At 43.6% G+C, this 50,423-nt stretch carries 41 protein-coding genes (1 of these 41 running past the window's edge); 33 read left to right on the top strand and 8 right to left on the bottom strand.

Features of this window, described 5'->3' with window-relative positions; translation table 11 throughout:
• Positions 1–590: 590 nt before the first annotated feature.
• Genes E2R65_RS17060 through E2R65_RS17050 form a run of 3 tightly spaced genes read right to left on the bottom strand, consistent with a single transcriptional unit; the run spans position 591 to position 2,928 of the window.
• A complete protein-coding gene (locus E2R65_RS17060; RefSeq protein ID WP_229704686.1) occupies positions 591–1,631 on the bottom strand; it encodes an agmatine deiminase family protein in 1,041 nt (346 codons plus the stop codon).
• 32 nt (positions 1,632–1,663) lie between these two features.
• A complete protein-coding gene (locus tag E2R65_RS17055) occupies positions 1,664–2,017 on the bottom strand; it encodes a four helix bundle protein (RefSeq protein WP_134337695.1) in 354 nt (117 codons plus the stop codon).
• Between the two features lie 41 nt (positions 2,018–2,058).
• Positions 2,059–2,928: a carbon-nitrogen hydrolase gene (locus E2R65_RS17050; protein ID WP_134337694.1), complete on the bottom strand. Its 870-nt coding sequence runs from the start codon at positions 2,926–2,928 to the stop codon at positions 2,059–2,061.
• Between the two features lie 199 nt (positions 2,929–3,127).
• On the opposite strand from E2R65_RS17050, the gene E2R65_RS17045 reads away from it, so the two are divergent.
• The 10 genes from E2R65_RS17045 to E2R65_RS17000 all read left to right on the top strand — a co-directional run bounded on the left by E2R65_RS17045 (position 3,128) and on the right by E2R65_RS17000 (position 12,588).
• Positions 3,128–4,081, top strand: coding sequence for a lysylphosphatidylglycerol synthase transmembrane domain-containing protein (locus tag E2R65_RS17045; protein WP_134337693.1), 954 nt, complete (start codon positions 3,128–3,130; stop codon positions 4,079–4,081).
• A 143-nt stretch (positions 4,082–4,224) separates the two neighbouring features.
• Positions 4,225–6,003: an aromatic amino acid hydroxylase gene (locus E2R65_RS17040; RefSeq protein ID WP_134337692.1), complete on the top strand. Its 1,779-nt coding sequence runs from the start codon at positions 4,225–4,227 to the stop codon at positions 6,001–6,003.
• A 23-nt stretch (positions 6,004–6,026) separates the two neighbouring features.
• On the top strand, positions 6,027–6,275 hold the full coding sequence (locus E2R65_RS17035) for a hypothetical protein (RefSeq protein WP_134337691.1): 249 nt from the start codon (positions 6,027–6,029) through the stop codon (positions 6,273–6,275).
• Positions 6,265–6,633: a type II toxin-antitoxin system VapC family toxin gene (locus E2R65_RS17030; RefSeq protein ID WP_134337690.1), complete on the top strand. Its 369-nt coding sequence runs from the start codon at positions 6,265–6,267 to the stop codon at positions 6,631–6,633. The genes E2R65_RS17035 and E2R65_RS17030 overlap by 11 nt, the downstream gene beginning before the upstream one ends.
• Positions 6,630–7,334: an SDR family NAD(P)-dependent oxidoreductase gene (locus E2R65_RS17025; RefSeq protein ID WP_134337689.1), complete on the top strand. Its 705-nt coding sequence runs from the start codon at positions 6,630–6,632 to the stop codon at positions 7,332–7,334. Before E2R65_RS17030 ends, E2R65_RS17025 begins: the two co-directional genes overlap by 4 nt.
• Positions 7,335–7,485: 151 nt before the next feature.
• Positions 7,486–8,553, top strand: coding sequence for an NADPH dehydrogenase NamA (gene namA / locus E2R65_RS17020; protein WP_134337688.1), 1,068 nt, complete (start codon positions 7,486–7,488; stop codon positions 8,551–8,553).
• A 138-nt stretch (positions 8,554–8,691) separates the two neighbouring features.
• The gene (locus E2R65_RS17015) at positions 8,692–9,111 is read left to right on the top strand and encodes an OsmC family protein (protein ID WP_134337687.1); all 420 of its coding nucleotides are present in this window, start codon (positions 8,692–8,694) and stop codon (positions 9,109–9,111) included.
• 81 nt (positions 9,112–9,192) lie between these two features.
• Positions 9,193–9,783, top strand: a complete 591-nt coding sequence (locus E2R65_RS17010) for a DUF4230 domain-containing protein (RefSeq protein WP_134337686.1) — start codon at positions 9,193–9,195, stop codon at positions 9,781–9,783.
• 75 nt (positions 9,784–9,858) lie between these two features.
• On the top strand, positions 9,859–11,238 hold the full coding sequence (locus E2R65_RS17005) for a M16 family metallopeptidase (RefSeq protein ID WP_229704685.1): 1,380 nt from the start codon (positions 9,859–9,861) through the stop codon (positions 11,236–11,238).
• 15 nt (positions 11,239–11,253) lie between these two features.
• Complete coding sequence (locus E2R65_RS17000; RefSeq protein ID WP_134337685.1) at positions 11,254–12,588, top strand: M16 family metallopeptidase; 1,335 nt, start codon at positions 11,254–11,256, stop codon at positions 12,586–12,588.
• A 111-nt stretch (positions 12,589–12,699) separates the two neighbouring features.
• Here E2R65_RS17000 and E2R65_RS16995 read toward each other — a convergent pair whose 3' ends face one another.
• The 3 genes from E2R65_RS16995 to E2R65_RS16985 form a co-directional block, all read right to left on the bottom strand.
• On the bottom strand, positions 12,700–13,818 hold the full coding sequence (locus tag E2R65_RS16995) for an AI-2E family transporter (RefSeq protein ID WP_183500404.1): 1,119 nt from the start codon (positions 13,816–13,818) through the stop codon (positions 12,700–12,702).
• Between the two features lie 76 nt (positions 13,819–13,894).
• The gene (locus E2R65_RS16990; RefSeq protein ID WP_134337684.1) at positions 13,895–16,069 is read right to left on the bottom strand and encodes a tetratricopeptide repeat-containing sensor histidine kinase; all 2,175 of its coding nucleotides are present in this window, start codon (positions 16,067–16,069) and stop codon (positions 13,895–13,897) included.
• 139 nt (positions 16,070–16,208) lie between these two features.
• Entirely contained in the window at positions 16,209–17,687 is a 1,479-nt protein-coding gene (locus E2R65_RS16985; RefSeq protein ID WP_134337683.1) for a glycine--tRNA ligase, read from the bottom strand.
• A gap of 145 nt (positions 17,688–17,832) precedes the next feature.
• On the opposite strand from E2R65_RS16985, the gene E2R65_RS16980 reads away from it, so the two are divergent.
• The 7 genes from E2R65_RS16980 (at position 17,833) to E2R65_RS16950 (ending at position 25,131) form a co-directional block, all read left to right on the top strand.
• Positions 17,833–18,540 (top strand): ATP-binding cassette domain-containing protein, encoded by a 708-nt coding sequence (locus tag E2R65_RS16980; protein WP_134337682.1) that lies wholly within the window; start codon positions 17,833–17,835, stop codon positions 18,538–18,540.
• Between the two features lie 109 nt (positions 18,541–18,649).
• The gene (locus tag E2R65_RS16975; RefSeq protein WP_134337681.1) at positions 18,650–19,144 is read left to right on the top strand and encodes a hypothetical protein; all 495 of its coding nucleotides are present in this window, start codon (positions 18,650–18,652) and stop codon (positions 19,142–19,144) included.
• A 120-nt stretch (positions 19,145–19,264) separates the two neighbouring features.
• A complete protein-coding gene (gene gldG / locus E2R65_RS16970) occupies positions 19,265–21,676 on the top strand; it encodes a gliding motility-associated ABC transporter substrate-binding protein GldG (protein ID WP_134337680.1) in 2,412 nt (803 codons plus the stop codon).
• A gap of 36 nt (positions 21,677–21,712) precedes the next feature.
• Entirely contained in the window at positions 21,713–22,837 is a 1,125-nt protein-coding gene (gene dnaN / locus E2R65_RS16965; protein ID WP_134337679.1) for a DNA polymerase III subunit beta, read from the top strand.
• Between the two features lie 156 nt (positions 22,838–22,993).
• Entirely contained in the window at positions 22,994–23,665 is a 672-nt protein-coding gene (locus E2R65_RS16960) for a DUF4397 domain-containing protein (RefSeq protein ID WP_134337678.1), read from the top strand.
• Positions 23,666–23,674: 9 nt separating this feature from the next.
• Positions 23,675–24,421, top strand: a complete 747-nt coding sequence (locus E2R65_RS16955; protein WP_134337677.1) for a DUF4397 domain-containing protein — start codon at positions 23,675–23,677, stop codon at positions 24,419–24,421.
• Between the two features lie 50 nt (positions 24,422–24,471).
• Entirely contained in the window at positions 24,472–25,131 is a 660-nt protein-coding gene (locus E2R65_RS16950; protein ID WP_134337676.1) for a DedA family protein, read from the top strand.
• Here the strand turns inward: E2R65_RS16950 and E2R65_RS16945 are convergent, their stop codons facing one another.
• Positions 25,132–26,091 (bottom strand): zinc dependent phospholipase C family protein, encoded by a 960-nt coding sequence (locus tag E2R65_RS16945; RefSeq protein ID WP_134337675.1) that lies wholly within the window; start codon positions 26,089–26,091, stop codon positions 25,132–25,134.
• Positions 26,092–26,365: 274 nt separating this feature from the next.
• Between E2R65_RS16945 and rpsT the strand changes: the two genes are divergently transcribed.
• From rpsT to E2R65_RS16905, 8 genes are all read left to right on the top strand, one after another.
• Positions 26,366–26,620 (top strand): 30S ribosomal protein S20, encoded by a 255-nt coding sequence (gene rpsT / locus E2R65_RS16940; protein ID WP_134337674.1) that lies wholly within the window; start codon positions 26,366–26,368, stop codon positions 26,618–26,620.
• Between the two features lie 219 nt (positions 26,621–26,839).
• Positions 26,840–27,538 carry a RadC family protein gene (radC, locus tag E2R65_RS16935; protein WP_134337673.1) on the top strand — a complete coding sequence of 233 codons (699 nt, stop codon included), beginning with the start codon at positions 26,840–26,842 and terminating at the stop codon, positions 27,536–27,538.
• 133 nt (positions 27,539–27,671) lie between these two features.
• Positions 27,672–27,914 carry a hypothetical protein gene (locus E2R65_RS16930; RefSeq protein ID WP_134337672.1) on the top strand — a complete coding sequence of 81 codons (243 nt, stop codon included), beginning with the start codon at positions 27,672–27,674 and terminating at the stop codon, positions 27,912–27,914.
• 1,005 nt (positions 27,915–28,919) lie between these two features.
• On the top strand, positions 28,920–31,319 hold the full coding sequence (gene pheT, locus E2R65_RS16925) for a phenylalanine--tRNA ligase subunit beta (protein WP_134337671.1): 2,400 nt from the start codon (positions 28,920–28,922) through the stop codon (positions 31,317–31,319).
• Between the two features lie 93 nt (positions 31,320–31,412).
• Positions 31,413–31,703, top strand: coding sequence for a hypothetical protein (locus E2R65_RS16920; protein WP_134337670.1), 291 nt, complete (start codon positions 31,413–31,415; stop codon positions 31,701–31,703).
• Positions 31,704–31,724: 21 nt separating this feature from the next.
• Entirely contained in the window at positions 31,725–32,018 is a 294-nt protein-coding gene (locus tag E2R65_RS16915) for a cell division protein ZapA (RefSeq protein ID WP_134337669.1), read from the top strand.
• 296 nt (positions 32,019–32,314) lie between these two features.
• The gene (gene rny, locus E2R65_RS16910; RefSeq protein WP_134337668.1) at positions 32,315–33,880 is read left to right on the top strand and encodes a ribonuclease Y; all 1,566 of its coding nucleotides are present in this window, start codon (positions 32,315–32,317) and stop codon (positions 33,878–33,880) included.
• Between the two features lie 55 nt (positions 33,881–33,935).
• Positions 33,936–34,472 (top strand): Mpo1-like protein, encoded by a 537-nt coding sequence (locus E2R65_RS16905; protein ID WP_134337667.1) that lies wholly within the window; start codon positions 33,936–33,938, stop codon positions 34,470–34,472.
• A 537-nt stretch (positions 34,473–35,009) separates the two neighbouring features.
• Here the strand turns inward: E2R65_RS16905 and E2R65_RS16900 are convergent.
• Entirely contained in the window at positions 35,010–36,764 is a 1,755-nt protein-coding gene (locus E2R65_RS16900) for a lysophospholipid acyltransferase family protein (RefSeq protein ID WP_134337666.1), read from the bottom strand.
• A gap of 66 nt (positions 36,765–36,830) precedes the next feature.
• Between E2R65_RS16900 and E2R65_RS16895 the strand changes: the two genes are divergently transcribed.
• The 8 genes from E2R65_RS16895 to E2R65_RS16860 all read left to right on the top strand — a co-directional run.
• Positions 36,831–37,664: a ComEA family DNA-binding protein gene (locus E2R65_RS16895; protein ID WP_134337665.1), complete on the top strand. Its 834-nt coding sequence runs from the start codon at positions 36,831–36,833 to the stop codon at positions 37,662–37,664.
• Positions 37,661–38,188, top strand: coding sequence for an adenine phosphoribosyltransferase (locus tag E2R65_RS16890; RefSeq protein ID WP_134337664.1), 528 nt, complete (start codon positions 37,661–37,663; stop codon positions 38,186–38,188). Before E2R65_RS16895 ends, E2R65_RS16890 begins: the two co-directional genes overlap by 4 nt.
• Before the next feature lie 128 nt (positions 38,189–38,316).
• Positions 38,317–38,721: a hypothetical protein gene (locus E2R65_RS16885; RefSeq protein WP_134337663.1), complete on the top strand. Its 405-nt coding sequence runs from the start codon at positions 38,317–38,319 to the stop codon at positions 38,719–38,721.
• 306 nt (positions 38,722–39,027) lie between these two features.
• Entirely contained in the window at positions 39,028–40,647 is a 1,620-nt protein-coding gene (locus E2R65_RS16880; protein ID WP_134337662.1) for a DUF6377 domain-containing protein, read from the top strand.
• Between the two features lie 465 nt (positions 40,648–41,112).
• Positions 41,113–44,145, top strand: a complete 3,033-nt coding sequence (locus E2R65_RS16875; protein WP_134337661.1) for a SusC/RagA family TonB-linked outer membrane protein — start codon at positions 41,113–41,115, stop codon at positions 44,143–44,145.
• Positions 44,146–44,155: 10 nt separating this feature from the next.
• Entirely contained in the window at positions 44,156–45,694 is a 1,539-nt protein-coding gene (locus E2R65_RS16870) for a RagB/SusD family nutrient uptake outer membrane protein (RefSeq protein ID WP_158285291.1), read from the top strand.
• Between the two features lie 86 nt (positions 45,695–45,780).
• Positions 45,781–49,077, top strand: a complete 3,297-nt coding sequence (locus tag E2R65_RS16865) for a VCBS repeat-containing protein (RefSeq protein ID WP_134337659.1) — start codon at positions 45,781–45,783, stop codon at positions 49,075–49,077.
• A 6-nt stretch (positions 49,078–49,083) separates the two neighbouring features.
• On the top strand, positions 49,084–50,423 hold the beginning of the coding sequence (locus E2R65_RS16860; protein WP_134337658.1) for an FG-GAP repeat domain-containing protein. It continues 2,014 nt past the right edge of the window; 1,340 of the gene's 3,354 nt are visible here — the first part of the coding sequence; its start codon is at positions 49,084–49,086; the stop codon falls past the right edge of the window.

Genomic DNA, 50,423 nt, shown 5'->3' with positions numbered 1-50,423 from the left:
ATATGCATTAATGAACAATTTATAGCCGTCCTAAAGGAGACGCAAAGTATCGCGCCTCTACATATTTAAAAAGAACAATTATAATTATTCTATCGTAGAGATGCGATACTTCGCGTCTTAAATAAATATGCATTAATGAAGGGTTTATAACCGTCCTAAAGGAGACGCGAAGTATCGCGCCTATACGATTTTAAAGATGAAATTATAATTATTTTTCACCGTAGAGACGCGATACTTCGCGTCTTAATTAAATATGCATTAATGAACAATTTATAGCCGTCCTAAAGGAGACGCAAAGTATCGCGCCTCTACATATTTAAAAAGAACAATTATAATTATTCTATCGTAGAGATGCGATACTTCGCGTCTTAATTAAATATGCATTAATGAACAATTTATAGCCGTCCTGAAGGAGACGCGAAGTATCGCGCCTCTACATATTTAAAAAGAACAATTTTAATTATTCTATCGTAGAGACGCGATACTTCGCGTCTTAATTAAATATGCATTAATGACAGTTTATAACCTTCCTGAAGGAGACGCGAAGTATCACGCCTCTACGATTTTCGAATATACATTTATGAGGGGTATTACACCGCCGGCTCCTGCTGGCTCAAACAATGAAAACTCCCCAGTCCCCAGATAATATCTGTTGAATCTATACCCACCACTTTCCTGTCGGGGAAGCAGCTTTGTATAATGTCCAGCGCTTTATCATCATGGTGCGAACGGAAGGTAGGCACTACTACAGCAGCGTTGCCAATGTAAAAGTTAGCGTATGATGCAGGCAGGCGCTGGTCGTCATATATCACCGGCTCGGGCATGGGCAGCTCAACAATGTTAAGCTGTTTGCCGTTAAGCAGGCGCATGGTTTTAAGCGTTTGCAGGTTCTCCTGCAGCAGGTGGTAATTCTCGTCGTTTTTGTTATGCTCTACCACGGTAACCACGGTATCGGTATTTACAAAACGGGTAATATCATCAATATGGCCGTCGGTATCGTCGCCCACAATGCCATCGCCCAACCACAATATTTGCTCTACGCCGTAATAGTTTTGCAGGTAGCTTTCTATCTGTTGCTGGTTTAAATGCGGGTTGCGGTTTTTATTAAGCAGGCAGGCAGTAGTAGTAAGCAAGGTGCCCGCCCCGTTAAATTCAACCGATCCGCCTTCCATCACAATACCGGGATGATAAACCGGCAGGCCGAAGTGGTTGGCAATTTTGGTAGGGATAACATCATCCAAATCATACGGAGGATATTTCTCGCCCCAGGCGTTATAACCCCAGTCTACAATTACCTTTTCTTTGGTATTGTAATTCACCAAAAACGCAGGGCCATGGTCGCGGCACCAGGCATCGTTTGTGCCGAACTCATAAAACTCAATTTTATTTAGATCAACACCTGCAACCTGTAATTGCTGTTTGGCAAAGGCCGTCATCTGCGCATCAACCACGTTAATACGGACGATCTGTCCTTCGGATATCACCTTGATAAATTCGCAGTATTGCGGATAAATCAACGGTAATTTACCGGGCCATGAAGCCTCTTTATGCGGCCAACTAAGCCACATAGCGCTTTGTCTAGCCCATTCTGCGGGGAAGTGGAAGCCGGCAGGTAGGTTATTGTTGTCCATAGTCGATGGTTGATAGTCCATAGTAGGAGTTGTTATAAAGTGTTTCTTAAAGCGGTAATCATCTTGCATAATGCTTGATAGTCATCATATAGCTTTTGGAAATCATCGTTATTAATTATTTTTCGTCGTTTACCTATAAAAAGGCATGATACAACCTCAATTGCAGACCTCAGAGAATAACCAAGAAATTGTTTAAATACCGCATTTGTTTGACCCGTGCAACCTTCAGCAATATTAAGCACAACAGAATCAGCCGCTCTTTTAATTTGTGAAGTCAGCACAAAAAGTTCATCTTTCGGAAAACTCTTCTTGGTTAAAGAGTTAACTTCATCAGTCAGGTCTAATGCTTTTTGCCAAACTTGTAGATTTTCAAACTTAAATGCCATGGTGCTTTTCTATGGTCTATCGACTATGGTCCATGGGCTAACTAATCGTTATCTAAAAGGCGTTTCGTTATTGGCTGGTAGCTGTCAATCCTTCTGTCGCGTAAGAACGGCCAGTGGCTGCGGTAGTAGTCGGATTGGTTAAGATCAAGTTCCTTAACAATTACTTCTTCCTGCTCAACGGTGGTTTGGTGTAAAACCTCGCCAAACGGATCGGCAAAGAATGAGCCTCCCCAGAATTTAACGCCGGCCTCTTCGCCCACACGGTTAACGCTTACTACGTGCACGCCATTGGCAACAGCGTGGCTGCGCTGTATGGTTTGCCAGGCGTTATATTGTTTGGTATTGGTAGCTTCGTCTTGCGTGGTTGCCCAGCCAATAGCGGTGGGGTAAAACAGAATCTCGGCACCCATTAAAGCGGTAATACGGGCTGCTTCCGGGTACCATTGGTCCCAGCATATCAGCACACCTATGGTGGCAAATTTAGTTTTGAAAACCTTGTAGCCCAGGTCGCCGGGGGTAAAGTAGAACTTCTCGTAAAAGCCGGGGTCATCCGGGATGTGCATTTTGCGGTATTTGCCCAGGTAACTGCCGTCGGCATCTAAAACAGCAGTGGTATTATGGTAAACACCCTGGGCACGTTTCTCAAATAAGGATGCAATGATCACCACGCCCAGTTCGCCGGCTACTTTTTGCAAAGCATCGGTAGATGGGCCGGGGATAGGCTCCGCTAATTTAAAATTATCATAATCCTCTACATCACAAAAGTACAACGATGTAAAAAGCTCTTGCAGGCATACGATCTGTGCGCCTTTGGTAGCAGCCTCGCGTACTTTTACAATGGCTTTATCCAGGTTTTCCTGTTTATTTGCGGTGCAGGTCATTTGCACAATACCAACTTTTACCTTACTCATATCTGATAGAAATTTGGCGCAAAAATACCGTTTTTTTAGAGATTAGTGATTAGTTAATTAGAGATTAGTTAGGAAGATCCACTCATTCAATTGTAATTTCTTTGCTCAATAATTAAAAAGGCGATGTACTATTGTTAAGGAATGTTAACTAATCTCTAACCTCTGGCAACTAATCTCTAAATCATTACCTTTGCACCGAATGAAAGACTTAGCACAAGCCGAGGAAGACGAAGCACAGGAACTGGTTGCCCCCAAAACCTTTAAACAACGTTTGTGGAGCATTACCAAACTGCTGCTTAAATTCGCAGTAACATCTGCGCTGCTGTATTATGTGTTTAGTAAAGTGCCGCTGCAAAAGGTAAAGCTGAGGCTGATACATGCCAATTACTGGTGGATGCTTGCCGCACTGCTTTGTTTCTTCGCCTCTATGGTAATGTCGTCCTGGCGCTTATCCAGCTTTTTTAAGTCTATCAAATTAAAGCTCGACCCGCGTTTCAACTTTCGTTTATACTTGTTAGGTTTGTTTTATAATTTTTTGCTGCCAGGCGGTATCGGCGGCGATGGTTACAAGATCTACCTGCTTAATAAAACCTATAAGTTACCCGCTAAAAAGGTGTTTTGGGCCATTATGTTTGATAGGTTAAGCGGCCTGTGGGCAATTGGACTCATCACCGTGGCACTTATATTTCTGATCCCGCAGATAGATATTCATATCGGGATCCCATTAAGCATCTTTATTGCCGCTACAATAATCTATTACTTTGTGGCCTATAAGTTTTTCAGGGACTACACGCATTACTTTTGGCAGGCGCATTTAAAGGCGCTTGCGGTACAATCTTTACAGGTAACAGCCATCGTATTTATTCTTTTTGGCCAGGATTTTACCGGGAAGTTCTCGCCTTACCTGCTGTCGTTCCTTATTTCGGCGCTGGCAACCATTATCCCGATAAGTGTGGGTGGTGCGGGTATCCGCGAAACCGTTTTTCAGCAGCTTACCAAAGTGTTCCCGATGGATATGGACCTGGCTGTTTTTTTGCCGATCTCCTTTTACCTCATTTCTATCATCGTAGCCCTATCCGGCATCTATTACGTGATCCGCCCGAGCCGTTTAGAGGAGGGTTTGCCTAAAACGGAAGATAATTTGGAAAATTAAAAATATTAAAATATTTAATATTGTATAGTATTTTAGTAGCCTAATTAAAGGTAGTATTTATGCAAATTATCTGCTTTAAATCGTTAATTAGCTAAACCATATTTCCTAATTTCGCGTTTCTTAAATAAACCTGATTTAACGGAATGAGCGATTTTAATGATTTTGGTAACCCGCAGGTTGCGGCCCTGCCCCGCCATTTAAAGCAATTTATTGTAAGCCAGCACTACGAACATTATACCCCGGTAGACCATGCCGTATGGCGCTACGTAATGCGCCAGAATTATAGCTACCTTAAAGATGTTGCCTACTATCCCTACATCCCCGGCCTGCAAAAAGCAGGATTAACCATAGAGAAGATCCCCGACTTGCAGGATATGAATAACGCACTGGCCAAAATTGGCTGGGGCGCTGTTACTGTTGACGGTTTTATACCGCCTGCGGCATTTATGGAGTACCAGGCATACCGCGTTTTGGTTATTGCTGCCGATATACGTCAGTTAAAGCATATTGAATACACCCCTGCGCCGGATATTATCCATGAATCGGCCGGGCATGCACCCATTATTGCTGATAAGGATTACCACGAGTACCTGAGCTACTTTGGCTCGATAGGGGCAAAAGCCATGTTCAGCGCGCAGGATTTTGAGCTTTACGAGGCTATCCGTGCACTCTCGATATTAAAAGAAATGCCTGATGCCGATATGGCTGAGATTAAAAAAGCGGAAGAACTGGTGGCCTGGCACCAGGATAATATGGGCGAACCATCTGAAATGGCCCTGCTTAGTCGCCTGCACTGGTGGACGGTGGAATACGGCCTGATAGGATCGTTAGCAGATCCAAAGATCTATGGCGCCGGCCTGTTGTCGTCTATCGGCGAAAGCGCCAGCTGTATGATGGAAGGAGTGCAGAAGCTGCCCTACACTATTGACGCCGTTAACTACAGTTACGATATCACCAAAACGCAGCCGCAGCTTTTTGTAACCCCAACCTTCCAAAACCTGATTGATGTGCTGGAGCAATTTGCCGATACCATGTCGTTCCGCCGTGGCGGGGCTTATGGCTTGCAAAAAGCAATTGATAGTAAAAATACCTGTACGGCAGTATATAGTTCGGGCTTACAGGTATCCGGTACCTTTATAGAATTTAGAGCTGATAAAAACGGCGAACCGGTATTTATCAAAACCACCGGCGAGACGGCTTTAGCCGTTAATAACAAGCAACTGAAAGGGCATGGTAAAAGTTATCATCAGGATGGTTTTAGTTCGCCGGTTGGCAAACTCAAAGGGTATGAAAAACCGCTGGAAGATTTTACCGCAGATGATTTGATAAACGCCGGAATGGAAACCGGGAAAGAAATTAACCTGGTTTTTGAGAGCGGGATCACCGTTTCGGGGAAAGTGGTTGAAATTGCCGTACAAAGTAACAAAATAGGGCTAATCAAGGTCGAAAAGTGTACGGTTTTAGGTGAAAAAGGGCGTGTCTTATTTGACCCCTCATGGGGCGTTTACGACATGGCCGTTGGTGAAAAAATAACTTCGGTATTTTGCGGCGCGGCAGATAAGGATGCCTTTTTAGAGATCGCCTATCAATCAACCACCGGTACCCATCACCCCGAATATGACAGCAAAACCATAGAACTGCACAAGCTGTATCAGCAGGTGCGTAACCGCAGGCATATCGGCGGCGATATGGGCTTTTTAGGCAATGTGTGGATGATGCTGCAAAAATTTCATCATGACGATTGGCTTTGTGCCCTGGAGATACTGGAACTGCTTGACCATGAGGCCGCTGAACCAGAGTTAGCCGCAGAAATAAGGCGGTTTTTAGAACAAAAGGCAGCTGAGGAACCCGAGTATAAAAAGCTGATTAGCGACGGTTTATATCTGATCAAGCATCCCGTTGAGGAGAAATTGGTAGTTTGATGTAAAAGCTGTAATTTAGTGTGATGACAACGCTGATTGTAAAAGTAGATGACGAACGTATAGAATCACTCAAAAAAATATTGAGTGAAATTCCTTATGTGCATGAGGTAGAGGTAGAGGAAACCACATCGCAATTAAATGACCCTCAGTCAACTTACGAAAGAATAAAAAAAATACAAGAAGAAATTGGCGATAAAAAATTATTCGAGAATATTAAAGATCCATCAGAATGGCAGCGTGAGATAAGAAAGGAATGGGACCGTGATTTTTGATACTAATATCCTTATTTATATATCAAAAAACATTCTTAAAATAACAGATTTAATTCCACCAAATTCATCGGCACAGTTATCTGTTATTTCTTATATTGAAGCTATTGGGTTTTCTTTTGAAACCGAAATAGCTGAACAATATATGCAAGATATATGTGCGTCTTGCCAAATCATAACTTTGTCTGATTTAATAATTCAGGAAACCATAAGCCTCCGTAAACATCGCCGCATTAAATTACCCGATGCTATAATTTACGCAACTGCCTTAGTTCAAAAAACACCTTTACTTACTAATAACATTGCCGACTTTAAATCGCTTGGTAATATAGTGGAGTTAATAGATCCATTTACACTATGAACATTATAATAACGGGCGCCAGCAGCGGCGTAGGCTTTGAAGCTGTATTAGAATTAATACTATCCGGCAAGCATAAGGTGATGGCTTTGGCCCGGTCGCAAAGTAAGCTGGAGCGACTGATGGAGATTGCCAAAGGCCTCAACCCGGAGTGCGAGATCTATGCCATTGCTTTTGATATTGTACATGATGATTATGCAGGCCTGCAGCAATTTATTGCTGCTAATTTTGATGGCAGGGTTGATGCATTGGTAAATAATGCCGGCGTACTTATTAACAAGCCCTTTATGCAGCTAAATGAGATGGACTTTGTGGAGATGCTGCAAAGCAATTATATAGGCCATGTGCGCATCATTCAAAGCCTGCTGCAGTTTATGGGCGATGGCTCGCATATCCTGAATATTGGTAGTATGGGTGGTTTTCAGGGTAGTGCAAAATTCAACGGCCTGTCTGCCTATTCGGCCAGTAAAGCCGCTTTGCATACGCTAACCGAATGCCTTGCGCAAGAATTACTTGAACAAGGTATCAAAGTAAATTGCCTGGCATTGGGATCGGCACAAACAGAAATGCTGGAACAGGCCTTCCCCGGATACGAATCGCCGGTTATGGCATTTGAAATGGGGAAGTACATTGCCGATTTTGCAGTAAGCGGCCACCGTTTTTTTAACGGGAAAGTATTGCCGGTGGCAGTATCAACGCCTTAATTGCAGGCGTTGTATCGATCTAAATACGTGATCGGCATTGTTTGTTTATTCATTTCTGAGTAAATAAAAACAGATATGTGGTTAATGACAAAACCATGAATGCTTATGTATGTTACTTGTTGATATTTGCTGAAGAAATAACAATAACAACATGCCTCATCTATTTTCTCCGTTAAAAATAAAAAGTATCGAATTAAAAAACCGCATAGTAGTATCGCCTATGTGCCAGTACTCCAGTACTGATGGATTTGCCGATAACTGGCATTTGGTGCACTTAGGTACTATGGCGGTGGGTGGTGCAGGCTTAATCATAACCGAGGCTACAGCCGTATCGCCGGAAGGCCGTATCAGCTTTGCCGATCTGGGGATTTGGAAGGATGAGCATATTGCCAAACTGAAAGAGATCACCACTTTTATAGAAGCGCAAGGTGCTGTTGCAGGGGTGCAGCTATCGCATGCCGGGCGTAAGGCAAGCCATGCGGAACCTTGGAACGGGGGTAAGCAAATACAGCCTGATGAAGAGAATGGGTGGCAGGCATATGGGCCAAGCGCCCTGGCTTTTAGCCGCAGCGAAACTGCCCCGGTTGAACTGGATAAGGCAGGCATCCAAAAAATTATTACCGATTTTAAAGATGCTGCGGCCCGTGCGCTGGCCGCAGGCTTTAAAGTGGTAGAACTGCATGGGGCGCATGGTTACCTGATCAACGAATTCCTTTCTACACACAGCAACAAACGTACCGACGATTATGGCGGATCTTTTGAAAACCGTATCCGGTTTTTATTGGAGGTCATCGAAGCCGTACAGACCGTTTGGCCCGCAGATTACCCGCTCTTCGTTCGTATTACAGCTACAGAGTGGACCGAGGGCGCCTGGACAATTACCGATTCTATCGCCCTGGCAAAAGTATTAAAAGATAAAGGGGTAGACCTGATAGACTGCTCTACAGGCGGTAATGTTGCCGGTGCACAGATCCCGCTTAAGCCGGGCTACCAGGTGGAGTTTGCCGAAGCTGTTAAAAAGCAGGCAGCTATACCCACAGGTGCGGTAGGGCTGATTACAGAAGCTAAACAGGCAGATGAGATCATCCAAACCGGGCAGGCCGATCTGGTTTTTCTGGCCCGCGAATTACTGCGCGATCCGCACTTTCCGCTTCGTGCCGCGCATCAACTTGGCCACCAGGTTAAATGGCCCGTGCAGTACGAGCGCGCAAAATGGTAAAGGTTCTCCCCGGCATTCTCCAAAGGCGAATGAGCAGGAGCAATTTAAGGCCATAACTTTATATACCCTTAACATGTAATATTTTAAATCAACATAACAATCGCTATTTTAGCAAAAACTAAAGAAAAACATACAACTATGAAACGTACAGCAAATGCACACTGGAATGGTACCTTACAAGAAGGTAAAGGGGAAATAAGCACACAAAGCACCATCCTTAACAATACACAATTTTCTTTTAAAACCCGCTTTGCGGATGGTATTGGCACTAATCCCGAAGAATTGATAGCTGCTGCACATGCAGGCTGTTTTACCATGGCGGTAGGGGCGGCTTTAACCCAGCAGGGCATTACCCCGGGCGATTTAACTACGGATGCTATACTTGACCTGGATATGCAGGCGCTGGAGATCAAAGGCATCCACTTGGAACTGAAAGCATCTGTTATTGAAGGTGTGGACGAAGCAAAATTTAAAGAAGTAGCAGAAGGCGCAAAAGCCGGCTGTATCGTATCAAAAGCACTTAGCGTGCCTATCACTTTAAATGTTACCTACGCTTAATTAAGCAATATGATAGTATAAACAGCGATGGACAAAAACCATCGCTGTTTTATTTTGTACCTATTTGTAAAAATAAGTTTTATGTTCAGTTCCCAACGTTCGCGCGTATCGCTTACCCTGATGTTTGCACTGGTTATTACCGGTTTTTTGATCTTCCTGTTCTTTTACATCAAACATGAATTTAATACCACCCGCACCCAGGTTACCGATGATGTAATGGTATCAAAGATCATCAACATGGGTAAACTGGAGCTGGTTAAATACGCTATGAAGGATGTGGTAGAAAAAAAGGAGCTGCACATGATACTGCCGGATTCGCGCGTGTTATTTGTAGCCGTAGGGGAGGTAACCGCCTGTATAGATCTTACCAGGGTTAAACGCGATGACATCAGCCAGGGTAAGGATACGGTAAATATAACTTTGCCACAGCCCGAGATCTGCTACGTGAAACTCGATCACCAAAAATCAAAGGTATATGATGTATCGGGTGTGTGGTTTGCCGATAAAAGCAAACAAATGGTAGAGGATGTTTACAAAGTGGCCGAAGCTAAAATGCTGGCAAGCGCCAGAGAGATGGATATTATGGGCAAAGCCCGCGATAATGCAGGCAAAATTTTTAAGCCTTTTTTAGAAAATGTATCAGGGAAGAAAGTAGTTATCAGCTTTAAGTAAACAAGTAACTAAATTTTTAATTATATGTAATATCTTAGGGGAATTATAATCTAACGTTATCATAAAACAACGTATATGACCCTAAAAATCACAAAATTGTTAACCTTTACCGCCGCAGGCATGTTCACTGCCTTATGTGCGGTTGCCCAGCCCCGCCTGCCCGAGGGCTACTTTTACAAAAAGCTGCCAAACGGGCTGGATGTTGTTGTTATCGAAAACAGCAAAGTGCCCCTTACTACCATTGAAATTGCTGTAAAGAACGGCGCGTACACCGAAGGCCCCGAGTATAGCGGCCTTTCGCACTTGTTCGAGCACATGTTCTTTAAGGCCAATAAAGATTATCCCGATCAGGAAAAGTTTTTAAAACGCACACAAGAGCTTGGCGCCATCTGGAACGGTACCACCGGCAACGAACGTGTAAACTATTATTTTACCATTGGCAAAGATAGCCTTGATGCAGGTTTAAAACTGATGAATGCTTCAGTACGTTTCCCGATATACCGGGAAGAGGATATGAAAAAAGAACGCCCAGTGGTTGACGGTGAGTTTCAGCGTAATGAAAGCAGCCCGGGTTTTCAGCTGTATTATGATATCAGTAAAAACCTTTGGGGCGACCTGATCACACGCAAAATGCCGATAGGGATCCACGAGATCATTAACACGGCTACGCCCGAGAAGATGATGATCATTAAAAACAAATATTATTTTCCTAACAACAGCCTGCTTATAATTTGCGGCGATGTTAAACATGATGACGGCTTTAAAAAGGCCGAAACTATTTTTGGCGACTGGGCAAGCAGCGGATTCGATCCGCATGTAAAATATCCTATACCGGCATTTAAACCGGTTGGAAAAAGCGTGGCGTTTGTTAAAGAAATGTCAATAGCGCGCACACCTTTTATGATGTTTGCCTGGCAGGGCCCGGCTTATATGACAGATTCGGCCGCTACCATTGCTGCCGATGTGTATTCAACCATGTTAGATCTTAATTCTTCAAAAATGCAGCAGGCGCTGGTTGATAAAGGCCTGGCATCATCAGCCGGTATCAGCTACAATACCAGCCATTACACCGGTATGATATCATTAACCGTAGTGCCCAACCCGGCCAAAATAAAAGAATGTTACGAAGAGGTTAAAAACCAGATGAGCCAATGGGGCAAAGCTGATTATTACACTGATGAGCAGTTAGCAGATGCCAAGGCTATATTATTGCGCAGCCATAGCCGTGAGATGGAAAAACCATCTTCCCTGCCATCGCAGTTAAGCTTTCAGTGGTGCAGTACCTCGCTTAACTACTATACCGACCTGACAGATAATTACCAGAAGGTATCCCGTGCAGATATTGCTAAATATATGAACACCTATATTGTTGGCAAGCCTATGGTGTCGGGCATTATACTAACGCCCGAGGCAAGTAAGGCGGCAAATGTGGCTTCGTTTTTTGTAGCTAAATAATTTAAACTAAACAACATGAAGAAATATATATATGTACTGTTACTTGCTGCTGCAACTACCGGCGTTAAGCCTGCTTTTGCCCAGCAAAAAGCATACGAAATGATGGTTGACGGCGTAAAAGTTATTGTGCAGCCAAGCGGTAACGATATTGTAGAGATACAAACCGTAATTAAAGGGGGCGTACAAAACTACCCGGTTACTAAAACGGGTATAGAAAGCATGGCCATGAGTGCCCTTACAGAATGCGGTACTTTAAAGCATGATAAAAATGCCTTTAAAAATCAGCTGGATAAAATAAGCGCGGCGGTTTACGGGTATAACAATAAAAACTTTGCGGTTGTAAAGCTAAATTGTATCAAAAGCGACCTGGACGTGGCATGGCCGCTATATGTAGAGGCGATAACCATACCTAAGTTTGATGCTAAAGAATTTGAGCGGATTAAACAGGATGCCATAACCGAATTAAAATCTCAGGATTCTGACCCGGACAATGCCATCGATAAATACGCCGATAAAATAGCCTTTGCAGGCCGCGATTACGCTAAAGACCCCAGTGGTACACAGGAAACCCTGCAGAAACTAACTGCTGAGGAAACTAAAAACTATTATCATTCGGTTTTAACTAAATCGCGCATGCTGGTGGTGGTAGTGGGCGATATTGACCGCGCCGCTATTGAGGCGAAGGTAAAAGGGATGCTTGCCGGCATTAAACAAGGTGCACCTTTTGAATTGAAAAAATCATTTTTCAGAGTGTATAAAAATACATTTTCGGGCGAGAGCCGCGAACTGGCTACGAACTATGTAGAAGGCATAACCAGCGGCCCTGCGCCGGGCACACCAGATTTTGATGCCTTTAATGTGGCTATGCGTATTTTTTATGATAAGCATTTTTTGGATGTGCGTACCAATAATGGCCTTTCTTACGCGCCATCTGCCTGGTTTAGCCCGGGTGCTACATCTGTGGCCAAGTTCTCGGTATCAACAACCGAGCCCGACAAGTACATAAAGGTATTTGATAAATTGGTTGATAAGATAAAAACACAGGGGTTTAATGCTGCCGAAGTTGCAGATATGAAAGTTACTTACCTTACCGGTTTTTATTATAAAAACGAAACCAATACCGCGCAGGCATCGTCTATCGTATCTAACGAAGTGCTGCATAATAACTGGAAACGATCTTTAACCCTGGCAGATGATGTTAAAAAACTAACCCCTGCGCAGGTAAGCGATGCCTTCCGTAAATATATTGGCAACATTATTTGGGTTTATCAGGGCGATACTAAAAAGGTTAATCCGATATTGTTCACCAACGGAACCATTAATAAAGGCGATAACCCGGTAACGCATTAAGAAGTTTACAAACCATAGTTTATAAACTATGGTCAATATCAACAGGGGGCCGAAATCATTTAGATTCCGGCCCCCTGTTTTTGCTTGGTGGAGTATGTGTATCAACTAATATTAACTATCCGCCTTATCAGGTAATACTGCTTTACGTTTACTGCGGCCGCCCCATTTTTCGCCCATGTGATGGGTAGGCACGTTATCGCCCAGTAGTTTGCCCCAGGGTTTAAGGTCATCAATCCGGTCGAAAATAATTTTAAGCACGGCTACAAAAGGTATAGACAAAAACATCCCGGATACGCCCCAAAGCTGGTTGCCCAATAAAACCACGATGATAGACATGAGGGCGTTTATCTGCACTTTTGATGATACAATGCGCGGCACCAGAATGTTGTTATCAATAAATTGTATTACAATATAAGCGATAATAATACCCAATTGGGTAGAGTAGCCGTCTTTAGTAACTGTAGCCATCAATACAGGTAAAGCAATTGCAATGATACCACCCAGATAGGGAATGAGGTTAAGAATGGCGCCGATGCAGCCTATTAATATGCCGTATTTTACGCCAAGTAGTACCAGCGCAGCAGAATTCATGATGGCTACGATGATCATCTCTATCAATAAACCAACAATATAGCTTTGAATGGCTGTTTTAGTTTCACTTAACACATCGCTTACCTTTTTAGAGTTTTCTTCAGAAAATACCTCATACAAAAAGTTAAGGATAAGCGTTTTGTAAAACAGCATTAAAAAAATATATACCGGCAGCAAAAATATAATGGCCAGGGTGCCCAGTACACCGTTTAATGTGCGCCCTACCATAGCCTGGCTGTGGTTAAGTGCCTCTTTCAGCATTTGCTCCTGCTTGGCTATCTCAAGCCCAAAAGTAGTTTGCAGCCAGTTTTTTAATTCGGTGGTGATAGATTCAAACTTTTTTTGCAGCATAGGCAACGAATCGCCGAACTGAACGATCTGGGTAGAAAGAAAGTAAAAAACGGTGGCTATTGCCAGTATCATAATGAGCATTGCTATCACAATAGCCAAAAACTTAGGGATTTTGTAGCGTTGCAAACGATTACAAAGCGGGTTTAGTAATATCGCCAGGAATGCAGCAAAAGCAAGGGGTACCAGTATATCAGCCAAAGTACTCAGCACATAAACCAGCAATATCAGCCCAAACAGCACCGCTGTAGACTGGATGTAAAAGGGTTGATCTTTAATTTTCACCTGCATGTAATTGTGTTTTCATGTAAACACAAAAGAAGTTTAGGTGGTAATTGTTTTTAGTTTAGGTAATAATGCGTTAATGTTATGCCGGTTCCTGTGCATGTTTACGATCGGCAATCAGCGAAAAGCTAAGTTCCGTACCTTGATCAAGGGTGCTTTTTGCCCATATTCTACCGTTGTACCTTTCAATCAGATCTTTACAAAATACAAGGCCCATACCTGTACCAACTTCATTGCCGGTGCCTATCTGGCTGTTTACTTTACTGTTAAAAAGTTTATCAAGCTGGGTTTGGGGCATGCCTATGCCATTGTCTGTCACCGTAAATTCAATAAAACCATTAACTATTATTGCCGATACTTTAATAGTGCTGTTTTGATGCGAAAATTTGATAGCATTGGTTAAAAAGTTATGGATAACTATCCTGATGGAGTTGGGGTCGGCCAGTACAACATGTTCTGCATGTACATCATTTATTGTGGTAATGTTTTTAGCTTTAAACTGATCTGTAAGGTTAAACAGTTCAAGTTTTACCAGGTCGCATAAGCAAAAGCTTTTAACGGTATCCTTAACATTATCTACCTGGCTGTTTATCCAAAAAAGCAAGGTGTCTAAAAAATCGGATGTATGCTCCAGCTTTTTAAACACGATTGGCGCCATCTCAATAAATTCAACATTGGTGATGTCTTTATCTGCCATTAATGAAAACATACCGCGCAGCGTGCTTAAAGGCGCCCGCAGATCGTGCGCTAATACGCTTATTAACCGGTCCTTTAGTATGTTCAGCTCATTTAGTTTATCGGTTTGAACCAAAATCTCTTCATTCTTAATTTTTAGCAGGGCATTGGCTTTAAGTTGCTTACGCTTTGCGTTGTAATAAATAATAAGCATAACGCTTATTACTAAAATAACAGTAGCATATATATAGTTTGCGCCCTGTTGTTTGGCCAGCTTTTTTTCCAGATAGGCTTCTTTACGGGTCGTTTCGCGCTGTTTGTTTTCAAACGCAATAGCCATATTATATGATGTCAGCTTCTGTATGCTCTCGTCACTTTTAAGGCTATCTGTTAAGGTTACATAAAGCAAGTGCTGCCGGTAGGCATTGTTAAATTGCTTTAAACCGGCAAGAGCGATGCTTGCCTGCAGCGCTGCGTCGGCCTGTATGTTTATGCTTTGCAGGGTATTAGCAGTTTGCTGATTTAGCAGCGCGTATTTGTAAGCTTTTTTATAATCTTTTTCCAAATTGTAAATTTGCGCTAAACCATTGTAAGCGTATGCCTTGTTATATTGAATGTTACTTTTTGTAGCCGATTGCAGCGCAAGGTTGAGATAATAAATGGCCGAATCCGGCTTGGACGTATGATAGTGATATAAACCCAGGTTATAATATATCAGGCTTATACCTTCTTCGTCCCCAAGCTCGTGATACAGGGCTGATGCTTTCTTAAAATAATAGTATGCTTTATCATATTGCTTTAAGGCCAGCATCACTTCGCCTATATTTTGGTAACAGGTGCTTATACCTTGTTTATCATTAAGCTTAAGCCATAGGGTATTTGCTTTATTAAAATATTCAAGCGCTTTTTGGTAAAGCTCCAGATGTTGCATAATAACCCCTATGTTACAATAATTGTCTGCCGCCAATAGGGGTTTATTAAGCTTAAGGTCAATTATCAGCGATTTAAAGTAATAATCAAGCGCCTTGCTAAAGTTTCCTTTATTATCATACGTAATACCAATTATAGCGTAGCAGTTAGCAATATCAAAATCGCTCCGTAGCTTGATACGAATGGCAAGCGCCTTTTCAAAAAGGCGGATAGCACTGTTATAGTTGCCCAAAAAGTCCTGAACACGTCCCAGGCCAATATAGGCCTCACTTATCCCAAGCTGGTTGTTAGTTTGATCGTATAGTTTTAAAGATGCATTATAAAAACTATTGGCAATAGTATAATTGCCTTTAAAAGAGCTAACCTTGCCAAGCAGGAGGTTGCCGGCGGCTACACCTTTTATATAATTTAGTTTATTTGCCGATGCAATGGCCATCCTGGCGAAATGAACGGCACTATCAGGATCGGATTCGTAAAAGTCTTCCGCAAGCTCGGTTAACCTGTTAATGGTTATCGTATCGTTACCTTTAGCAAGCCCTTTTGATGTAAGTGTTAGTCTTTTTAAACTATCCGTTTCGATAGTTTGTGGGATGGCCGAAGCTTTAATACATCCGGCGCAAATAATTAAAGCAGTTATGTAAAGTGACTTCAAACGGTTCAGAATAATACACTAATGTAATAAGTTTAATCAGGTTATGGCAGGTGTTATTACCCTATTAGTTAATTTATAATGGTTATATATAATAAAAGCCTGCGGGTGCAGGCTTCTATATTAAATTAAAAAAAAGTTATTATAAAACGTTTTTCCAGCTAACCAGGTCGCCAATGATCTTGTCGAGTTGGTCGGCTGCCACACGTTCTTGCGCCATGGTGTCGCGATGGCGGATGGTAACGGTGTTGTCCTCCAGGGTTTGATGATCTACCGTGATGCAGAAAGGGGTGCCGATAGCATCCTGGCGGCGGTAGCGTTTGCCAATGGCATCTTTTTCTTCATATTGGATATTAAAGTCTATTTTTAGTTTGTCCATAATCTCGCGAGCTTTCTCCGGCAGCCCGTCCTTTTTAGTCAGCGGGAAAATAGCTGCCTTAACCGGGGCCAGGCAAGGGTGCAGGCGTAATACGGTGCGGCTATCTTGCTTATCTTCCGTGCTTAGGTCTTCTTCCTCGTAAGCGTTGATCATGGTAAGCAAAAACATCCTGTCTAAACCTATCGAAGTTTCAATAACGTAAGGAATGTAGTTACCGTAAGGCTTACCGGTTTCCGGGTCAACCTCCGGGTCAAAATACTGCATTTTTTTGCGCGAGAATTTTTCGTGCTGGCTCAGGTCAAAATCAGTACGGCTATGGATACCTTCCACCTCTTTAAAGCCAAACGGGAAATCAAATTCAATATCATAAGCAGCATCAGCGTAATGTGCCAGCTTGGTATGCTCGTGGTAGCGGTATTTGGCCGCATCTGTACCCAGGGCAAGGTGCCATTTTAAACGGGCTTCTTTCCATTTTTCAAACCATTCGCGCTGTGTGCCCGGGCGTACAAAAAATTGCATCTCCATCTGCTCAAACTCGCGCATGCGGATGATAAACTGGCGGGCGATTACCTCGTTACGGAATGCCTTACCAATTTGCGCAATACCAAACGGGATTTTCATCCTGCCCGATTTTTGCACGTTTAAGTAGTTTACAAAAATACCCTGTGCAGTTTCCGGGCGAAGGTAGATCGTGTCAGATTCATCGGCAATGGCGCCAACCTGTGTGCTAAACATCAGGTTAAACTGGCGTACATCCGTCCAGTTAGCGGTACCGCTGATAGGGCATTTTATATTTTGTTGGATGATCAATTCTTTCAGGCGGGGCAGGTCTTCGGCTTTTAGGGCGTTGTCCATTTCTGTCTGCAGTTCTTCAGCTTCGCTGGTTTTACCTTCTTCATCCATCTTGGCTATGCGGTCTTCCAGTAACTGGTCGGCGCGGTAGCGTTTGTTGCTGTCTTTATTATCAATCATCGGGTCGCTAAAGCCGTCTACGTGGCCGCTGGCTTTCCAGATGGTTGGGTGCATAAATATGGCCGAATCTATACCAACAATATTATCATTCATCTGCACCATCGCTTTCCACCAGTAAGTTTTGATGTTGTTTTTTAATTCCGAGCCATTTTGCCCGTAATCATAAACAGCGCTAAGGCCATCATAGATCTCGCTGGATTGAAAAACAAAGCCGTATTCCTTACAGTGCGCTATTACATTTTTAAAAAGTTCGTCGGTTGATTTGCTCATAATAGGGCAAAGATAGTTTTTAGTAGGAAAGTCCGAAAGTCTGAAAGTCAGAAAGTAAGCAAGAAACGAATTTGGATGATTGCGGCTATTTATTCTTCAGACTTACGGTATTCGGACTTTCCGACTTAATCTCTATTTTTACCGCATGAGTATTCGGGTAGAGGCATTAACAAAGGTTTACGGGCAGCAAAAGGCGGTTGATGGTATCAGTTTTACAGCAAATACAGGTGTTCTTGGCTTTTTAGGGCCGAATGGGGCCGGTAAAAGCACCACTATGAAGATGCTTACCTGTTTTATACCACCAACATCCGGTATGGCATCGGTTTGCGGGTTTGATATTGGTAAACAACCGCTGGATGTAAAGCGCAGCATAGGTTACCTGCCCGAGAGTAACCCCCTTTACACCGATATGTATGTAAAGGAATCGATGGCGTTTGTGGCCGGCATACATGGCCTGCACAAGCCCGGTAAACGCATAGCAGAGGTAATTGAACAAACCGGACTTGGCCCCGAGCAGCATAAAAAAATAGGCCAGTTATCTAAGGGCTATCGCCAAAGGGTAGGGTTGGCACAGGCCATATTACACAACCCGCAGGTGCTGATACTGGATGAACCCACATCAGGGCTGGATCCAAACCAACTGGTAGGTATCAGGCAGCTGATCACAGATCTGGGTAAAACCAAAACCATCATTTTATCTACCCATATTATGCAGGAGGTTGAGGCCGTTTGCAGCCAGGTGATCATCATCAACAAAGGCCAGATCGTGGCGAATGACAGCCTGCAAAGCCTTCGCAATAAAAATCAGGGCAACTCGCTCGAAAGCATATTTATAGCTTTAACCAACCAATAACTTTTAATAATTAAAACCTTTTGTTGTGAAACTTGTAATGTATGGGTTGCAAAAAGCAACATTGCAGCCGTAATGCTGTAATTTATTAAACAATTACAATTAAAAAAACATGAAAAAGGTATTACTATTATTAACCGTTGTATGCGGTTTATCAATCAGTTCATTTGCGCAATCGCGTAACCAGGGCCACTTTAGCATTGGTTTTGAAGCAGGCCTGCCGGTTGGCGATGCTGCAGATTTTTACAGTGCCGTTTTGGGTGGTTCATTAAAATACGATCTTCCTATTGCTAAAAGCACTTACTTTAATGTTTCGGCAGGTTATAATTCGTTTATTATAAAAGATAAGTTTAAGCCTGTTTTTGGTTCATATGGTGCGGTGCCTTTAAAAGCCGGTATCAAATACTTTGCAGATCAGCGTTTTTTTGTTGAAGGCCAGTTGGGTGCTGCATTCTCTACAGAATCTGGCGGTGGTACAGCATTTGTTTATGCACCGGGTGTTGGTTACGCATTTGATGGCGGTTTTGAAGCCGGCCTGCGTTACGAAGCATGGTCAAACAATGGCACAGTAGGCCAGTTGGGTTTACGCCTGGCCGTAAATTTTTAATAAACATTCAATTGATATTAATGGCCTGCAGTTACTGCGGGCCTTTTTTGTTGTTTATCCTTTTACTTTTGCTGCACAATAATCGTATTTTCGGGCGTTAATCAATACAATCCGCATCAAGTGTTCAGCATCCTTAAAAAAGAAATAACAACCTATCTCAGTTCATTGGTGGCATACATCACCATTGGTGTTTTCCTGCTTGTTTTAGGGCTGTTTTTGTGGGTTTTCCCGGATACCAGTATTCTGGCTTACGGCTACGCCGGGCTGGATAGCCTTTTTAACACGGCACCATACCTGTTTATGTTTTTGGTGCCCGCTATTACCATGCGTTCGCTTGCCGAGGAGCGCAGAGAAGGTACCTTTGAGCTTTTACTTACCCGCCCGTTAACCGATGTGCAAATTGTACTGGGCAAATATTTTGCCGGGGTTGTAATAGTACTGTTTGCCCTGGTACCTACGCTGGTTTATTATTATAGCGTGTACACTCTCGGCACTCCGCAGGGCAATATCGATACCGGCGCGGTTATCGGCTCTTACATAGGGCTGTTTTTGTTAGGGTCATCTTTTACAGCTATTGGTTTGTTTGCCTCGTCAGTTAGTAAAAATCAGGTTATTGCTTTTACCATCGCAGTATTCCTCTGCTTCTTTTTTTACAGCGGGTTCGATTCCCTGAGCAGTATTCTGTCCCTGCAAAACCTGGGTTTGCAGGCCTTGGGTATAAACGAGCATTATCAATCTATCAGCCGGGGTGTGTTAGATACCCGTGATTTGATGTACTTTGTGGTGCTGGATATCTTTTTCCTGTGGCTTACGCTTTTTGTATTGCACAGGCAGGCCGGCAAAAAATTTGTGAATACGGTATTTTTAAGTGTGTTGGGCATTATGTTTACGCTTACAGCCGTCACCATAGCATCTGATAAATTATTTACCCGTTTTGATTTTACTAAGGAAAAACGTTTCACCATATCGCCCATTAGTCGTAAAATAATGGATAGCCTTCCCAAAACGGTTAACATAACTGTTTATCTGGAAGGAAAAGATTTCCCCGGGGGAATGAAAAGGCTGCAAACATCTGTTAAAGATATGCTGGCCGATCTGCAAGCCTACAGCCACGGCGAGTTGCAGTTTGAGTTTACAGACCCGCTAAAAGGCCTGTCTAACGATCAGCAGAACCAGGCTTATGAAGAGCTGGCAGCCAAAGGGATAGAGGCTCAAAATCTGAGTGTTAAAACCGATGATGGCGTATCGCAAAAGGTAATATTCCCGTTTGCACTGATTACTTACGGTGATAAAAGTGTGCCTGTAAAGTTGCTGCAATCGCAGAGTAACATGAACCTTTCGCCTGATGAGATACTAAACAACTCTATTCAGAATTTAGAGTATGCATTTACATCAGCCATCAAAAAAGCTACCAGCGGCGGCAAGCAGATTATTGGCTTTACCGAAGGGCATAACGAATTATCAGATACACAACTATTTTATGCACGAAAAGATCTAAGCGATGGCTATTTGGTAGGCCGTATCAATTTAGTCAGCATCCCTTTTGATAGCCTGGAGAAAGTAAGCCTGCTGGTGGTTGCCAAACCTGATAAGCCTTTTACTGAATTAGAGAAATTTAAGGTAGACCAGTTTATTATGCGCGGCGGCCGTGTGCTTTGGGCTATTGACCAGGTGAGCGCCGAACTGGATAGCTTGCGCGGGCATGGCGGCGAACAACTGGCCTTTAATAAACAACTAAACCTGGATGACCAACTTTTTGGCTATGGCGTACGGATCAATTACGACTTGGTAGCGGATATGAATTGCTCGCCTATCCCGGTTACTACCGGTAATGCAGGCGGGCAGGCGCAGATCCAAATGCTGCCGTGGCTGTACAACCCGGTTTATTTGCCATTATCTAAACATCCTATCGTGAAAAATCTGGATGGCATTACCAGCCAGTTTGCCAGCTCTATAGACTTGTTAGATGTTAAGGGTATCGAAAAGACTATATTGCTCACTTCGTCGCCTTATAACAAAAAATTAACTACACCTAAAGTGCTTTCGTTACAGGCCTTGCAGGACGAGCCTAACCCTAAGGATTTTCAGAGTGCGCCTAAAATTACCGGGGTATTGTTAGAGGGTACCTTTCCATCTGATTTCAGGAACCGGCCGCTGCCCGAAGGTTTAACGGACAAGGTTACTATTGAGCCGAAAAGCAAACCCACTAAAATGATCGTATTAAGCGATGGCGACATTTTGCGTAACCAGGTTGGGGCAGATGGCTCACCGTACCCTTTAGGTTACGACCATTATACCCGGCAAAGTTATGGTAACAAAAACCTGCTGCTGAACATTGCCGATTACATGACGGATGATTCGGGCCTGATAACGCTGCGCAGTAAAGAGATCCAGATCCGCCTGCTTAACCGTGCCCGCATCCGCGAGGAGAAGCTATTTTGGCAGTTGGTGAATAATATTGTACCAATAGCAATAGTGTTAATATTTGCTATTTTTCAACATTATTTACGCAAGCGAAAGTATGCTCATTAAATTTTATACTTTTGGTAGATAAACGTTATTAACATCATGAGATTTATTGTTTCCACATCAACACTGCTCAAACAATTGCAGTCTGTAAGCGGTGCTTTAAGCAACAGTACCGTATTGCCCATACTGGAAAACTTTTTGTTCGAGATCAAAGAAGGGAACTTAACCATTTCTGCTACCGACCTGCAAACCAGCATGACCACTTCATTAGCTGTAGAAGCTAAAGAAAACGGCCGCATAGCTATACCGTCGCGCATCTTGCTGGATACCCTTAAATCATTACCAGAGCAGCCTGTTGCTTTTTCTGTGGATGACAGCACTTTTGCTATTGAGATAAGCGCCGGCGACGGTAAATACAAACTCAGCGGCGAGAATGGCGAGGATTTCCCGAAGATCCCGGTTGTGGAGAATGCATCGTCGGTAAACCTGCCTGCATCTGTACTGGGCGAGGCTATCAATAAAACCATATTTGCGGTTAGCAACGATGAACTGCGCCCTGCCATGACAGGCGTTTTTTGCCAGTTAAGCAGCCAGCACCTTACCTTTGTGGCTACCGACGCCCACAAACTGGTACGTTACCGCCGTAAGGATGCCAAAGCAGACAGCACCACCTCATTCATATTACCTAAAAAGGCGTTAACACTGCTAAAATCTGCCTTGCCGGCCGATGATGTGAACGTATCTGTAGAGTATAATAACACAAGCGCCTTCTTCAAATTTGGTAATATTAATTTGGTTTGCCGCCTGATTGACGAGCGTTATCCGGATTATGAAGCGGTTATCCCTAAAGAAAACCCTAATAAACTGGCTATAGACCGCCTGGCTTTCCTGGGCTCGCTTAACCGTGTGGCTATTTATGCCAACAAAACAACCCACCAGGTAAGGTTAAAAATAAACGGCAGCGAACTGAACATCTCATCGGAGGATATTGATTTTGCTAACGAGGCACACGAGCGTTTAAGCTGCCAGTACGAGGGTGACGATATGGAGATAGGCTTTAACGCCCGTTTCCTGATAGAAATGTTGAAGAACTTAAGCTGCGAAGAGGTATCGTTAGAAATGTCGACCCCTAACCGCGCAGGATTACTGCTGCCACAGGGTGGCGATGAGAACGAAGATGTACTAATGCTGGTGATGCCGGTAATGCTTAACAGCTACGCATAGTAAGTGATTTGTGATAAGAGATCAGAGGCTGGGGTAATTAAACTCCAATTAACTATCCACTTATTCTCAAAAAAAGTCCGGCACCAAGCCGGACTTTTTTGTTCCTTACATAACAAAAACTGCTGTAATGGAGTTTATAATAGCATCTGCTGAAATATGAAGAGATTTAAGATACCTGTTTTAATTGCTTTTGCGGTTGTTTTGGCTTTTACGGCCTGTAAAAAAGGTAATGACGTTGCTACAACTACGCTCTCTACCTATATTAATTTTATAAATACCACCGGCGATACCCTTAATTTTTATGTTAACGGCAGCAGGCTAAACACTCCCTCAACCGTGTATCCGCTGGGTGCATCCGGATATTTATTAAGCCCTATTGGCCGGCAAAACTACCAGGTTAAAAAAAATGCCGATCCGGCTGTTTTGTATGGCCTGCCTTTACCCTTAGATTCGGGTATCGTATATTCGTTTTACACAACGGGCAACACTGCCGACAAGGCTTTTACGACCATAGATACCTTAAGGAGTGTACCACTTACAGTTTCTTATATCAGGTTTGTAAATACTTCGCCAAACGCCGGCAGCCTGGATGTAAGTTTTAATGATACCACCAGATTTAGCGATTGTGCCTATAAATCAAGCACCGGATATAAATCTTTTACGCCGGGGTCAAAAACTGTAACTATAAAAAAAGCAGGCACCGGAGAAATACTAAGCCAGGAAACAAGGGTATTGGTAGCCGGCAGGGGGTACACTTTATTTACAAAAAGTACGTTATCTGCAACAGGTGCCAATGCAACGCCTGCAACGGGTTTAATTCTTAACTGATAAATATCGATGCCTAAAAATAACAAAAGCAGCCTGTTACTTGGCTTGTGTTTATTGATAACCGGTGTAATGGTTGTGCCCATGTTGGCATCATGCGGCAAAAGCGGAGTTAACGCCACCAATGCCAATGCAAGGCTGATGATGGTAAACGTTAGCCCCGATATACAGCCATATAATTTGTATGCCCGTTATATTAAACAAGGCACAAATTCATACAGCTATCCTAATGCATACGCCTATTTTTTGGTAAACACAACAGATCTGCCGCTGCAAATACGTACGGCGCAGACCATAAACGGTGTAAACCCCACTAATTTACTAACCCTGCCCGATACGTTAAAGCCCAATACCCCCTACACCTGGTTTGTTACCGGCTTACGTGCCGACGGCTCGCTGGCATCTATCCTAACGGTTGATACAGGCAGCATGCCTGCAATTGGCAGGGGTAAAGTAAGGTTTGTAAATGTATCCCCAGCAAACCTTAAGTTAAACCTGGCGCTTAATGATACCCTTGCTTTTAAAAGCGTGGCTTATAAATCAATTACCAGTTTTGTTGAGGTAACTGCGGGCAGTTATAATTTTAATATTGCCGAAACCGGTGCGCCAAATACGGTATTGGCGCCTATTACCAATTTTAACGTGCTTGATGGTAAATTATACACCGTATATTTTTACGGCTTATCCAACACCTCAGATACAGCTAAATACGGTGCAAACATCCTATTGAACTCGTTACCTGCCGGCACTAAATATTAAAGGTTGGCTATCTGTATAATCTTGCTATTTTTGTTGAAATTTTTAACGACTTGGAATTTATACACAGCATCATCGATTTTATACTACACATTGATAAGCATTTGGTGCAGATAACCAGCGAATATCAAAGCTGGACCTACCTGATCCTCTTCATTATTATATTTGCCGAAACCGGTTTTGTGGTTACGCCATTCCTTCCCGGCGATTCGTTACTGTTTGCTGCAGGTGCACTGATAGCGGGCGGTAAATCGGGCCTGGATATTTATCTGCTTACAGTTATCCTGATCATTGCTGCTGTTAGCGGTAATACCGTAAACTATATGCTGGGCAAGTTTTTGGGCCCCAAAGTTTTTAAAGAAGAAAATAAGATACTTAAATTAAGCTACTACCTGCAAACCAAGGCCTTTTTTGATAAGCATGGCGGCAAGGCTGTAATATTTAGCCGGTTTGTGCCTATCATACGCACTGTAGCGCCATTTGTGGCCGGGGTAGGGCATATGCCTTTTACACGTTACACGCTTTACAATATTGTGGGTGGTGTAAGCTGGATACTGATCTTCCTTTTCTGCGGATTTTGGTTTGGTAAGGTGCCTTTTATCGAGAAAAATTTTTCGTTGGTGGCTATCATCATCATATTGGTATCTATCATTCCGCCGATATACGCTATCATTAAAAATAAATACTCTAAAAAGCAACAGCGGGTTCAATAATTAAGGGCCGGTGTGCACTTTGCCGGCGCGATAAAGGGCTTCTTCTTTAGCTATCTTTTGCTTTTCGGCATCGTTTAACGGTGTTTTGATCAGCCTATCCAGATCCGGCTGCCCGGCATCTACCCAGGCCGAAAACCAGTAACTGCCCACGCTTAGGATACTTGCCCGCATTTGCCTTTGCACCATGCCACGCAGCAGCTTGTGATAGGCCCTGCTATAAGCAACCGAGTACACTTTAACCTTGCGGTTGCCCCTTTGCTCCATAGCGTATTTTTGCATAGTAGGGAAAGATCTATTTAGTGCCCGTTCTGTTCTTAATACCGTATCTACCCGCTTAAATGAACTGCTGCAAATTTTAAATGCCTCAGCCAGCGGATTGTTGATATACCTTGCCGTGCCCACGTTGTAGTGGTAGCTGTTGCTAAAAAGCTCGGGCAGGCGGCTTTCCCAAAGGCTATGGATGCCTTGTTGGTTGGTGAGCTGCCCATCGTAGTTTTGGGTGAGGTGCAGGGGTGTATGCGCATCAGACAGGTAATGCGCCAGGTTTGATGATGAGATAAGGATGCCCGTGGTATCGCGCGCCTTAAAAGCCTTTACCAGCCAGTAATAATTAGATTGGATAGCCCAGGGCACCGTACCATATTTCTTAAGCGTATCACTCGAGTATTTGGCGGCGGCATCTATCCAGCGTTGGGGCATATCGCGAAAGGGCTGTTTACCGTAATGATCGGCGTCAAAAAAATGGTGAGGGGCTTCGGTGCTGTCTACATAGCGTTTTTTATCAGCGCTTATGGCGTGTTCGGTTATAAAGTTGATATTGGCCTTGTAAAAACCAGCCATGCTCTTAGGTAGCGTAAAAACGGCCAGCCGGTTAATGCGGTAATGCGCAAAAAAGCCCCACGAGGTGCAAAGGGTAAGTACACATATACCGGTGATGCAGGTGAGGAGGGTGCGCTTCATTTTTACGATTTAGAGAATAGGGTTAAAAATAGCGCTTTAAGTGAATATCATTCTGTAAATTATTTAATCCTGTAAAATTCTGCTTCAGATAATCCGTCCGTCCGCTTTCCCTCCCCGACACCTGCGGACAGAAAGCGGACAAGCCTCATTGAACTAATGAACATCCGCTTATTTATCCACATTTAAAAAATAACACAATTGGGCTTGCATATTAAATATTGTGTGCCTATATTTGCAACCTCAAAATAAAGAAAAAGAATAACAAAGCTATACGATGGCAAATCATAAATCATCCATAAAAAGAATCAGGTCAAACGCTGCGAAGCGTCTGCGTAACAGGTATCAGGCAAAAACTACCAGAAATGCTATTAAGAAATTAAGAGGCACAACTACTAAGGCTGATGCTACACCTTTATTGTCTAAAGTGATCTCGATGTTAGACCGTTTGGCTAAAAAGAATGTTATTCACAAAAATAAAGCTTCGAACAATAAATCAAAGCTTACCAAATTTGTTAACGCTTTAAGCTAATCGCTTAATTAATGATATTGAAAAGGGATGGTGCATATGCATTATCCCTTTTTTTGTTTAGCCTCTCCCCGGCCTTCTCCGAAGAAGAGGGAGCTAAAGTTTATCGGTAAGGGGAAATACTACTGGCTTTGCTGTTGTACTTATGATGATAAGCGGATAAAAAAGCTTTGTTTTCCCAAATAATTCCCGCTACTTTACGCAAAAAAATCCTAACCCGTTGTGGAAGATTACCCCAATAAAATAAGCATCAAATCATGGGCGGAAGAAGACAGGCCCCGCGAGAAACTAAGCGGACAGGGCCGCCGCGCCTTAACTGACGCCGAACTAATAGCTATTTTGATTGGTAGCGGCAGCCGCGATGAAAGCGCCGTTGAACTAAGCAAACGCATATTGCACCATTACGAAAACGACTTAAACAAACTGGGCAAAGCATCCATAGCCGAACTGTGCAAGTTTAAAGGCGTGGGAGAGGCTAAAGCTATATCTATCATTGCCGCTTTAGAGATAGGCCGCAGAAGAGGTGACACCGAAATTAAGGTATTAGATGAGGTAAAGAGCAGCCGCGATGGTTACAACATTATGCGCCGCCATTTGATGGACCTTAACCACGAAGAGTTTTGGATCATGCTGATAGGCCGGTCGAACAAGGTGCTGGCTAAAGAGCTGGTGAGCAAAGGCGGGTTGAGCGGTACCGTTGCCGACCCTAAGATCATCTTCCATATGGCGTTACAGCACCAGGCCAGTGCGTTAATAATGGTACATAACCATCCCTCGGGCAATTTAAAACCCAGCCGCGAAGACCTGATGCTCACCAAAAAAATTGCTGATGCCGGCCGCATGCTGGATATTAATGTGCTGGATCATCTTATTATTACCGATAGCGGCTACTTCAGTTTTGGCGATGAAGGGCTGCTGTAGCGTATCCGTAATCCCTTTCGGGGCGATAGGGGCTTAAAACAGTATCACCTTTCGGCATAGATTTAGAGAGGGCTTTATCAAACAACCAGCGCCCTGCTACGTTCTATCCTTATAAATATTAAAACTATAAACCATGATAGAGCAACCAGAAGAACAAGACGATCAATTGCAGCAGGACGACCAGTTGAGCCAAACTGAGAACGAAGAGCAAATGAGCCAGCAGGATATACACAGCAACGGTTTTGATGAAACCAATGATGATATTGGCGAAACCGACGAAACCAGCCAGGCACAGCAAGCATACGATGCCGCAGAACCATCTTACACCCTTAACCTGGATGATGATGGCGATAGCAGTACCGGCGATGATGAATAAGTAAGCATGTTTTGTCCGTCCGTCCGTCCGTCCGGAAGTGCCGTACCTCCCGGACGGACGGACAGCAGGGCAAACTGTTTTGCCAATAATAACAGCAATGCCATTACTACATTGGCATAATTAACCTTTAACGTTAGCCATTTGCTGTAACAAGCTATTAGTTATACTTATACCCCCTTATCCCCGAGTGCCACTTTGTAACAGCACGGGCAATCATCAATAAATATCTGTTTTACCTGTCCGTTCGTCCGGAAGTTAAGGTAATGCCGGACGGACGGACACCAGGCATGCTGTTTTGCATCGGGTAACATCATTTGATATGGATACATGGCCACTATATAAACTTGCCATGTTTTCACACTTAAGCATGTTTAGATAGTGCATCTCATTACTACACTGCTATATTATTACTGCCAGTTAAAAAATTATAAACCCTGGGTTTATAAAATACCCCTCCCTTACTAATATTTATATAAACATATAAAATCAGACGGCTGTGTAACGTGGTCCCTGTAAGATTGCTTGGAGTGATACAAATATACTTATAAATATCTGATATACAAATACTTGTTTAAATTAAATGCATGATCTGCTAATTGTTTAAGGGTGTCCGTCCGTCCGCAGGAGCCAATAGGAGCGGACAGAATGCGGACAGGGGGGTGAAGTGTCCGTCCGTCCGCAGGAACCAACCCAAGCGGACAGAAAGCGGACGGTTAGTAAAGTGTCCGCTGCCGTCCGCCGGTAGCGGTATCTGCGGACGGACGGACAGCAGGCCCAACCCAACTAAACCTGATAGCAGCGGATACCGGCCATGTGGCTAAGGCCTGCGCAGTATAAGCGCATAGCAGGGCCGGCGGTTAATAGCAGCACCGGCTTTAATTTTACAGAGTATTTGGCTGTGTTTTTACCTGGCTTTGATCTAAAATGGTAAATCTGAAATCGTACATTATAAACCTTTAACCTTTCTGCCTAAATCGTATCTTTGCCGATTATCATTCTGCTATAATGAAGATATCGTATAACTGGCTTAAAGAATTTATTGATACCGATAAAACCCCTCAGGAATTATCTACCATACTTACCGGTACCGGCTTAGAGGTAGAGAGCCTGGAGAAGGTGCAGGCCATACCGGGCGGTTTAGAAGGCCTGGTGATAGGCTATGTAAAAGAGTGTGTTGACCACGCTAATTCAGATCACCTGCATGTTACCAAAGTGGATGTAGGCACCGGCGAAGACCTGCAGATTGTTTGCGGCGCACATAACGTGGCAGCAGGGCAAAAAGTGGTGGTGGCTACCGTAGGCACAACTATATACCCAACGGTTGGCGAACCGTTCAGTATTAAAAAATCAAAGATCAGGGGCGAGGTATCCGAAGGGATGATCTGTGCCGAAGACGAGATTGGCTTAGGGCATGACCATGCCGGTATTATGGTACTGGATGCCGATACCCTTGTAGGTACCCCGGCAAAAGACCATTTTAACCTGAATGACGATTACATGTACGAGATTGGCCTTACCCCAAACCGTGCAGATGCAGCATCGCATTTGGGCACAGCAAGGGATATAGCCGCGTTTTTAAAACTGGCCGTTAAAAAGCCGGATGTAAGCGCATTTAAGGTAGATAGTAACGATAGCCCTATACAGGTGGTGGTAGAGCATTCAACTGCCGCCCCGCGTTATAGCGGGTTAACCATTTCGGGTATAAAGGTGGGTGAGTCGCCTGCCTGGTTAAAGGAGCGTTTGGCCGTAATAGGAGTGCGCAGCATTAACAATGTGGTAGATGTAACCAATTATGTACTGCACGAGCTTGGGCAGCCCCTGCATGCCTTTGATGCCGCAGCTATCACCGGTAATAAAGTAATTGTAAAAACGGTGGCAGCAGGTACCCTTTTTAAAACGCTGGATGATGCCGACCGCAAGCTAAGCGCCGATGACCTGATGATATGCAACGCCGATGAGCCGATGTGTATTGCCGGTGTATTTGGCGGTGCAAAATCGGGCGTTATAGACGGAACTACCAGCATATTTTTGGAGAGTGCTTATTTTAACGCCGTATCTGTACGTAAAACAGCCAAAAGGTTTGGGTTAAAAACAGATGCATCGTTCCGTTTTGAACGCGGTACAGACCCGGATATGACGGTATTTGCGCTTAAACGCGCAGCCCTGTTAATACAGCAGGTTGCAGGCGGCCAAATCACCTCAGATATTGTAGATATTTACCCCTCGCCGGTAGCCCCGTTTGCGGTAGAGATAACCTATAACACTATTGACAGACTGATAGGCAAAGCCATTGGTAACGATACCATTAAAGGCATTATTACCGCATTGGATATTGAGATCGTAAACGAAACTGCCGAAGGCTTGTCGCTTAAAGTGCCTGCATATCGTGTGGATGTAACCCGCGATGTGGATGTGGTAGAAGAGATCTTGCGTATCTATGGGTACAACAACATCGAGATACCAACGCAGATAAGGGCATCGCTAAACAATTCCATCCGCCCCGAAAAAGACACCGTGCAAAACGTAATTGCCGATTTGTTTAGCGCAAACGGCTTTAACGAGATGCTGGCCAACTCGCTTACCAAATCGGCCTATTCTGATGATCTGGAGCATGCGGTAAAAATAGTTAACCCTTTAAGCAGCGATCTGGATGTGATGCGCCAAACCTTATTGTTTTCGGGTTTAGAGGCTATTGCATACAACCAAAACCGCCGCAGTGCCGATCTTAAGCTGTACGAGTTTGGCAAGGTTTACAGCACCAAAGAAGATAAGTACATAGAAACGCAGCGTTTCTCGGTATTCATTAGCGGCGCCAACACACCCGAGCAATGGAACCAAAAGCAAAAACCGGTATCATTCTACAACCTTAAAGCCATTGTAGACGGCATCCTTAAGCGCCTTAAAATAACCGATGTGGTTGTAGAAGATAGCACCTGCAGCAAACTGGCCTTTGGTTTACAGTATATGCTAAATGGCAAACAGCTGGTTAAGTTTGGGCAGGTAAACGTAGCAGCATTAAAAAAAGTGGATGTAGATAAAGAGGTGTTTTATGCCGATTTTAACTTCGACCTGGTGCTGAATGCCGTGCGCAAAAATGTTATTGTTTACCAGGAGGTATCCAAATTCCCGGCCGTGCGCAGGGATCTGAGTATGCTGATAGATGCGTCCGTAACATTCGGACAGTTGAAGCAGATAGCCGGACGGACGGACAGGAAGTTGCTGAAAGAGGTGAATGTGTTTGATGTTTACCAGGGCGATAAGCTGCCTGCCGGCAAAAAATCATACGCACTAAGCTTTACTCTGCAAGACACCGAAAAAACTTTAACAGACAAGGCCGTTGATGCCGTGATGCAGAAATTAATTTATAATTTAGGCAAAGAAGCAGGAGCAGAGATAAGGAAATAATTAGTGATAGGAGATTAGAGATTTGTAATTAGATCTGACAGATGATCAAAACAAATAACTAACCTCTTAATCACAAACCTCTAATAACTAATAATGGCCTCAGTAGCAGAACAATTAGGTAAGGTTGTAGAAAAAACAGAGCAGTTGATTGAGCTTTGTGCTGCATTGCAGGAAGAAAATGATTTGCTTAAACTGGAGAGTGAAGCATTGAATGTGGCCCTTAAAGCCAGTACTAATAAAACAAAAGACCTGGAAGAAAAGCTTCGTGTATTGAAACTTGCTAAGTCGTTTTCAGAAACAAATGAAAAAAGTGTTGACATTAAGCAAAAAATTAACGACTTTGTGCAGGAAATAGATAAGTGTATTGTATTGCTTAAAAAGTAGTGCAGAAAGTGAAAAGCTCAAATGGGAGAAATCTCAATAAAAATAAATATTGCTGACAGAGTTTACCCCTTAAAGGTAAACATGGAAGAAGAGGAAATTATTAGAAGGGCAGCCAAGCTGATCAACGACCGTATAAAAGAATATCAGGAAAATTACGCGGTTAGGGATAAACAGGATCTGCTTTCGATGTGTGTGCTGCATTATGCAACATCATCATTAAAGGCGGATAAGAAAGTTACCACGGAAGATACCGAGGTAGCCGAAAAGGTTTATCAACTGGATCATTTGCTGAACGATTTTTTTTCGAAACAATAACGTTCTTTAAAATAAGCGAAAAGCACAAAGCGAAAAGTACAAAGCCCTCAAAAGCTTTAAACTTTAGCCTTTAAGCTTTTGGCTAAAACGAGCCAATTAAGATTTAACCGCAGTTAAATTTTAAGTTTTCACTATTAAAAACTTAACGCTTCCATATCTTCGGATTACAAAGAGGCATGCGTTGATCGTGTATTTAACGGTAACCCGTGATCCACCCCATCCGACAAGAAGTTTTAACAATACATGAACACTTAGATTTTAGTTGCGGTTTTTTTATTTTATAACCTAAATAACCAATGAATAACATATTATACATCATTATCGGCTTGCTTGCGGGCATCCCGACAGGAATAGTCATAGGGCGGTACCTGCTTCGTAAACTTTTTAAAGACCAGGAAGTAGCAGCACAAAGCAAAGTTAAAAAGATCTTGAAAGACGCGGAGAACAACGCCGAGATACTGAAAAAGAACCGTCAGTTAGAAGCGAAAGAGAAGTTTTTACAGCTTAAAGCAGAGCACGAACAGGAAGTGAACGCCAAAAATAACGTGTTAAACCAACGCGAGAACGGTATCAAACAAAAAGAACAATCGTTTAACCAAAAACTGGAAAACCTTAACCGTAAAGAGACAGAACTGGATAACGCGCGTAAAAAGCTGGAAAACCAAACCGATATTCTGGTTAAAAAGCAGGAAGAGGTAGATCATTTAAAGAACCAGCACGTAGCCCAGTTAGAAACCATTGCAGGCCTGAGTGCAGAGGATGCCAAAAACCAGCTGGTAGATAACCTGCGCGAAGAAGCACGCAGCAAGGCGATGGCTCAGATCAAAGATATTGTAGATGAAGCCAAGCTTACTGCTACTAAAGAGGCTAAGAAAATTGTTATCCAAACTATCCAGCGTACCGCTACAGAAAGCGCTATCGAAAATACGGTATCCATCTTCAACATCGAGAATGATGAGATCAAAGGCCGTATCATTGGCAGGGAAGGGCGTAACATCCGTGCGCTGGAAGCAGCAACCGGTATCGAGATCATTGTGGATGATACCCCGGAAGCTATTATCCTATCGGGCTTTGACCCGGTTAGGCGCGAGATTGCCCGTTTAGCCATGCACCGCCTGGTAACCGACGGACGTATCCACCCGGCACGTATTGAGGAAGTGGTTGCCAAAACCAAAAAGCAAATAGAAGAAGAGATTGTAGAAATAGGTGAGCGTACCGTTATTGATCTAGGTATCAATGGGCTGCACCCTGAGTTGATCAGGATGGTAGGTCGGATGCGTTACCGCTCATCATACGGGCAAAACCTGTTGCAGCACTCGCGCGAGGTAGCCAACTTCTGCGCTACCATGGCGGCAGAGTTGGGCTTAAACGTAAAATTAGCTAAACGCGCAGGCTTACTGCACGATATTGGTAAGGTGCCTGATGATAACCCCGAACTGCCGCACGCTATTTTGGGGATGCAGCTGGCCGAAAAATATAAAGAACACCCGGAAGTGTGCAACGCCATTGGCGCCCACCACGATGAGGTGGAGATGACCTCGATGCTATCGCCTATTATACAGGTTTGTGACGCTATATCAGGCGCAAGGCCGGGCGCACGCCGCGAGGTGGTAGAAAGTTATATCAAACGCTTAAAAGAGCTTGAAGAGCTTGCTTTATCGTATCCGGGGGTTGAAAAAACCTTTGCGATACAGGCCGGCCGCGAGTTACGCGTTGTGGTAGAAAGCGAAAAGATAAGTGATGCCCAAAGCGAAGTGCTTGCGGCAGATATCTCTAACCGTATCCAAACAGAGATGACCTACCCCGGCCAGATCAAAGTTACCGTTATCAGGGAAACCCGTTCGGTAGCATTTGCTAAGTAATTAATAAAAGCTTATATAGGCCCTCTCTCACAATAGGAGAGGGCTTTTTTGTTTTATGGGAAAGCAACACACCAATATTAAACCCCAACCCGCAAAGCCGGGCGATCAGCGTAAAATAGACTTTTACTTTCAGCGTTTAGATGCCAGCCATCAAAACCCGGTGAACCTGGTATTGCATTACATTTTTGTACCGCTGATGGTATTGGGCTTATTGGGCATGGCATGGGCTATCCCTTTCCCGCATATTGGCCTGATAGGTAAGTATAACGGCTATTTTAACTGGGCATCGTTCATTATAGCCTTTGGCATTTATTATTATTTAAAAATGTCGCCCTTGTTATCCTACTTTGCGTTGTTTATGTTTTTTGGTTTTAGTTATGGCATTATGCAGCTGGAACTGTATCAAAAGGCAGGCGGTGCAGAATTAAGTGCCATCAGCGTAGCCATACTCATGATATCCCTTGCAGGCCAGTACATAGGCGGCAAAATAGAGCGTAACGATCAATCTTTTACCGATGACACCAAACTGCTGCACGTAACCCCGCTGTGGGTGCTGTACAGGTTAGCCAGAAGGTTAGGATTGAAGTATTAGCCTGTCCGCTTTTGTCCAAAAATGTCCGCACTTAGAAACGGACGGACAAAAATTAACATTTGGGCGTTCCCTGCGGTCGGGCTATTCACTCATACGCCTGCAGGCATTACGCTCCGGGCCGGTACCCGCTTCTATCCCTAACGCAGAGAATTGTCCTGAACCGGGATTAAGCGAATTTTTGCAATTTATTGGACTTTTTCTTTTTTGTCATGCGATCCGTTAACCAACGGAGTGCATTCATTCGCCTACAGTATCTGCTATTTGTCTGAACCGGAATTATAGAATTTACAGAATGATTTTTTTCTCTACAATGTCAGCAGATCAGCTTCGTCCGAAATCGGGAAGAACGATGCTGGCCTTGCGCGGGGCAGGCATAGGGGGCTTTTGCTGGAGCTGTGCGGGCAAAAGATTCTTTTGGTTCTGAGTGAATTACGGCACAGGCCTTATGCGCCGTAAAAGCCTTTTTTGCTATATAATCTTGGTTGCTTTATATCCAGAAAAAGTAACAGCCCTCCGCGATGACGTGTTGGCGAAATGTTACAAATTCTTCCCCAGTTTCTCCAATATATCCTGCGGTACTTTCTCCAGATCAAGCACCAGGAAGCCATCCAGGCAATCGGCAAACTTAGGGTCGATATTAAAGCTGATGATATGGGCATTAAGCGCCAGGTACTGGCGAAGCAGTACGGGTACCTTCATGTTATGCGTTTCCACTTCAGATATCAGGTTATCCAGCCCCTTAAAACTGTCGCCGGCCGATAGCAGCAGGTCGGTATCGATGTTCTCCAGATTTACCTTGAATTTCTTGCGTGGCTTTACATACTGGGCCATGTCATGGTCAAAGTGGTTGCGGTTGATATAATCTACAATAAGCGATTTACTGAACTGCGAAAACGAGTTACTGATGCTTACCGGCCCTATCAGGTAACGGTAGCGCGGGTTATCTATCACAAACTTAAGAATGCCTTTCCATAGCAGGAAAAGAGGCAGGGGCTTGGTTTGATATTCCTTGCGGATCCACGATCGGCCAAGCTCCAGGCTTTTCTTAAGCACAGGGGTAAACTGCTCTTTAATTTTAAACAACTCGTTGATATAGAAGCCTTTTTTGCCTACGCCGTAGAAGATCTCGTCGCCCAAACCAATACGGTAGGCGCCAACAATGCGCTTTGCTTCGGTATCCCATATAAAAAGATGGTGATAGTAAATGTCGTACTCGTCCAGATCGGTGGCTTTATTAGTGCCCTCGCCAACCTCGCGAAAGGTGATCTCACGTAAACGCCCTATCTCGCGGATAACCGTAGGGATCTGCGAGGTAGCGGTGATATAAACTTCGTAGTTCTTTTCGGTCCATACTTTGTAGTTCTCACGAAGCCCGTCAACCTCTTTTTCCAGCTTATCCGCAGGTGTTTCTGGCACTATGGCTTCCGGTAGTTTCTTGATCTTAAACAGGTTGCGCGGATTGAATAATTTTTTTTCTTCATCCAAACCGGCACCAAGCGCATAGGTTTTAGCCCGCAAAAAGTTCAATATTTTGGCGCTGTTGTTATTATCGGGGATATCCTCCACTCTGATGGGCTTGCCAATACGCAGCTTAATGGTTTGGCCTTGCTTGTTAAATAATTCTGAAGGTAGTTTAGCCGTGCGGAGCGTAGGATGTATCATACTCAGTAAGTTAAACAACAGGCCGTTATTGCCATGAAAATAGATGGGCACTACAGGTACCTTAGCCTTGGCGATGATCTTACCCACAACAGGGTGCCACAGGCGGTCGGTAACTTCGCGTTTTTCCAGTTTAAAGGTAGATACCTCGCCCGCCGGGAAAATACCTATCGGGGTACCGTTATTCAACAGTTCGAGCGTATTTTTCAACCCGCTGATGCTGGATGAATGCTCTACATTCTCAAAGGGGTTTACAGCTATAAAATACTCGCTCAGGTTAGGGATCTTTTTCAGCAGGAAGTTAGCCATCAGCTTGGCATCGGGCCTAACCATGGTTAGCATTTTAAGCAATATCAGCCCCTCGATACCACCGTAGGGATGGTTGGCTATAGCTATAAAAGCACCCTCTTTAGGGATATGCCTCAGGTCGCGCTCATCAAATTCAACCTCTATGCCACAGCCTTTTAAGATAGCATCCACAAAATCAGGGCCTTGCTTGGGCTGTGCCTGTGCAAAAAGCTCATTTACCTGATTGATCTTCATCAGTTCCATCAGCATAGATGCTAATCCGGGCATTTTTAGGGTGTCCAGCTTGGTGGCTTTGGCAAACTCTTCTGTGGTTATAATTTTCATGCTGCAATTAACGTGATAATAGTCTTCAGAAATGATTAATTTAACGGCTTTATATATACCCTGATCATGAAAACACAGCTTAAAGACCACCTGGCCCTCACCAAAAAAGAGTGGAACGGCACGGTGGTGTTACTGGTGCTGATAGCCCTTGTGCTGGCAGCGCCTTATGCTTATCAGTGGTATCACAAAGATAATACAATAAACGTTACTGTATTTAACAATGCAATAGCAGCGCTGAATAACGCCAATCGGCGCCCTTTAAACGCCCCCGAAACGCCCCGCAACGTACTTTTTAAGTTCGATCCGAACACCATAACGGCGGGTGGCTGGCAAAAGCTGGGCATCACGGCAAAACAAGCGGCGGTCATTAAAAATTACACGGCAAAAGGCGGCCGGTTTCGTAAGGCGGCGGACCTGCAAAAGATCTACGGGCTTACCAAAGTTGATTATGCCCGGCTGGCGCCATTCATCATCATCCCGCAGAGCCGGGCCAAACCCAGCATCGTTATCGAACTAAACGCTGCCGACTCGTCAGCCCTGACTAAAATTGAGGGCATTGGCCCGGCTTATGCCAAACGCATCCTTTACTACCGCCAACGGCTGGGCGGCTTTGTGAATAAGGAGCAACTGAAAGAGGTGTTTGGGATGGATGACCTGAAATATGATGAGATCAAAAACCAGGTGCGGGCAGATGCCGGCCGCATCCGTAAGATCAATATCAACACTGTTACGTTTGATAAGCTGAGGCCGATGCCTTATCTTAATTATAAACAGGTAAATGCCATTATTGAATACCGCAACCAGCATGGCGATTACATTTCCATGCGCGATTTAGAGAATATTGCCATTATAGATGCCGATATTTTGCGTAAAATTGGGCCTTATTTAATTTATAAATGATAGAGCAGCAGATCAAAACCGCTATCCGCGATATTCACGATTTTCCTAAACCCGGTATCATCTTTAAGGATATTACCCCGATACTGAAAGACCCCGAACTTTGTACCCAAATAAACGACGCCTTTTTAAACAAAATAGGGGATCTGCAGATCGATGCCATCGCCGGGGTAGAAAGCCGCGGGTTTTTGTTCGGCCTGTCATTAGCAACCAGGCTGGGTGTGCCTTTTATACCGGTACGCAAAGCCGGTAAACTACCGCACACGGTTAACCAAAAGGTTTACGAACTGGAATATGGCCAGGCTACCATAGAGATACATACCGATGCCTTTAACCCCGGCGACCGGATCATGATACACGATGACTTGCTGGCCACCGGGGGCACCGTAACCGCCACCAGCCAACTGATACAGGAGATGGGCGGCGTAGTTGCCGGTTTTAGCTTTGTGGTAGGGTTAAGCTTTTTAAAAGGTTTAGAAAAAATAAGCCCCATTAGCAGCAATATTATTGTACTGGCCGATTATTAACCGGCTGTGATTGGTGCCGATTAATTATAGGTTTTAATTTGTACGCTAAAAAGAAATTCATATTTTTTGGTGTAACTGAAAGGAAATGTTATTTATATTTACTTATTAACCAATTAAAACCAATTATTATGAAAAAGAACCTTTTAGCGCTGCTTGTAATGCTATGTAGTTTTGCAGGTGCCATTCATGCCCAATCGTTAGCTAATGTTGCTAAAGTTACCAACGCTAATGCGGCTGATAGCAGGATAAGCAAACCTGCCGCTTTGGTTGAAGCACCCGCCGTAACATTTGCTGCAGCCGATGTAAGCAAGGTAAAGGAAGTAGATAATACCGCCCCGGCTGTGGCACCGCCGCCGGCCTGTTACAGTTATTTAATTTCGGCAGCGTTTACCGGCGGCACATTTTATTATACCACCTGCGGCGGCATTGCTACAAGCCAGTATCTTGATAAAGGTAAAACCGCTACCGTATGCGCCCGCGAGGGTACCGTATCCGGATCAGGGCCTATAACAAAAGGCGCTACGTGTAACTAACCCGCCCTTCCGTTAATTTTAACAGTTTTTTCTGAACCATACATTGGCCCGCGTCTTATTTTTAAGAGGCGGGCTTTATTTTTAGCGTTTTTATAAAAATCAGCCTCTGCAAACAAATTTGGCAGATTATCACTAATATTACGTTTGGAAGATTTAGCCGGTTACCCTTATTTATTTTAATTTACTAAAAAAGCTGTAATACCTTGTATTGCTGTAACTAACAATAACCGGCCGCGGCCCGCAGTTGCTGTTTTTTTAAATTTTGATGGATAATTGTTAACCTTAATTCCCTTTTGCAACCAAAATATGAGACTTTTTTTGAGGTTATTATTTGCGTTAATGCTTACCTATCCTGCTGTATCTGCCGGCGCCGGTACAGATAGCCTGATAAGCGTTTTAAAAGCAGAGATTAGCCGTAAAGATATTTACGACGGCCAAAAACAGGCCAGGATCCTTCTTCTTAAAAAACAGCAGCGCAGCGCTTCGAAATTTGATTACGCCCGGCAGTACGATCTGTGTGTTAAGCTTTATGACGAGTATAAATCCTACCAGTACGATTCGGCCTACGTATATGTAAATAAGCTTAAAGATCTCAGCGCGTTGATGAACGATATGTCAAGAGGGTATTACAGCCAGATCAAGCTGGGTTTTATCCTGTTGTCGTCGGGCATGTTTAAAGAAACCTTTGATGCCATGCGTACCATCAACCCCAGGGTGCTTAACGATTCGATGAAGATCGAATACTATTTTATCATGTACCGATGTAACAGCGACCTGGCCAAGTATAATAACGATAAGTATTCATCTCCCGGGTATATCAGGGCCAGCAATGCCTATATAGATTCTGCCATCAACCTTACCCAAAAGGGCTCTATCGACTGGATGCACTATACCGGCTTAAAAGATGCGCAGGCAGGGAACGAATTAACGGGCGATGATGAACTGAGCAAGATCCTGCGGTCGGGCAAGCCCATTTCCATGCACCTGCGCGCCATGATTAGCTGCTCGCTGGCCATCAGTTACTTAAACTCTAACCGGCACCAGGAAGCACTGCCCCTGCTTATTCAATCGGCCATTGCCGATATCAAGTCATCCACCAAAGAAACCGTTGCACTTTTTACCCTTGCCGAGCAATTGTATAAAGCCGGTAACGTAAAAGATGCTTATGCCTTTATACAACTGGCCAAGCAGGATGCCGATTTTTACGGGGCAAGGCAGCGCAAGATACAGATAGGGGCCATACTACCCGTTGTAGCGGCCGAAGAGCTTAACCATTCCGAAAAAGAAAAACAAACCATACTAATGTACCTGCTGGCCATAACTGCGCTGGCCTCGCTGGTAATTTTATTCCTGGTGATGATCTATAAGCAGTTGGGCAAGTTAAAGCATAAAGAACGGATCATCGAGCATCAAAACATACAGTTAAAAGATATTAATCATAAACTGGGCGAGGATGCGCATATTAAGGAAGAGTACATCGGGCAGTTTTTTAAGATCATATCCGGTTATATCTTAAAGCTCGAAAAACTGAAGATGTCTGTAGATACCAAGCTGTCTATCAAAAAGTATGAAGATATCAGGCTGATCATTAACGAAATAAATATTAAAAAAGAGCGGGAGGTGTTATACCACAGCTTTGATCACATTTTTTTAAAGATCTTCCCCAACTTTATTTCGGTATTTAATTCGCAGTTTGAAGAGAAAGACCAGATCTGGCCGCACGAGCATGAAGTACTGAATACTGACCTGCGCATTTTTGCCCTCATCCGCATGGGTATTAATGATAACGAAACAATTGCCAAAATATTGGAGTACTCGGTAAATACTATTTATGTTTATAAAATGCGCATCAAGGCAAAGGCCAAAAACCCCGAGCAGTTTGAACAGTGTATTATGGACATTAAGGCCGTTGATACCGTATCCTGATTTGCAGATGAATGGTATCATTTTAGATACTTTAAGAACTATATAAGATACTTTTTTAACTAAAATAGCTTAAAAATGCTTTGATAAAGGTTATATTTTTCGGCTTTTTTTATAATTAAAGTAATTGATAATCAGTTACTTGATATTTATAAAGCTTATATTTTTTTATAACTCCATTAAAGTAGTAGGGAATGATGCGCAAGACACACATCTTTGTATAGGGATAAAATGTTTTTAAAAGCGGTTTAGCTTTTAAGCATACAAACCCACAGCTGTAAAAAGCACAATTATAAACCAATATATACTGTACCATTTTATTAAAGTTTTTTTACCGGGTAACTAACCATTGCACGGCATTGTAAAATTTGTTTGCCGATTTTTTTATCTGCAGGCCTGTTTTACCAACTTTTAAAATAAACACGTACTAAAATTTTATATAACCAATTATCAATTAAACCACAAACTATGCAATTTAAACACTTACTCACATTATGTTTTTTTGCTTTAACCTGTTTCTTTGTTCAGCCGGCACTGGCGCAGAACAAGGTAATTACAGGTAAAGTAACCGACAAAAAAGACGGGTCTACGCTTATTGGCGTATCTGTTGGGGCCGCCGGCGGTGTCGGCACACTTACCGGCGTCGACGGTACGTATAAGTTATCGGTACCGGCAAGCGTAACAAGCCTTAATTTTTCTTACATTGGTTACCAAAGCCAAACAGTTGCTTTAAATGGCCAAACCAATGTTAACGTTTCACTACAGTCTGCAAGTACTAACCTAAACGAGGTTGTTGTAATTGGTTACGGCACCCAACGCATTAAAGATGCAACAGGTTCGGTGGCTTCATTAAGCCCTAAGGACTTTAACAAAGGTGTTATTGCCACACCAGATCAGTTATTACAGGGCCGTATTGCCGGTGTACAGGTAACGCCGTCAAGCGGTGAGCCGGGTGCTGCAGCAACGATCAATATCCGTGGTGCAGGTTCTATCCGTTCTAACGATAACCCGCTTTATGTAGTAGATGGTATTCCGTTAGATAATGGCGGCACAAGCGGTGGTTATGGTGTGGGTGCAGGTTCTTCATCTGCACGTAATCCTTTAGCATTTATTAACCCGGCTGATATTGAAAATATATCTGTTTTAAAGGATGCATCATCAGCAGCAATTTACGGTGCCCGTGGTGCAAACGGTGTAATTTTAATAACCACACGTAAAGGCCGTAAAGGCCAGGGGGTACAGTTCTCTGCAAACACCAGTATTGCCAATACTGCCAAACGATATGATGTACTTGGCCGCGAAGACTTTTTAAAGGCTGTTGCCAGCGTAGGTTCTAACGCAGGTACTGTTGCCGAAGGCGGTATAGATTACGGCGGTAACACCGATTGGCAAGACCAGATCTTCCGCACAGCTATATCACAAAATTACAATCTGGGTTTTGGCGGTGCCAGCAACACCGGCAGTTACCGTGCTTCGGTTGGTTATGATGATCAACAGGGTATCGTTAAAAATTCAGCATTAAAACGTCTTAATGGCCGTATTAATGCATCCCAATCATTCTTTAAAGAAAGATTAAAGTTTGATCTCCAATCAACATTCTCTAATGTAAAAGATCAGTTTGCGCCTATTACCAACAATGCCGGTTTTAACGGTAGCTTAATCGGTGCTGCAATACAGTTAAACCCAACCGCACCTGTATTTGATTCACAAGGCCGTTATTTTAGCATTGCTAACCCGGCTTACGATGCCAATGGTTTCCCTATTGGTAATGGTTTCAGGAATCCGGTTTCATTACTTAACCAAATTGATGACAGGGATAACATCAACAGATACTTAAATAACTTAAGTATGACTGTAAAGTTAGTTGAAGGTTTATCATACAAAGGAAATTTTGGTGCTGATATATCAAGAGGTTTGAGGAAAACATTTTACGACCCTAAAGTAGTAGGCTTCACAGATGCTATTAACATTAGGGATCAAAATTTCCCGTCTCCAACCGGTAATGGTACCGCTATTTACCAATATAACCAGTTAACTAACTACACTACAGAACATACTTTAAACTATGATAAAAAATGGAGCGATAACAGTTCATTAACTGTTTTGGCGGGCTATTCATATCAAACATTTAAAAACTTTAGCCGCAACGAATTTGGCTTTAAATCATCTCAACCAGGCGTTTTAGTTAAAGATTATAATGATTTTCAGCAACATTTAGCTTACCCTGTTGGTGATAGCTCAAGCTATAAATTACAATCTTATTTTGCAAGGGTAAACTATTCATACAAAGATCGTTACATCATTACCGGTACTTTAAGAAGAGACGGTTCATCGCGCTTTGGTTCTAACAATAAATACGGTAATTTCCCGGCTATCGCTGCAAAATGGCGTATAAGTAACGAAAGCTTTATGCCTAAAGGCGGATTTTTTGATGACCTGAGCTTAAGGTTAAATTATGGTAAAACAGGTAATCAGGAAATACCTTCTTACGGATCATTACCTGTTAAACAGATCAACTACAACGGTAACTCAAACCCACAGATATACCTTGCCAATCCTGATTTGAAATGGCAGGCCAATACCACTTATGGTGCAGGTATCGATTTCTCGATACTTAAGGGCCGCTTAACAGGTACGGTAGATTACTTTAATAAATCAATATCCGACTTGTTGTTTTACCAGTATAACGCTCAACCGGCATTATCACCTTATATTTACGTAAACCTGCCGGGTAACGTTATCAACAAAGGTTTTGAATTTGCTTTGAACTATGCTGCCATACAAACGCCAACATTTACCTGGGACGTTTCTTACAACATGAGCTTTATCAAAAACACGGTTGAAAACTTTAAAGGCCGTAACATCATAACAGGTAATATTGATGGCCAGGGCCTTTCCGGTGCTTATGCCCAGCTAATTGCAAATGGATTACCCTTATTTACATTTAACGTTCCTAACTACTCTGGCTTAGATGCAAACGGTTTTGGTATTTATCCGCAAGGTATAGACGTTTCAAGCGTGCAAGGTAGCCCTAACCCTAAATTTACAGCAAGCTTAACTAACAACTTTAGCTACAAAAACTGGAGCTTAAGTTTCTTCCTGAATGCTGCCACAGGTTTCCAGGTTTATAACAACACGGCTAACGCATTCTTTTACAAAGGTAACCTGGTTAGTGGCCGTAACGTAACAAAAGAAGTTGCACAAACTGCTGAAAATGCACTTAACTCCGGCGAAGTATCAACCCGTTTCCTGGAAAAGGGCGATTTCCTGAGATTAAGCAATGCAACAATTGGTTATACCTTCCCTTTAAAAGAAAGTGTGTTTAAAACTTTCAGATTATCATTAACAGGGCAAAACCTGTTCCTGATTACCAGCTACTCTGGCTTAGATCCTGAGATCAATACAGATAAACAAAGGGATAACGTAGCATCAAAAGGTATTGATTATACTTCATATCCAAAAGCACGTATATTCACATTAGGCGTAAATGCAAGTTTCTAAAAACATGACAATGAAAAAAAATATATCAAAGGCAATTATATGCGGTATAGCTTGCTTAACTGTAGCAAGTTGTGCAAAATTAGATGAGAAGCTGTATGGCTCCAAATCATTAGGTGACGGAACGATCGGTGCTGCAGAACTTGGTGCTGTTTATGCGCAGCTAAACGGACAAACAGACCAGGCAAATACATACGCTTTACAAGAGCACCCAACAGATGAAATGATGGGCCCTACCCGCGGTACAGACTGGGGCGATTTTGGTACCTGGCGTAAGCTGCACACGCACACCTGGACACCATCACACAACCAGGTTAATGATACCTGGGATCAGTTGAACATAGGTGTTTTCCGTGCAACGCAGGTTATCAGCAAGTCTACAGATGTACAGATCAAAGCTGAAGCAAGCTTTTTAAGGGCTTATTTTATGTTCCAGGTTGTTGACCTTTACGGTCAGCAGCCATTCCGTGACCCGGATGCGCCAACATCATCTATCCCAACTGTGATGAGCCGTACAGAAGCAACAGATTTTATTATAAAAGATCTGGAGTTTGCAGAAGCAAACCTGCCTGCAACAAGCGCTAATATTGGTATTGCTAATAAAGCAGCAGCTGATGCACTTTTAGCCAAAGTTTATTTGAACAAAGCAGTTTACACTTCGGCTACTGTTGGCGGGCCGTTTACATTTGCCCCTGCAGATATGAATAAGGTAATTGAGTATGCTAATAAGGTTACAGCGCTGGGTTACTCACTGGAGCCTGCAGGCAAGTATTTTCAGGATTTTGCCTGGGATAACTCAGAGCAATCTCATGGTAATATATTTGGCCGTTATAATACTGAAACTAATGCCCCCGCACCTGCTAAAAACCGTTGGAGGATGGGCCTGCATTATAACCAAACACCTGATGGTTGGAATGGCTTTACCACATTGGCTGATTTTTACAACTCGTTTGAGAACAGCGATGAACGTAAAGGCGTTGCCTATCCTGGTTTAACAGATAAGATTGGTTTAAGGGCAGGTTTTGCAGTTGGCCAGCAATATGGCCCGGGTGGCAAAGCATTAACGCAACGTAGCGGTAAACCACTTGTTTTTACACCAGAGGTTAATCTTAACTATTCTACAGAAGCGCAAGGTATCAGGGTTTTTAAATATTTCCCTCAGCCAAAAGCAGATAATACCGTTAATGATGATAACACATCAAATGACTATGTTATTTTACGTTATGCTGATGTGGTGTTAATGAAAGCAGAAGCCATTATGCGTGGCGGTACAGATCCTAACGGCCAAACAGCTTTAGCCCTGGTGAATTCTATCCGCGTACCGCGTGGTGCCACCGCCTTGGCCACTGTTACCCCTGCAAACATGCTTGCAGAGCGTGGCCGTGAATTGTATTGGGAAGGCTGGAGAAGGAATGATCAGATCCGTTTTGAGAAATTTAACGATCCGGTTGATCAGCGCCCTGCTACAACTGATAAAACCCGCACCCTTTACCCAATACCACAACGTGCGGTTGATACCAACCCTAACCTGAAACAAAACGCAGGTTATTAATAAATTGTTGATTTAATTTTCCAATTTTTATATTTGATTTAAACGTAGCGAAGAAATTCGCTACGTTTATTTTTTGTACACCTGTAATGTTTAAAAAAAATAGCCTTTTACCCCTGATTGTTATTTTTATCAGCTTAATATCCTGCCGCAAAAACGGTGTAGAAAACCCCCTGTTTTCTATCCAGGATAGCGGCAAAACAGGCATCAACTTTATTAATAAATTAGATGAGCAGGATCGTACCAATGTATTTACCTTCCGCAATTACTACAACGGTGGTGGAGTTGCCATCGGCGATATCAATAATGATGGCTTAAACGATATTTACCTTACCTCTAACCAGGGCGGTAATCAGCTATACCTTAACAAAGGCAACTGGAAGTTTGAGGATATTACCCAAAAAGCAGGCGTAAAGGGCACCAAATACTGGAGCACCGGTGTTACCATGGTTGATATCAATGCCGACGGCTGGCTGGACATCTACGTTTGCCACAGCGGCAACATTATTGACCGTAAGGGTAACGAACTTTTTATAAATCAGCACAACGGCACCTTTAAGGAGGAGGCCGAAAAATACGGGCTGGTAGATAACGGCCTGTCTACCCAGGCTATATTTTTTGATCTGGATAACGATGGCGACCTGGATTGCTTTGTGCTCAACAATTCCTTCCGCCCGATCGGCTCTTTTGATTTTAACCAGAACCTGCGTGCCGTGGTGGATGAACTGGGCGGCGCACGCTTATACCGCAACGATGGCGGCCACTTTACCAGTATTACCAAACAGGCGGGCATATTTTCCAGCGATATTGGTTTTGGGCTGGGCGTATCCGTAGCCGATGTAAATAACGACGGCTACCCGGATATTTACGTTTCCAATGATTTTTTTGAGCGCGATTACCTGTACATTAACCAGCATAACGGCACATTTAAAGAAGACATCCAGCAGCAAACCGGGCACCTCAGCCTGGCCTCGATGGGGTCGGACATTGCCGATATTAACAACGACGGCAACCTGGATATATTTACAACAGAGATGCTGCCCGAGGGAGATAAGCGCTTGAAGCAGATGACCTCCTTCGAATCATTTGATGTGATAAAATTAAAACAGCACGACGGCTACTTTAACCAGTTTATGCAAAACTGCCTGCAGCTGAATAACGGCGACGGCACTTTTTCTGAAATTGCCTTTAAAGCCGGTGTAAGCGCAACCGACTGGAGCTGGGGCGCACTGTTTTTTGATATGGATAACGACGGCTGGAAGGATATTTTTGTATCCAACGGCATATATAAAGACCTTACCGACCAGGATTATGTGGAGTTTTTGGGCAACCGCGAAAACATGGACAAGATCGCCGAGAAGAAGAAATTCGATTATAAGGATTTTAACGAAAAGATGATCTCGACCCCGCAGTCAAGCTACGCTTACAGAAATAATCACGACCTTACTTTTACCAATAAGGCCCACGATTACGGGCTCGATCAGCTCACGTTCAGCAATGGCGCCGCCTACGGCGACCTGGATAACGACGGGGATAACGACCTGATCGTGAATAATGTGAACAGGCCCCTGTCGGTTTATAAAAATAATGCCCAAAACCTGCATCATAACTATCTGCAGGTAAAGCTGCAGGGCGCGGGGATGAATAAGTTTGGGGTAGGCGCGCTGATAAAGGTTTTTGCCGGTAATACCCTACATGTACAGTATAATCAGCCTACCCGTGGTTTTCAAAGCAGTACATCGCCCAACCTGCTTAATATTGGTTTAGGTGATATTAAGCACGTAGATTCGGTGCAGGTCATCTGGCCGGGCGGTAAATACCAGGTGGTTAAAAATGTGCAGGTAAATAAAGTTTATACCTGCAAAGCGGCAGATGCTCAATTGCAATATAACTTCACAAAGCCGCCGGTAAAAACCTTGTTTGCAGAGGCGGAGAAAACCCTGTTCGATTCTGTCCCCAAACACACCGAGGATGGCTTTATAGATTTTGATAACGAACGCCTGATGCTGCAAATGCTATCTACCGAAAACCCTTATATGGCCAAAGGGGATATCAACAAGGATGGGCTGACAGATTTTTACTTCGGCAGCTCTAAAGATAGCCCCGCGGCTATTTACGTGCAGCAAAAAAACGGCAGGTTTAAGCAATACGTTCCGCCGGATTTTGAGAAACAGGTTTACCTGGAAAACGCCGGGGCCGCCTTTGGCGATTTTGACGGCGACGGCGATGAGGACCTGATCATAGGGGTAGGCGGCAATGCCGAAGAAGCAGGCACCAACATTTACTACCCGCGCTTTTACGAAAACGATGGTAAGGGCAACCTGCACCGCAATGCGCAAAAGGCGCTTCAGGTAGCTGTTAACGCATCGGTGATAACCGCCTGCGATTATGATAAGGATGGCCATCCGGATCTGTTTATTGGTGGCCGTAGCGTACCCGGCACTTATGCCGAATCGCCAAACTCGTATGTGATGCATAACGATGGTAAAGGCAACTTTACCGATGTAACCCGGCAGGTGTTAGGCAATGCAAAACCCGGCATGGTAACTGCCGCCCAGTGGGCAGACCTGGATAACAACGGCTATCCCGACCTGGTGATCGCCGGCAACTGGATGGGTATCAGCATTTACCGTAACAGCAACGGCAAGTTTACGCAAGACAGGCAGCTGGATAATTACAAGGGCTGGTGGAGCAGTTTGGCTATTGCAGATATCAACGGCGATGGTCGGCCGGATATCCTGGCCGGTAACCTGGGCTTAAACTCCAAATTTAAGGCAACAGCCGCCGAACCGATGAAGATCTACGTGAAAGATTTTGACGGTAACGGTACCAAAGAATGTGTTACATCTATTTACAGGCAGGGGGTGGCCTACGTGTTCCATATGAAGCCCGACCTGGTAGGGCAGATGCCGATCCTGAAAAAACAGTATCTGAAATATGCCGATTATGCAGGCAAACCCTTTAACGAAGTATTTACAGATGAGATGTTGAAAGGCGCCGAGGTGCACGAGATGAACTATTTGGCCTCATCGGTGTTCATCAGCAAGGGTAACAATAAATTTACCTGTGTAGCCATGCCTTTTAATGCACAATTATCAAATGTAAACACCATTTTGTGCAATGATTTTGATAACAGCGGTACGCCATCTGTAATGCTTGGCGGCAACTTTTATGGCTTTAAGCCCGAGGTTGGCCGTTTAGATGCCAGTTACGGGCAAATTTATAAGTACACCAAAAACGGATTTGCTTATATTCCGCCTGCCAAAAGCGGTATCTGGCTCAACGGGCAGGTGCGGTCGTCGCTGATGATCAAAAACAGCCGCGGAGAAAAATATTACCTGTTTGGGTTAAACGATGATAAGCTTAAGGCTTACAAATTACGTTAAGCAAATATGCCAAAAGCTAAACAACATATATCCAAAGCCGGGCCCTATAAACAAATCATCTTGGTTTGCTGTGTAATACTGGCAGGTGTGGCGATCTATACCTCCTGCAAAACCAAAAAACAGGGCGAAGGTATCTTTAAACTGCTGCCGGCAAGCCAAACCAATGTAGATTTTGTAAATAAAAACATCGCTACAGATTCGGTTAATATACTCGATTACCTGTACTTCTATAACGGAGCGGGCGTTGCCACGGCCGATTTTAATAACGACGGGCTGGAGGATATCTATTTTGCATCCAACCAGGGCAGCAACAAATTATACCTTAATAAGGGTAACCTTAAGTTTCAGGATATTACGGCCAAAGCAGGAGTAGCCGGTGCCGGCAACTGGAAAACAGGGGTAACCGTGGTAGATATCAATGGCGATGGCTTTAAGGATATTTATGTTTGCGTCGTATCAAACTACAAAGGCTTTAAAGGTAAAAATCAGCTCTATATCAATAACGGCGATCTTACCTTTACAGAAGAGGCAGCCCAATACGGGCTCGATTTTTCGGGATTTGCTACGCAGGCATCTTTTATGGATTATGATAAGGATGGCGACCTGGATATGTTCCTGCTCACCTCATCGGTACACAGCAATGATACCTACGGCGATTCTACCCTGCGTTTTAAAGTGAACCATGATGCAGGCGACCACCTGTTTAGGAATGATAACAATCAATTTACAGATGTTACTACCGGCTCGGGTATTTACCAGGCGCCCATCGGTTATGGTTTGGGCCTGAGCGTGGGCGACCTGAACAACGACGGATGGGACGATATTTATGTAAGCAACGATTTTTTTGAGCAGGATTATTACTACATCAACCAAAAGAACGGCACTTTTAAAGAAGAACTGAAGAACGCTTTTGGCCATACCAGCCTGTTTTCGATGGGGAACACCTTAACCGATGTAAATAAGGACGGCTACCTGGATGTGATCAGTACGGATATGCTGCCCGAAGAGATCAAAGCGCTAAAATCTACCATTAATGATGAGCCGCTGGATATTTATAACCAGGAGGTTAATGCAGGCTATTATTACCAGTACTCAAAAAACAGCCTGCAGCTAAATGTAGGCAACGGTAAAAAGTTTGTGGATATCAGCCTGTACGCGGGCATGTCGGCTACCGACTGGACGTGGTCGCCCCTGGTGCAGGATTTTGACATGGATGGGCGCAAGGATATGTTTTTTTCTAACGGGATCAAAAAACGCCTCAACGATATGGATTACCTGAAATACCTGGGCGACCCTAACGTGATCAAAGATTTTAAAACAAGCCGGTTTTTCGACCGGGAAAAAAT

Origin of the sequence: Mucilaginibacter phyllosphaerae (assembly GCF_004378255.1) — a bacterium.
GTDB lineage: Bacteria > Bacteroidota > Bacteroidia > Sphingobacteriales > Sphingobacteriaceae > Mucilaginibacter > Mucilaginibacter phyllosphaerae.
The sequence above is the reverse complement of the archived record's forward strand: the minus strand, read 5'-3'. Positions and strand labels throughout refer to the sequence as shown.

What these genes read in the sequence shown, in the direction of transcription:
- E2R65_RS17060 (WP_229704686.1), bottom strand. Translation starts at nt 1,631, where the DNA reads ATGGACAACAATAACCTACCTGCCGGCTTCCACTTCCCCGCAGAATGG.
- E2R65_RS17055 (WP_134337695.1), bottom strand. Translation starts at nt 2,017, where the DNA reads ATGGCATTTAAGTTTGAAAATCTACAAGTTTGGCAAAAAGCATTAGAC.
- E2R65_RS17050 (WP_134337694.1), bottom strand. Translation starts at nt 2,928, where the DNA reads ATGAGTAAGGTAAAAGTTGGTATTGTGCAAATGACCTGCACCGCAAAT.
- E2R65_RS17045 (WP_134337693.1), top strand. Translation starts at nt 3,128, where the DNA reads ATGAAAGACTTAGCACAAGCCGAGGAAGACGAAGCACAGGAACTGGTT.
- E2R65_RS17040 (WP_134337692.1), top strand. Translation starts at nt 4,225, where the DNA reads ATGAGCGATTTTAATGATTTTGGTAACCCGCAGGTTGCGGCCCTGCCC.
- E2R65_RS17035 (WP_134337691.1), top strand. Translation starts at nt 6,027, where the DNA reads ATGACAACGCTGATTGTAAAAGTAGATGACGAACGTATAGAATCACTC.
- E2R65_RS17025 (WP_134337689.1), top strand. Translation starts at nt 6,630, where the DNA reads ATGAACATTATAATAACGGGCGCCAGCAGCGGCGTAGGCTTTGAAGCT.
- namA (WP_134337688.1), top strand. Translation starts at nt 7,486, where the DNA reads ATGCCTCATCTATTTTCTCCGTTAAAAATAAAAAGTATCGAATTAAAA.
- E2R65_RS17015 (WP_134337687.1), top strand. Translation starts at nt 8,692, where the DNA reads ATGAAACGTACAGCAAATGCACACTGGAATGGTACCTTACAAGAAGGT.
- E2R65_RS17010 (WP_134337686.1), top strand. Translation starts at nt 9,193, where the DNA reads ATGTTCAGTTCCCAACGTTCGCGCGTATCGCTTACCCTGATGTTTGCA.
- E2R65_RS17005 (WP_229704685.1), top strand. Translation starts at nt 9,859, where the DNA reads ATGACCCTAAAAATCACAAAATTGTTAACCTTTACCGCCGCAGGCATG.
- E2R65_RS17000 (WP_134337685.1), top strand. Translation starts at nt 11,254, where the DNA reads ATGAAGAAATATATATATGTACTGTTACTTGCTGCTGCAACTACCGGC.
- E2R65_RS16995 (WP_183500404.1), bottom strand. Translation starts at nt 13,818, where the DNA reads ATGCAGGTGAAAATTAAAGATCAACCCTTTTACATCCAGTCTACAGCG.
- E2R65_RS16985 (WP_134337683.1), bottom strand. Translation starts at nt 17,687, where the DNA reads ATGAGCAAATCAACCGACGAACTTTTTAAAAATGTAATAGCGCACTGT.
- E2R65_RS16980 (WP_134337682.1), top strand. Translation starts at nt 17,833, where the DNA reads ATGAGTATTCGGGTAGAGGCATTAACAAAGGTTTACGGGCAGCAAAAG.
- E2R65_RS16975 (WP_134337681.1), top strand. Translation starts at nt 18,650, where the DNA reads ATGAAAAAGGTATTACTATTATTAACCGTTGTATGCGGTTTATCAATC.
- dnaN (WP_134337679.1), top strand. Translation starts at nt 21,713, where the DNA reads ATGAGATTTATTGTTTCCACATCAACACTGCTCAAACAATTGCAGTCT.
- E2R65_RS16960 (WP_134337678.1), top strand. Translation starts at nt 22,994, where the DNA reads ATGAAGAGATTTAAGATACCTGTTTTAATTGCTTTTGCGGTTGTTTTG.
- E2R65_RS16955 (WP_134337677.1), top strand. Translation starts at nt 23,675, where the DNA reads ATGCCTAAAAATAACAAAAGCAGCCTGTTACTTGGCTTGTGTTTATTG.
- E2R65_RS16945 (WP_134337675.1), bottom strand. Translation starts at nt 26,091, where the DNA reads ATGAAGCGCACCCTCCTCACCTGCATCACCGGTATATGTGTACTTACC.
- rpsT (WP_134337674.1), top strand. Translation starts at nt 26,366, where the DNA reads ATGGCAAATCATAAATCATCCATAAAAAGAATCAGGTCAAACGCTGCG.
- E2R65_RS16930 (WP_134337672.1), top strand. Translation starts at nt 27,672, where the DNA reads ATGATAGAGCAACCAGAAGAACAAGACGATCAATTGCAGCAGGACGAC.
- pheT (WP_134337671.1), top strand. Translation starts at nt 28,920, where the DNA reads ATGAAGATATCGTATAACTGGCTTAAAGAATTTATTGATACCGATAAA.
- E2R65_RS16920 (WP_134337670.1), top strand. Translation starts at nt 31,413, where the DNA reads ATGGCCTCAGTAGCAGAACAATTAGGTAAGGTTGTAGAAAAAACAGAG.
- E2R65_RS16915 (WP_134337669.1), top strand. Translation starts at nt 31,725, where the DNA reads ATGGGAGAAATCTCAATAAAAATAAATATTGCTGACAGAGTTTACCCC.
- rny (WP_134337668.1), top strand. Translation starts at nt 32,315, where the DNA reads ATGAATAACATATTATACATCATTATCGGCTTGCTTGCGGGCATCCCG.
- E2R65_RS16905 (WP_134337667.1), top strand. Translation starts at nt 33,936, where the DNA reads ATGGGAAAGCAACACACCAATATTAAACCCCAACCCGCAAAGCCGGGC.
- E2R65_RS16900 (WP_134337666.1), bottom strand. Translation starts at nt 36,764, where the DNA reads ATGAAAATTATAACCACAGAAGAGTTTGCCAAAGCCACCAAGCTGGAC.
- E2R65_RS16895 (WP_134337665.1), top strand. Translation starts at nt 36,831, where the DNA reads ATGAAAACACAGCTTAAAGACCACCTGGCCCTCACCAAAAAAGAGTGG.
- E2R65_RS16890 (WP_134337664.1), top strand. Translation starts at nt 37,661, where the DNA reads ATGATAGAGCAGCAGATCAAAACCGCTATCCGCGATATTCACGATTTT.
- E2R65_RS16885 (WP_134337663.1), top strand. Translation starts at nt 38,317, where the DNA reads ATGAAAAAGAACCTTTTAGCGCTGCTTGTAATGCTATGTAGTTTTGCA.
- E2R65_RS16880 (WP_134337662.1), top strand. Translation starts at nt 39,028, where the DNA reads ATGAGACTTTTTTTGAGGTTATTATTTGCGTTAATGCTTACCTATCCT.
- E2R65_RS16875 (WP_134337661.1), top strand. Translation starts at nt 41,113, where the DNA reads ATGCAATTTAAACACTTACTCACATTATGTTTTTTTGCTTTAACCTGT.
- E2R65_RS16870 (WP_158285291.1), top strand. Translation starts at nt 44,156, where the DNA reads ATGAAAAAAAATATATCAAAGGCAATTATATGCGGTATAGCTTGCTTA.
- E2R65_RS16865 (WP_134337659.1), top strand. Translation starts at nt 45,781, where the DNA reads ATGTTTAAAAAAAATAGCCTTTTACCCCTGATTGTTATTTTTATCAGC.